The organism is Litoribacter ruber, from assembly GCF_018500185.1.
In the GTDB taxonomy this organism is placed as follows: domain Bacteria; phylum Bacteroidota; class Bacteroidia; order Cytophagales; family Cyclobacteriaceae; genus Litoribacter; species Litoribacter ruber.
The window spans coordinates 57,672-115,342 of sequence record NZ_JAHBGI010000009.1 but is presented as its reverse complement, the minus strand read 5'-3'; the positions used below and the strand labels follow the sequence as shown (position 1 = coordinate 115,342).

The 57,671-nt window shown below is 45.7% G+C and carries 56 protein-coding genes (2 of these 56 cut by a window edge); 36 read left to right on the top strand and 20 right to left on the bottom strand.

What is annotated here, in order from left to right; translation table 11 throughout:
- From hemC to KIH41_RS13065, 13 genes are all read left to right on the top strand, one after another.
- Window positions 1–307 carry the 3' end of a hydroxymethylbilane synthase gene (gene hemC, locus KIH41_RS13125; RefSeq protein ID WP_214162665.1) on the top strand. Its footprint begins 629 nt before the window's first position, so only the last 307 of its 936 coding nucleotides appear in the window; its start codon lies off the left edge, out of view; it ends in the stop codon at window positions 305–307.
- A complete protein-coding gene (locus KIH41_RS13120) occupies window positions 307–1,143 on the top strand; it encodes a peptidylprolyl isomerase (RefSeq protein ID WP_214162664.1) in 837 nt (278 codons plus the stop codon). The genes hemC and KIH41_RS13120 overlap by 1 nt, the downstream gene beginning before the upstream one ends.
- A complete protein-coding gene (locus KIH41_RS13115) occupies window positions 1,121–2,050 on the top strand; it encodes an SDR family oxidoreductase (protein WP_214162663.1) in 930 nt (309 codons plus the stop codon). Before KIH41_RS13120 ends, KIH41_RS13115 begins: the two co-directional genes overlap by 23 nt.
- Window positions 2,051–2,091: 41 nt before the next feature.
- The gene (locus KIH41_RS13110) at window positions 2,092–3,480 is read left to right on the top strand and encodes a sodium-dependent transporter (RefSeq protein ID WP_213944586.1); all 1,389 of its coding nucleotides are present in this window, start codon (window positions 2,092–2,094) and stop codon (window positions 3,478–3,480) included.
- Between the two features lie 235 nt (window positions 3,481–3,715).
- On the top strand, window positions 3,716–4,291 hold the full coding sequence (locus tag KIH41_RS13105) for a porin family protein (protein WP_213944585.1): 576 nt from the start codon (window positions 3,716–3,718) through the stop codon (window positions 4,289–4,291).
- A 77-nt stretch (window positions 4,292–4,368) separates the two neighbouring features.
- Window positions 4,369–4,782: an RrF2 family transcriptional regulator gene (locus KIH41_RS13100; RefSeq protein WP_213944584.1), complete on the top strand. Its 414-nt coding sequence runs from the start codon at window positions 4,369–4,371 to the stop codon at window positions 4,780–4,782.
- Window positions 4,783–4,858: 76 nt separating this feature from the next.
- Window positions 4,859–5,113: a DUF2061 domain-containing protein gene (locus KIH41_RS13095; protein WP_213944583.1), complete on the top strand. Its 255-nt coding sequence runs from the start codon at window positions 4,859–4,861 to the stop codon at window positions 5,111–5,113.
- Window positions 5,110–5,835 (top strand): phosphoadenylyl-sulfate reductase, encoded by a 726-nt coding sequence (locus KIH41_RS13090; protein WP_317194952.1) that lies wholly within the window; start codon window positions 5,110–5,112, stop codon window positions 5,833–5,835. The genes KIH41_RS13095 and KIH41_RS13090 overlap by 4 nt, the downstream gene beginning before the upstream one ends.
- Before the next feature lie 8 nt (window positions 5,836–5,843).
- Entirely contained in the window at window positions 5,844–6,743 is a 900-nt protein-coding gene (gene cysD / locus KIH41_RS13085) for a sulfate adenylyltransferase subunit CysD (RefSeq protein ID WP_213944581.1), read from the top strand.
- Window positions 6,744–6,803: 60 nt separating this feature from the next.
- Entirely contained in the window at window positions 6,804–8,060 is a 1,257-nt protein-coding gene (locus KIH41_RS13080; RefSeq protein WP_214162661.1) for a sulfate adenylyltransferase subunit 1, read from the top strand.
- Window positions 8,061–8,118: 58 nt separating this feature from the next.
- Complete coding sequence (locus tag KIH41_RS13075) at window positions 8,119–10,224, top strand: nitrite/sulfite reductase (RefSeq protein ID WP_214162660.1); 2,106 nt, start codon at window positions 8,119–8,121, stop codon at window positions 10,222–10,224.
- Window positions 10,214–10,987, top strand: coding sequence for a uroporphyrinogen-III C-methyltransferase (gene cobA / locus KIH41_RS13070; RefSeq protein ID WP_214162659.1), 774 nt, complete (start codon window positions 10,214–10,216; stop codon window positions 10,985–10,987). The genes KIH41_RS13075 and cobA overlap by 11 nt, the downstream gene beginning before the upstream one ends.
- A gap of 10 nt (window positions 10,988–10,997) precedes the next feature.
- Window positions 10,998–11,576, top strand: coding sequence for a precorrin-2 dehydrogenase/sirohydrochlorin ferrochelatase family protein (locus tag KIH41_RS13065; RefSeq protein WP_214162658.1), 579 nt, complete (start codon window positions 10,998–11,000; stop codon window positions 11,574–11,576).
- A 111-nt stretch (window positions 11,577–11,687) separates the two neighbouring features.
- Here KIH41_RS13065 and KIH41_RS13060 read toward each other — a convergent pair whose 3' ends face one another.
- Entirely contained in the window at window positions 11,688–12,809 is a 1,122-nt protein-coding gene (locus KIH41_RS13060) for a sugar phosphate isomerase/epimerase family protein (RefSeq protein WP_214162657.1), read from the bottom strand.
- A gap of 172 nt (window positions 12,810–12,981) precedes the next feature.
- On the opposite strand from KIH41_RS13060, the gene KIH41_RS13055 reads away from it, so the two are divergent.
- Window positions 12,982–14,109 carry a PQQ-dependent sugar dehydrogenase gene (locus KIH41_RS13055; RefSeq protein WP_214162656.1) on the top strand — a complete coding sequence of 376 codons (1,128 nt, stop codon included), beginning with the start codon at window positions 12,982–12,984 and terminating at the stop codon, window positions 14,107–14,109.
- A 55-nt stretch (window positions 14,110–14,164) separates the two neighbouring features.
- Here the strand turns inward: KIH41_RS13055 and KIH41_RS13050 are convergent, their stop codons facing one another.
- From KIH41_RS13050 to bshC, 3 genes are read right to left on the bottom strand one after another with little or no spacing between them, the layout of a single operon-like run.
- Complete coding sequence (locus KIH41_RS13050) at window positions 14,165–14,653, bottom strand: hypothetical protein (RefSeq protein ID WP_213944575.1); 489 nt, start codon at window positions 14,651–14,653, stop codon at window positions 14,165–14,167.
- A 31-nt stretch (window positions 14,654–14,684) separates the two neighbouring features.
- Complete coding sequence (locus KIH41_RS13045) at window positions 14,685–15,251, bottom strand: 5-formyltetrahydrofolate cyclo-ligase (RefSeq protein WP_214162655.1); 567 nt, start codon at window positions 15,249–15,251, stop codon at window positions 14,685–14,687.
- A 1-nt stretch (window position 15,252) separates the two neighbouring features.
- The gene (gene bshC, locus KIH41_RS13040) at window positions 15,253–16,803 is read right to left on the bottom strand and encodes a bacillithiol biosynthesis cysteine-adding enzyme BshC (protein ID WP_214162654.1); all 1,551 of its coding nucleotides are present in this window, start codon (window positions 16,801–16,803) and stop codon (window positions 15,253–15,255) included.
- Between the two features lie 169 nt (window positions 16,804–16,972).
- Between bshC and KIH41_RS13035 the strand changes: the two genes are divergently transcribed.
- From KIH41_RS13035 to mnmD, 5 genes are all read left to right on the top strand, one after another.
- A complete protein-coding gene (locus KIH41_RS13035) occupies window positions 16,973–19,156 on the top strand; it encodes a heavy metal translocating P-type ATPase (protein ID WP_214162653.1) in 2,184 nt (727 codons plus the stop codon).
- Window positions 19,157–19,232: 76 nt separating this feature from the next.
- Window positions 19,233–19,436, top strand: a complete 204-nt coding sequence (locus KIH41_RS13030) for a heavy-metal-associated domain-containing protein (RefSeq protein WP_213944571.1) — start codon at window positions 19,233–19,235, stop codon at window positions 19,434–19,436.
- 109 nt (window positions 19,437–19,545) lie between these two features.
- Entirely contained in the window at window positions 19,546–20,781 is a 1,236-nt protein-coding gene (locus KIH41_RS13025) for a M16 family metallopeptidase (RefSeq protein WP_214162652.1), read from the top strand.
- A gap of 20 nt (window positions 20,782–20,801) precedes the next feature.
- Entirely contained in the window at window positions 20,802–21,284 is a 483-nt protein-coding gene (gene ispF, locus KIH41_RS13020) for a 2-C-methyl-D-erythritol 2,4-cyclodiphosphate synthase (protein ID WP_213944569.1), read from the top strand.
- A gap of 5 nt (window positions 21,285–21,289) precedes the next feature.
- Window positions 21,290–21,976: a tRNA (5-methylaminomethyl-2-thiouridine)(34)-methyltransferase MnmD gene (mnmD, locus tag KIH41_RS13015; RefSeq protein ID WP_214162651.1), complete on the top strand. Its 687-nt coding sequence runs from the start codon at window positions 21,290–21,292 to the stop codon at window positions 21,974–21,976.
- Between the two features lie 89 nt (window positions 21,977–22,065).
- On the opposite strand, the gene KIH41_RS13010 is transcribed toward mnmD, so the two are convergent.
- Together KIH41_RS13010 and ytxJ are read right to left on the bottom strand one after the other, a co-directional pair.
- The gene (locus KIH41_RS13010; RefSeq protein WP_214162650.1) at window positions 22,066–24,942 is read right to left on the bottom strand and encodes a TonB-dependent receptor; all 2,877 of its coding nucleotides are present in this window, start codon (window positions 24,940–24,942) and stop codon (window positions 22,066–22,068) included.
- 191 nt (window positions 24,943–25,133) lie between these two features.
- Window positions 25,134–25,478 carry a bacillithiol system redox-active protein YtxJ gene (gene ytxJ / locus KIH41_RS13005; protein ID WP_213944566.1) on the bottom strand — a complete coding sequence of 115 codons (345 nt, stop codon included), beginning with the start codon at window positions 25,476–25,478 and terminating at the stop codon, window positions 25,134–25,136.
- 340 nt (window positions 25,479–25,818) lie between these two features.
- On the opposite strand from ytxJ, the gene KIH41_RS13000 reads away from it, so the two are divergent.
- Together KIH41_RS13000 and KIH41_RS12995 are read left to right on the top strand one after the other, a co-directional pair.
- The gene (locus KIH41_RS13000) at window positions 25,819–27,207 is read left to right on the top strand and encodes a DUF4403 family protein (RefSeq protein WP_214162649.1); all 1,389 of its coding nucleotides are present in this window, start codon (window positions 25,819–25,821) and stop codon (window positions 27,205–27,207) included.
- Window positions 27,208–27,774, top strand: a complete 567-nt coding sequence (locus KIH41_RS12995; protein ID WP_214162648.1) for a TlpA family protein disulfide reductase — start codon at window positions 27,208–27,210, stop codon at window positions 27,772–27,774. It abuts the gene before it with no gap.
- Here KIH41_RS12995 and KIH41_RS12990 read toward each other — a convergent pair.
- The 3 genes from KIH41_RS12990 to KIH41_RS12980 are packed head-to-tail and all read right to left on the bottom strand — an operon-like array spanning window position 27,771 to window position 30,323.
- Window positions 27,771–28,508 carry a ZIP family metal transporter gene (locus tag KIH41_RS12990; protein ID WP_214162647.1) on the bottom strand — a complete coding sequence of 246 codons (738 nt, stop codon included), beginning with the start codon at window positions 28,506–28,508 and terminating at the stop codon, window positions 27,771–27,773. The two genes, KIH41_RS12995 and KIH41_RS12990, sit on opposite strands and share 4 nt — an antisense overlap.
- Complete coding sequence (locus KIH41_RS12985; RefSeq protein ID WP_214162646.1) at window positions 28,498–29,259, bottom strand: class I SAM-dependent methyltransferase; 762 nt, start codon at window positions 29,257–29,259, stop codon at window positions 28,498–28,500. The genes KIH41_RS12990 and KIH41_RS12985 overlap by 11 nt, the downstream gene beginning before the upstream one ends.
- Window positions 29,259–30,323 (bottom strand): FAD:protein FMN transferase, encoded by a 1,065-nt coding sequence (locus KIH41_RS12980; protein ID WP_214162645.1) that lies wholly within the window; start codon window positions 30,321–30,323, stop codon window positions 29,259–29,261. Before KIH41_RS12980 ends, KIH41_RS12985 begins: the two co-directional genes overlap by 1 nt.
- Before the next feature lie 159 nt (window positions 30,324–30,482).
- On the opposite strand from KIH41_RS12980, the gene ruvB reads away from it, so the two are divergent.
- Window positions 30,483–31,520, top strand: coding sequence for a Holliday junction branch migration DNA helicase RuvB (gene ruvB, locus KIH41_RS12975; protein WP_213944560.1), 1,038 nt, complete (start codon window positions 30,483–30,485; stop codon window positions 31,518–31,520).
- Between the two features lie 2 nt (window positions 31,521–31,522).
- Window positions 31,523–32,455, top strand: coding sequence for a tRNA epoxyqueuosine(34) reductase QueG (gene queG / locus KIH41_RS12970; RefSeq protein ID WP_213944559.1), 933 nt, complete (start codon window positions 31,523–31,525; stop codon window positions 32,453–32,455).
- A gap of 85 nt (window positions 32,456–32,540) precedes the next feature.
- On the opposite strand, the gene KIH41_RS12965 is transcribed toward queG, so the two are convergent.
- Complete coding sequence (locus KIH41_RS12965; protein ID WP_143959582.1) at window positions 32,541–32,732, bottom strand: hypothetical protein; 192 nt, start codon at window positions 32,730–32,732, stop codon at window positions 32,541–32,543.
- 117 nt (window positions 32,733–32,849) lie between these two features.
- Here KIH41_RS12965 and KIH41_RS12960 point away from each other — a divergent pair, with 117 nt between their 5' ends.
- From KIH41_RS12960 to KIH41_RS12935, 6 genes are all read left to right on the top strand, one after another.
- Window positions 32,850–34,283 carry a BatD family protein gene (locus KIH41_RS12960; protein ID WP_214162644.1) on the top strand — a complete coding sequence of 478 codons (1,434 nt, stop codon included), beginning with the start codon at window positions 32,850–32,852 and terminating at the stop codon, window positions 34,281–34,283.
- A 5-nt stretch (window positions 34,284–34,288) separates the two neighbouring features.
- Window positions 34,289–35,365, top strand: coding sequence for a chorismate synthase (gene aroC / locus KIH41_RS12955; RefSeq protein ID WP_214162643.1), 1,077 nt, complete (start codon window positions 34,289–34,291; stop codon window positions 35,363–35,365).
- 22 nt (window positions 35,366–35,387) lie between these two features.
- Window positions 35,388–36,758: a dicarboxylate/amino acid:cation symporter gene (locus KIH41_RS12950; RefSeq protein ID WP_213944556.1), complete on the top strand. Its 1,371-nt coding sequence runs from the start codon at window positions 35,388–35,390 to the stop codon at window positions 36,756–36,758.
- Window positions 36,759–36,831: 73 nt separating this feature from the next.
- The gene (locus tag KIH41_RS12945; protein ID WP_213944555.1) at window positions 36,832–37,416 is read left to right on the top strand and encodes a NifU family protein; all 585 of its coding nucleotides are present in this window, start codon (window positions 36,832–36,834) and stop codon (window positions 37,414–37,416) included.
- A gap of 73 nt (window positions 37,417–37,489) precedes the next feature.
- Window positions 37,490–38,566 carry a DUF3810 domain-containing protein gene (locus KIH41_RS12940; RefSeq protein ID WP_213944554.1) on the top strand — a complete coding sequence of 359 codons (1,077 nt, stop codon included), beginning with the start codon at window positions 37,490–37,492 and terminating at the stop codon, window positions 38,564–38,566.
- A 58-nt stretch (window positions 38,567–38,624) separates the two neighbouring features.
- On the top strand, window positions 38,625–40,085 hold the full coding sequence (locus KIH41_RS12935; RefSeq protein WP_213944553.1) for a potassium/proton antiporter: 1,461 nt from the start codon (window positions 38,625–38,627) through the stop codon (window positions 40,083–40,085).
- Here KIH41_RS12935 and KIH41_RS12930 read toward each other — a convergent pair whose 3' ends face one another.
- Window positions 40,086–40,985, bottom strand: a complete 900-nt coding sequence (locus KIH41_RS12930; protein WP_214162642.1) for a DMT family transporter — start codon at window positions 40,983–40,985, stop codon at window positions 40,086–40,088.
- Window positions 40,986–41,003: 18 nt separating this feature from the next.
- The gene (gene dusB, locus KIH41_RS12925; RefSeq protein WP_213944551.1) at window positions 41,004–41,993 is read right to left on the bottom strand and encodes a tRNA dihydrouridine synthase DusB; all 990 of its coding nucleotides are present in this window, start codon (window positions 41,991–41,993) and stop codon (window positions 41,004–41,006) included.
- Window positions 41,994–42,030: 37 nt separating this feature from the next.
- Between dusB and KIH41_RS12920 the strand changes: the two genes are divergently transcribed.
- The 5 genes from KIH41_RS12920 to KIH41_RS12900 all read left to right on the top strand — a co-directional run bounded on the left by KIH41_RS12920 (window position 42,031) and on the right by KIH41_RS12900 (window position 46,268).
- The gene (locus KIH41_RS12920; protein WP_214162641.1) at window positions 42,031–42,996 is read left to right on the top strand and encodes a CPBP family intramembrane glutamic endopeptidase; all 966 of its coding nucleotides are present in this window, start codon (window positions 42,031–42,033) and stop codon (window positions 42,994–42,996) included.
- Entirely contained in the window at window positions 42,965–43,171 is a 207-nt protein-coding gene (locus tag KIH41_RS12915) for a putative signal transducing protein (RefSeq protein WP_213944549.1), read from the top strand. Before KIH41_RS12920 ends, KIH41_RS12915 begins: the two co-directional genes overlap by 32 nt.
- Window positions 43,155–43,994: a phosphatidate cytidylyltransferase gene (locus KIH41_RS12910; protein ID WP_213944548.1), complete on the top strand. Its 840-nt coding sequence runs from the start codon at window positions 43,155–43,157 to the stop codon at window positions 43,992–43,994. The genes KIH41_RS12915 and KIH41_RS12910 overlap by 17 nt, the downstream gene beginning before the upstream one ends.
- Before the next feature lie 75 nt (window positions 43,995–44,069).
- Window positions 44,070–45,347 (top strand): Glu/Leu/Phe/Val family dehydrogenase, encoded by a 1,278-nt coding sequence (locus KIH41_RS12905; protein WP_213944547.1) that lies wholly within the window; start codon window positions 44,070–44,072, stop codon window positions 45,345–45,347.
- 258 nt (window positions 45,348–45,605) lie between these two features.
- Window positions 45,606–46,268: a phosphatidylserine decarboxylase family protein gene (locus KIH41_RS12900; protein ID WP_213944546.1), complete on the top strand. Its 663-nt coding sequence runs from the start codon at window positions 45,606–45,608 to the stop codon at window positions 46,266–46,268.
- A gap of 46 nt (window positions 46,269–46,314) precedes the next feature.
- Here the strand turns inward: KIH41_RS12900 and KIH41_RS12895 are convergent, their stop codons facing one another.
- The 7 genes from KIH41_RS12895 to KIH41_RS12865 form a co-directional block, all read right to left on the bottom strand.
- Window positions 46,315–46,737: an outer membrane insertion C- signal gene (locus KIH41_RS12895; protein WP_214162640.1), complete on the bottom strand. Its 423-nt coding sequence runs from the start codon at window positions 46,735–46,737 to the stop codon at window positions 46,315–46,317.
- A gap of 88 nt (window positions 46,738–46,825) precedes the next feature.
- Complete coding sequence (locus KIH41_RS12890; protein WP_214162639.1) at window positions 46,826–49,606, bottom strand: M16 family metallopeptidase; 2,781 nt, start codon at window positions 49,604–49,606, stop codon at window positions 46,826–46,828.
- A 144-nt stretch (window positions 49,607–49,750) separates the two neighbouring features.
- Window positions 49,751–50,788: a Gfo/Idh/MocA family oxidoreductase gene (locus tag KIH41_RS12885; RefSeq protein ID WP_214162638.1), complete on the bottom strand. Its 1,038-nt coding sequence runs from the start codon at window positions 50,786–50,788 to the stop codon at window positions 49,751–49,753.
- Window positions 50,788–51,270 carry a GAF domain-containing protein gene (locus tag KIH41_RS12880; RefSeq protein WP_213944542.1) on the bottom strand — a complete coding sequence of 161 codons (483 nt, stop codon included), beginning with the start codon at window positions 51,268–51,270 and terminating at the stop codon, window positions 50,788–50,790. The genes KIH41_RS12885 and KIH41_RS12880 overlap by 1 nt, the downstream gene beginning before the upstream one ends.
- 63 nt (window positions 51,271–51,333) lie before the next feature.
- Window positions 51,334–52,359: a bifunctional diaminohydroxyphosphoribosylaminopyrimidine deaminase/5-amino-6-(5-phosphoribosylamino)uracil reductase RibD gene (gene ribD / locus KIH41_RS12875; protein WP_213944541.1), complete on the bottom strand. Its 1,026-nt coding sequence runs from the start codon at window positions 52,357–52,359 to the stop codon at window positions 51,334–51,336.
- Window positions 52,356–53,129: a DUF4382 domain-containing protein gene (locus KIH41_RS12870; protein ID WP_214162637.1), complete on the bottom strand. Its 774-nt coding sequence runs from the start codon at window positions 53,127–53,129 to the stop codon at window positions 52,356–52,358. Before KIH41_RS12870 ends, ribD begins: the two co-directional genes overlap by 4 nt.
- Before the next feature lie 130 nt (window positions 53,130–53,259).
- Window positions 53,260–54,093: a DUF4382 domain-containing protein gene (locus tag KIH41_RS12865; protein WP_213944539.1), complete on the bottom strand. Its 834-nt coding sequence runs from the start codon at window positions 54,091–54,093 to the stop codon at window positions 53,260–53,262.
- A 67-nt stretch (window positions 54,094–54,160) separates the two neighbouring features.
- On the opposite strand from KIH41_RS12865, the gene dgt reads away from it, so the two are divergent.
- The gene (gene dgt, locus KIH41_RS12860) at window positions 54,161–55,543 is read left to right on the top strand and encodes a dGTP triphosphohydrolase (protein ID WP_246535306.1); all 1,383 of its coding nucleotides are present in this window, start codon (window positions 54,161–54,163) and stop codon (window positions 55,541–55,543) included.
- Here dgt and KIH41_RS12855 read toward each other — a convergent pair.
- A complete protein-coding gene (locus KIH41_RS12855; RefSeq protein WP_213944538.1) occupies window positions 55,540–56,688 on the bottom strand; it encodes an AAA family ATPase in 1,149 nt (382 codons plus the stop codon). The genes dgt and KIH41_RS12855 overlap by 4 nt on opposite strands.
- Window positions 56,689–56,932: 244 nt before the next feature.
- Here KIH41_RS12855 and ileS point away from each other — a divergent pair, with 244 nt between their 5' ends.
- Window positions 56,933–57,671, top strand: the 5' portion of a protein-coding gene (gene ileS / locus KIH41_RS12850; RefSeq protein WP_214162712.1) for an isoleucine--tRNA ligase. The gene runs 2,648 nt beyond the window's last position; only the first 739 of its 3,387 coding nucleotides appear in the window; its start codon is at window positions 56,933–56,935; its stop codon lies off the right edge, out of view.

The window sequence follows — 57,671 nt, the reverse complement described above, 5'->3', positions numbered from 1 at the left end:
TAGGGAAAAAATCATTTTGGCTTGCCACCACGAAGAGACCGGTTACCGATTGAACGCCGAAAGAAGCTATTTAAGAGTACTTGAAGGCGGTTGCAGCATTCCTGTTTTTGCCCTTGCCGAGGTGGAAGGAGAAGATGTGCAACTTAAAGGGGGGATTGTCAGCCTGGACGGCCAGGAAAGGATTATTCACCATGTATCAGGCCCTAAAAAGGAGGCTGACAGGCTGGGTATAGAGCTTGCGGATGCTGTGCTCAATTCCGGTGGAGACCGCATCCTACGGGAAATCAAGGCTGAAATAAAGAAATAATGAGAAAAAATTTATTGTTTTTGGCCTTGTTGGGCCTTATGGTGGCTTCATGTGCCACTGAAAAGGATTATCTGGTCACCATCGAAACACGCCATGGTAACATGTACGCGGTTTTGTTTGACGACACCCCTAGACACAAGGAAAACTTCGTTTCCCTTGCGGAAAACCAGCGCTACGACTCCACCGAATTCCACCGCATAATCAAGAACTTTATGATTCAAGGTGGGGATGTATTTGGGAAAGAAGAGCTGCCTGAAGAGCAATGGTACACCATTCCAGCAGAGATCCACAAGCACCGCATACACTCCAAAGGTATGATTGCAGCGGCTAGGCAAGGGGACAACATCAATCCGGAAAGAAGATCCAGCGGAACCCAGTTTTATATCGTCCAAGGCAGGGTGTACGACCAGTTGGAGCTGACTACTGACATGAAGCGTCTGCAGGAAAATTTCATGCGTTATACACAACTGGAAAGCAACCGTAACTTAAGAGAACAATACACCCAGCTGTATGAATTTGGAGATTTTAACGGGATAAACAAACTCATGCTATCCCACAAGGAAGAAATGGAAAGGTTCTTCAATACCAATTTGGACAAAAAACTGACCTCCCAGCAGATAGAAAAATACACCACAGTAGGTGGCACACCCCATTTGGATGATGCCTACACCGTATTCGGAAGAGTGGTGGAAGGCCTTGAGGTATTGGACAAAATTGCTGCTGAGCCCACTGGACCGGGTGACAAACCTAGGGAGCCGGTATTTATGAAGGTGAAAGTGGAGAAGATTTCGAAAGAGCGGATAACCCGGGATTATGGTTTTGAATACATTGACTAAAAAAGTCCTGGTAACAGGCGCAAATGGGCTATTAGGACAAAAACTGATAGCCCTTTTGCTTGCCCAAAACTATGTGGTTTTAGCTACAGGCAGAGGGGAAAGCAGGCTGCCTCAGGATTGGAACTGTCCCTACTCCTCCATGGAAGTGAGCGATCAGGAAGCTGTGTATGACGTTTTTGACAACTTCAAACCTGAGGTAGTGGTCCATGCAGCTGCCATGACACAGGCCGACCAGTGTGAGGAAGACCGGGTGGGGTGCCATTTGCAAAATGTCATCGGCACCAAAAACATTGTGGAAGCTTGCAAAGACCATGAGTGCCATCTTATATTCCTTTCCACCGATTTTATTTTTGACGGGAAAAACGGTCCCTATTCCGAAAACGACAAACCAAACCCTGCAAACTATTACGGGCAGACCAAATTGGAAGGTGAAAAACTGACTCAAATGTCAGGGTTAAAGCTATGGTCAATTGTGAGAACGGTGCTTGTATACGGCACCATGCATCGTGGTAGCAGGTCTAACATCATCTTATGGGTGAAAGAAAACCTAGAAGCCAAAAAACCTATCAAAGTGGTATCAGATCAATGGAGGTCGCCTACTTTGGTCGAAGATCTATGCGGGGGCATTTTGGCCATCATCGAGAAAAAGGCCTCGGGAATCTTCAACATTTGTGGCCCGGACTTCCTAACCCCCTATGAAATGGCGTGTGTTACTGCTGATCATTTCCAATTGGATAAAAGCTATATGGAAAAAGTCAGCGGTGATACATTTACACAAACGGCAAAGCGGCCACCAAAAACTGGATTAATCCTAGACAAGGCCCAAAAAGAATTGGATTATAGGCCGAAAAGTTTTGCAGAAGGAATTGGTATTTTAGCAAAACAACTTAAATTAGCCAATTCTTAAAAATCGACAATTTTAAAATAATACAAATTTTATAAACATTTATGGCAACGAGTACGGATACTCAAGGTAGGGGCCAGTGGGGCTCTAGTTTTGGATTTATTATGGCAGCGGCCGGATCAGCAGTTGGATTGGGCAATATCTGGAGGTTTCCTTACATTACAGGTGAGAATGGTGGGGGAGCCTTTGTTTTTATGTACATCATCTGCGTTTTATTGATTGGCTTGCCTTTATTGCTCAATGAAATCGCATTAGGCAGAAAATCTGGCAAAAACCCGGTTGGCGCCATCCGTTCTACTGGGGGCAATAAATTCTGGCAAGCAGCCGGTGCCCTTTGTATCCTTGTTTGTTTCTGTGTACTCAGTTACTATTCCGTCATCGCAGGTTGGACTATTGGCTACATCTTTACGGAGCTTATCGATATTCCCGTAAATTTTGAGGAGTTTCAAGACACCCCCATGTATGTGGTGCCGCTTTGTTTCATGTTTCTTTTGATGACCATCGGAATTGTATTGGGAGGTATTTCGGGAGGTATCGAAAAGGCGGCTAAATTCCTTATGCCTGTCCTGTTCTTGATCATCCTTTTCATCGCTGGACGTGCAGTAACCCTTCCAGGCGCTAGCGAAGGCATCAGCTACTACCTTTCTCCAGACTTCTCTAAAATCAACGGCGAGGTCATCCTTGCCGCATTGGGTCAGGCGTTCTTTTCCATGTCAGTGGGTTGGGGGCTTATGATCACATATGGTTCCTATTTGCCTAAAAACAACAACATCATCCAGTCATCCGGTTGGATTGCAGGTATGGACAGTGGTGTGGCTCTTTTGGGTGGTTTGATGATTTTCCCGGCGCTATTCGCCCTTCTTCCTGGTAAGGATCCCGCAGCTGGGCCAGCTCTGGTATTTGAGGTATTGCCGGCGGTATTTGATGCCATGCCAGGCGGAAATTTTATCGGTGCTTTGTTCTTCCTTTTGCTTTTGGTAGCAGCGCTTACCTCTAGTATTTCCATGCTTGAAGTACCTGTTTCCTATTTCATTGATGAGAAAAAATGGTCTAGAAAGAAAGCCACTTGGGTGATTGGTATTGCCGCTATGGCCTTGTCCATCCCTTCAGCCCTTTCATCAATTGAAGGCAATTTCTTCCATGAAATGACTGTCAACTTCTTCGGGATCGTCAAGTCTGGATTCTTCGACATGATGGACTTCTTCTTTGGAACTTTGGCTGTAGTAGTGATCTGTTTGATGCTGGCCCTTTACACGGGCTGGGCGCAGAAGATCGAGCTTTACGCAAACGAACTTGCCATGGGATCTCCTATTTTCCAGGGATTTGCCAGAAAAGCATGGATCTTCTTCATCCGAATCGTTTGTCCTGTAGTGATCCTCCTTGTATTGTTGAACATGGTAGGTCTATTGGGAGAGCCAGGCGAAGGCGGGTGATCCGTATTAAAACTTTAAGGAAAAGGGAACTGGGAAACCGGTTCCCTTTCTTTTTTGGGTAAATTCCACTCCCTCCAATTTTTAAAATCCTTTTTTTAACATTTTCCGTTCAATCCATTTAAACTTTCAAGCACTCTTTTTGCTTTATTCGAAAATGGAAACTGGTCTATTAGCCACAACTAAGGACTTTAAAACCAACTACACTTAATTATTTGACACTAAAAAACTTTACAACATGAAAAAGTTATTAATTGCAGCATTTTGCCTTTTCTTTGCGGCGAGCACGCAGGCGCAGGATTTCTCCATCGGACCAAAAGTCGGAGTAAGCCAAGGGAACATTAGTGTGAACGGAGATGGTTATTCATCTGGTTCCAATAGGCTAGGGTACCATCTAGGTGGTTTTGTTAGATTGGGAGGCAGATCCTTCTTTATTCAGCCTGAGGTGCTATACACCAACACTGGAGGGGAAATCGAGCAGACCTCTGGACCAGGAGGACCTGTTAGCTATGAGGCTACTTTCAACAGATTGGATGTACCGGTGATGCTTGGTTTGAAATTCGGCAATGTGTTCCGTGTGCAGGCCGGTCCGGTTGCTTCCTTCCTTCTTAGCTCGAGCTTTGATGGTAACGGGGTGGAGTATAACAACAACACCATAGGTTATCAAGCGGGTATAGGTCTGGACATAGCCAACCTTATCTTGGACTTGAAGTATGAAGGTCCATTGGGCAACACCAGCGACAGTGTGGCAGGTTTCCCAACCGACCAAAGGATGAACCAGCTGATCCTATCATTGGGTATCAGGTTGTTTTAAGATCTAAACATACAAAGCCTTCCCTAACCGGAAGGCTTTTTTTATGTATTGATAGATGAAAAAGCCTATTTTTGGGTATGCTTTCCAAAAAAACCAAATATGCGCTCCACGCCCTTACCCACTTAGGGCAGAAGGAAGAGAGGACCCCTGTCCAGATACAGGAAATTTCTGAAGCCTATGGCATCTCGCACAAATTCCTGGAAAACATCCTTCTAGAACTGAAAAAAGCCGGAATATTGGGAAGCAAAAAAGGCAAGGGAGGAGGATATTACCTTATCAAAGAACCCAAAGACATCCCCCTGTCAAAAATTATCCGGCTGCTCGATGGCCCAATTGCGCTTGTACCCTGTGCCAGTCTCAATTATTATGAAACCTGTGTGGAATGCAAAGATGAGGCTACTTGCGGGATTCACAAGGTGATGATTAAGGTAAGAGACGAAATGCTTAAAACTCTGGACAACAAAAACTTAGAAGATATTTTAAAAGAGTAAAGAATTTTTTTCCCTACTTACCCTACTTTTTTTATAGGTTTTATATACTTTTGTCTTTCCACCTAGACATTGACCTATGATTTTGGACCAGCCCATAAAAAAATGGTTTGTAGATACCACCGGACAAGACAGCAACTTTAAAAGTTTTGTGAAGTCTGTCTCCTGGAGGACAGTGGGAACCATTGACACCATCGTCATTTCATACTTTGTCACCGGCCAAATCACCATGGCACTTTCCATTGGTTCAGTTGAAGTAGTAAGCAAAATATTGCTCTATTATCTACATGAAAGAGCATGGGAAAAGATGACTAAGGTGAAAGTAAAAGCATAACCACAACCGAAAGCCAAAGGAATATGAAAAGCACAGTAGCCAAACTCAATACCGCCCTTACAAGTCTTTCCCCAGGGGATGGCCTGCGGGAGGTTGCCTCCCTTTTTCCCCAAGGTGTGGTGTTTTCGACTTCACTTGGCCAAGAAGATCAGGTGCTTACGCATTTAATTGCAAAAGAGAATCTTCCAATACATATTTTCACCTTGGACACGGGAAGGCTGTTTCCGGAGACTTTGGATCTACTGGCCCGTACAGAAGCTAAATATGGAAATAAGATCCAAGTATATTATCCGGAAAGCAGGGACCTGGAAAGCTTAGTGGCCCAACAAGGAATCAACGGCTTTTATGCCTCTCCGGAAAACAGGAAATCCTGTTGCTACGCCAGAAAAGTCGCCCCTTTAAAGCGGGCACTGAAAGGCCAGAAAGTTTGGGTAACAGGTTTGAGGGCTACCCAGAACCAAAACAGGGGTCAGATGAACAAGATCGAATGGGATGAAAGCAACCAGATCATCAAGTACAACCCTTTGCTTGACTGGTCTTTTGAGGAGGTGCTGACCTTTATTGAAGCACATAAAGTACCATATAACCCTTTGCACGACAAAGGCTTCATCAGCATTGGCTGCGCTCCCTGTACCAGAGCCATCGGCCCAGATGAAGATCCCAGAGCCGGAAGATGGTGGTGGGAGAGTTCCAGTAAAGAATGTGGATTACACACTAAATAATTTTGACCATGAGCAACATTTTGATACCGAATCCTAAAGAAGCAGAATCCATACATATCATCAGGGAGGTGGCCGCACAGTTTGAAAGACCGGTGCTGCTGTTTTCGGGAGGAAAAGATTCCATCACCTTGGTGAGGTTGGCTCAAAAGGCTTTTTATCCGGCAAGAATTCCTTTTCCGCTTTTGCATGTGGACACCGGCCATAATTTCCCTGAAACCATTGCATTCCGGGACCAGCTGGTGGAAGAATTGGGCCTTGAGCTTATAGTGAGAAAGGTTCAGGACAGCATTGACCAGGGAAAAGTTAGGGAGGAAAAGGGCAGATATTCCAGCCGTAACACCCTGCAGACCACTACCCTGCTGGATGCCATTGAGGAATTCAAGTTTGACGCCTGCATTGGTGGCGCCAGAAGGGACGAGGAAAAGGCAAGGGCAAAGGAAAGGATCTTTTCTGTCAGGGACGATTTTGGCCAATGGGACGAGAAAAACCAGCGCCCCGAACTCTTCGACATGCTCAACGGAAGGATCCACCAAGGCCAGAACGTGCGGGTGTTTCCAATTTCCAATTGGACAGAATTGGACGTTTGGGAATATATCAAAACAGAAAACATCAAGATCCCTTCCATCTATTTTGCACATAAGAGAGAAATATTCATCCGTGACGGAATGATCTGGACGGCCAATGAACATGTGTACCGTGAGCCGCACGAGGAAGTGCTTGAGGAGATGGTTCGGTTCAGGACTGTGGGAGACATGACCTGTACGGCAGCTGTACTTTCCACCGCCGACACATTGGAAACCGTGGTTGAGGAGATCAAATCTTCCACCATTTCCGAAAGAGGGGCCAGGATCGATGACAAACGATCTGAGGCAGCCATGGAAAACCGAAAGAAGGTCGGTTATTTCTAATCATCTCCCCCCCATAAAACCATTTAAAGCACAGGCTTTATCACTCAAATTGAACTCACTATGTCCGACAATAGAAAACTCATCAAAATAGCAACCGCGGGATCTGTGGACGATGGAAAAAGCACCCTGATCGGAAGGCTGCTCTACGACACCCGATCCCTTACCAACGATAAGCTTGAGGCAATCGAAAGAAATTCAAAGCAAAAAGGATTTGATTTCCTGGACTTCTCCCTGGCCACCGACGGGCTGGTGGCTGAAAGGGAACAGGGCATCACCATTGATGTGGCGCATATCTATTTCTCCACCGAAAAGACAAATTATATCATTGCAGATACACCCGGACATGTGGAGTACACCCGCAACATGGTGACCGGAGCAAGTACATCCCAAGTGGCCATCATCCTGGTGGACGCCAGAAAAGGGGTGATCGAGCAGACTTATAGACACTTTTTCATTAACAACCTGCTTCGTGTAAATCATGTCGTGGTAGCCATCAACAAAATGGACTTGGTGGATTTTGACGAAGACACTTACCTTAATATCAAAGGCGATTTTGAAGCCCTGATCGAAAAAAGCAATTACAGCTTCGAGCAGGTGACCTTTATTCCTGTCAGCGCACTGAAGGGTGACAATATTGCCGGCAAGTCGGAAAACATGCCCTGGTATGTGGGCAACACCTTATTGGATCACATGGAGGTTTTGGAACCTCAGGATCTGAAGGAAAACACTGCCGCAAGATTTGCTGTCCAGTATGTCATCCGGCCAAAAACTGACCAGTACCATGATTTCAGGGGTTTTTCCGGAAAATTACATGGGGGGCCATTTGCTGTGGGCGATGAGGTAACAGTATTGCCTTCATTTACCAAAACCAGAATCAAATCCATTCACTTCTTTGACCAAACCTATGAAGTGGCCCAGCCGGGGAGCTCCGTCACCATTACGCTGGAAAATGAGGTCAATGTGAGCAGAGGGGACATGTTGGTCAAATCAACTGAGTTGCCACAGTCGGCAAAGGAGCTTTCAGCAATCATTTGCCAAGTGAACCATACCTCCTTACAGGTGGGCAGCAAGCTTATCCTCCAACATGGCGTCAATAGCGTCCTTGCAAAAGTTCAGAGCATCGAACATCTCATCCAAACGGATTTCAGTGGAGAAATTCCAGCAGACAGACTCCAATTGAATGATATTGGCAAAGTTAATTTCAAATTGAGCAAACCCATCCATTATGATCCTTACACGGAAAACAGGGACAACGGCAGCTTTATCCTCATCAATGAAGGCAGTCTGGACACCGTAAGTGTAGGGTTCATTCAATAAAAGAGGGTGGGAATCCACCCTCTTTTCATTAATAACAACCTATTAAACCACCACCATCATGCAAAGCTTTAGAACCGAACTGGAGAACCCTCTAGTTCAAAAAGATATTATTGAATTAGAAAAAAAGATAGCCCTCTTCAGAAACGGGGCCATTGATGAGGAAAAATTCCGAAGCCTTCGATTGGCTAGGGGAATCTACGGTCAGCGCCAACCGGGCGTGCAGATGATCAGGATCAAACTTCCCTACGGCAGGTCCACCTCCGAGCAGTTGAAGCGGATAGCTGACGTGGCCGACAAATATTCCACCGGCCGCCTCCACATCACCACCCGTCAGGACATCCAGATCCACTATGTAAGCCTGGACAGGACACCCGAACTATGGGCGGAACTCGAGCAGGACGATGTAACCATCCGAGAGGCCTGTGGCAATACCGTCCGGAATGTCACCGCCTCCGAGAAAGCCGGCGTGGATCCCAATGAGCCTTTTGATGTGACCCCATATGCCGATGCCACTTTCAAATATTTCCTGAGAAATCCCATCTGCCAGGAAATGGGCAGAAAGTTTAAAATGGCGTTTTCATCAAGTGATGAGGATACGGCCTTGAGCTATCTGCATGACCTGGGTTTTATCCCTAAAATCAAATCCATCGACGGCGTCAAAACAAGAGGTTTTAAAGTACTGCTAGGAGGCGGACTGGGTTCCCAACCAAGACATGCCGATGAGATCACTGACTTTCTGAAGGCTGATCAGTTGATCCCTTTTATTGAAGGAGTATTGAGGGTTTTTGACCGGCATGGTGAAAGGGCCAAGAGGATGAAGGCCCGGATGAAATATCTGGTCAAGGATCTGGGTATAGAAACCTTTCTGGGGTTGGTAAAGGAAGAACAGAAAGCCTTGCCTTTTCAGGTCTATCCAATTGATTTTGCCTCCTATGAAGCATCCCGGAATTTGCCTTCCCCTGCCATTCCAGCAGTGGAAGAAAAGCTTGACCTTACCTTTGAAAAATGGAAATTGACCAACGTCCTTCCACAAAAGCAGGAAGGTTATGTCAGCATCGGAATCAAAGTAAAACTTGGAGATTTCTACACAGATAAGGCGCGCCAATTGGCCGATCTGGTGAAAACCTATGCCAACAATGAACTCCGGTTTACTTTGAGGCAAAATATCCTAATTCGAGATGTCAAAGAGGAGCTGACCCCATATTTCTACCAAGAGCTGAAAAAATTGGGTTTTGTTGCCCACGGCTACAATTCCTTTGGAGATATCACCGCCTGCCCGGGTACGGACACCTGTAACTTGGGCATTGCCAGCAGTACAGGGATTTCCACCGTCCTCGAGGAGCTGATCCAGGAGGAGTACCCACAGTACCTTTCCAATCACGATCTGACCATCAAAATCTCCGGCTGTATGAATGCCTGCGGGCAGCACAACATGGCCTCAATTGGCTTTCAGGGAATGTCTATTAAAGTAGGAAAATCCGTGGTGCCTGCGCTTCAGGTGTTGCTGGGAGGAAGGGTTTTGGGGGACGGCAAAGGTGTATTTGCCGACAAGGTCATCAAGATCCCGAGCAAAAGAGGCCCTCAGGCGCTAAGAGTTTTGCTGGATGACTTTGAGGCCAATGCCAATGGTTTTGCCTTCCCTGACTACTACGACCACCAGGGCCAGAAGTATTTCTACGATATTCTCAAGGATCTCTCTTCCACCGATGACATTCAGGATTCCGATTTTGTGGACTGGGGCAATGACCAGCCATATGTCAAGGAAGTGGGAGTAGGCGAATGTGCCGGTGTGGTAATCGACTTAGTCGCCACCTTGTTGCTGGAGGCAAGGGAAAAACTTGCCAACGCCGAGGAAGCCTTGGAAGAAGAAAGATGGTCTGACAGCATTTACCACTCCTATACCGGGATGATCAATGCGGCCAAAGCCCTTTTGCTGTCAGTTGGAGAAAGTACAAATTCGTATGCCAACATCATCTCCAAGTTTGAAGAAGCCTTCACAGAGACTGCCAAATTGGACTTGGGGGACTCCTTCAGCTACATTGTCTACCGAATGAAGGACAATGAGCCAACACTGGAATTTGCCAAGCAATATTTCACGGCTGCTATGGAGGTATTCGGATTGATCAATGAGTACAGAAGAGAGGAGGTAGTAAATGAGAAATAACATCAATCCAAAAGTAACATTGGTTGGCGCAGGACCAGGGGATCCGGAACTGATCACTTGGAAAGGAATCTTGGCCCTAAGCAAAGCTGATGTGGTATTATACGACGCTTTAGTGGATAAAAGTCTCTTGAACCATGCTCCAAAAACCGCTATCAAGGTATATGTGGGGAAAAGGAACAAAGTAAAGGGTAACCCGCAGGAGGAGACCAACCACCTCTGTGTCTACCACGCCAAAAAACACGGACACGTGGTTCGCCTAAAAGGCGGGGATCCGTTTGTTTTTGGAAGAGGGTCCGAGGAGGTGGATTATATCCAAAGCTTTGGAGTAGCCACGGAAGTTATTCCCGGGATCACTTCAAGCGTGGCCGTACCGGCGGCGGCCGGCATTCCGGTCACCAAAAGGGGAGTCTCGGAAAGCTTCTGGGTCATTACTGGTTCCACCACAGCAGGCAAACTCTCGCGGGACGTGGAACTGGCCGCCCAGTCGACAGCCACAGTGGTTGTACTGATGGGGATGGGCAAATTGCCTGAAATCGTCAAGCTTTTCAAAATGTCCGACCGCGCCTCCACTCCTATCGCCATCATTCAAAGCGGTACCACCAAGGAGGAAAAAATTGTGGCTGGAAACATTGAGGACATTGAAGAAAAGGCGACCCTTGCCGGAGTAGGAACTCCTGCCATTATCATCATCGGAGAGGTAGTGAGAGAAAGCCCAAGGCTGATGGATGTGTACAGGGAGGCTGTTTATATTGACCACCACTAATATCCAAACCATGAACGAGTTATATCCCATATTCCTTAAGGTCAACCAGCTGAACGTGCTGCTGGTCGGCGCTGGAAAAGTAGGGCTGGAAAAGCTCACTTTCCTGCTAAAATCCAGTCCAAACGCACATGTTACCGTGGTAGCAAAGGAAATCAGCGAGGAGGTAAGGCAGCTGGCCAAAGGGAAGTCCCATGTCACGCTTATTGTGGATGCCTACCAGACCAAGTATCTCGGAGGCAAGCATATTGTGATCGCTGCCACCGACGTGACCGAAACCAACCATGAGATCTATCATGATGCCAAGGAAAGGTATTTATTGGTCAATGTGGCGGACACACCGGCCTATTGCGATTTTTACCTCGGCGGCATCGTGACCAAAGGAAACGTCAAAATCGCCATCAGTACCAATGGTAAATCACCCACAACGGCAAAGCGGCTACGGCAGCTGCTAGAGGAGGTGATCCCCGAGGACATTGATGACCTGGTGAATAACCTCAACGAGTACAGAAAAACTTTAAAGGGTGACTTTGAGGAAAAAGTTGAACTGATGAACAAGATCACCGAGACTCTGGTCAGGAGCAAAAATTAACCTTACTAATTAAAAATTAACCGCAAAGAAATAAAGAAGCGCAAAGGTTTATGAAAACTCTATCACTTTGCGATTCTTGTTGTCTTTGCGGTTATCTCTCTGCAGGCTATCCTACTTAAGCTCCTCCATGGTCACTACCGGTACATCCTTGCGGTTGAGGTCTTTCAAAGGGTTTTGATCGCCTTTATAGGCATATCCTTCCTCGGTGAGCTCCCACAGCAATGGAGCAAGATTGAGCACCGTGGCTTTGCAGCCCTGCATGATGGCTCCCATATTTCCGGTGCCTTTGCTCAGTGCCGCTTCATTTTCAATTTCAAATGGGCCGCTGAAATTTTTGGCTTTCAATGTATTGATGAACTTTCTCCAATCCATGCTGTCACCCACTCCGAATCCAGGAAGTGTGGCTTCATAGTGGTGGCGGTCCCACTCATTCTGGCAGGTGGGAACTCCCGCCCTGTCCGCAAGGGATTGATCCACCTGGTGCATAGGGTACATGTTTCCCCAGAACACGCTGTTGCCGTTTCGAGTGGATTTGACATGAATGCGCTTCAACCTTTGCATATCGGTATTTTCGATAACCAGGGAAGGATCCACATGCTGCCATACATCGTGGGAAGGATCGTAAATTTCCCCATGGGCTTTGCTTGGGATCAGTTCGTACATCAGCTTTCGCGCCGCCAATACGCCTGGAAGGTTATTGTAAGTGGTCGAATACCCAGCAGAGCGCCAGCCTTCCATGGGGCAGTTTTCATATAATATCGTCACACCCATATCCTCGGCGTACTTGATGATGGGTCCAAATACCTTTTTATATTCCTCAAGGTTTTTCTCAAAGCCCCTTTCCTCTACACCCAACTCGTGATTATAACCTACAAATGTACCGACTTTGATATCATTTTCGTCCCCACCCATCAGATGGGCCATGTGGATAAGGCGAAGCAGGTGGTTTTGGTTGTTGATTTTCTGCTGCTCATCGCCACCGATGAGGTTATCAAAAGCACCCAGCGACATCCTCAACTTGGCGCGGTTGAATTTTTCGATCATTTCTTTGGCCGTATCCGTGGAAAAATTCTCATAGTCCATATGGGTGGCCACAAAATCATCACGGGTCCCGTCTTTTCTGAACACGCAGACATCAAGCCCCTGCACTCCAGCTTCGTGGGCCTTCTCGATAGTCTGATCCAGGTCCAGTTGATCAAAAGCAGAAGTCATAATCCAAATAGGATTGTTCATAGGTCAATTATTTAAGGTTTGAAAGTGTAATTGGATAAAGATAAAAAAATAAGCCGTGCTATCCATCAGCCGATTAAATTTTCAGCGTGCCAAGAATACTAACATCATTTTTCACCTCTTTAAAAGGAGAATTAAATTGTGTATATTGTAGTTTGTAAAAGCAAATTTACCCATGAAAAACACACTCTATACCTTAGTGCTTTCCGCTGCCCTATTTTCCTGTGCGGAAAACAACAACGGGGAAATAAACGACCCCCTTTCACCCACCAACATTACTGAGTCTGACATGCTCAATTTCAGCGTGGATACCCTCTACACTGACTTGGAGAATCCCTGGGGGATGGTGTGGCTGGAAGATGGCCGCATGCTGGTAACCGAAAGGCAGGGGGAAATCCTGATTTTCGAAAATGATGAATTTACCGGTGAAAAGGTCCAAGGAATGCCTGACGTGTATGCCAGAGGGCAAGGGGGTCTGTTGGACATCCAGCGAAAAGACGACTGGCTATACATCGCCTATGCCAAGCCTATGCAGGGTGGCGGGGCGACCACCATTATGAGAGCCCGATTGGAGGGCAACAACCTTGTTGATCAGGAAGAATTGATCCAAACCACACCTGCAACCGATTCTGGGGTCCATTTTGGATGCAGGATTATTTTTGACAACGAGGATTACCTCTACTTCAGCTCTGGTGAACGGGGCACCAAGCCAAATGCGCAAGACTTGACCAACTCCCATGGGAAAATCCACCGCATCAACCTAGACGGCAGCATTCCTGAAGACAACCCCTTTGTGAACGAACCGAATGCCGTGAAATCCATCTGGACCTATGGCAATAGAAACCCGCAGGGGATGATCTATGATGCAGAGAATAACCGCATCTGGGCCCACGAGCATGGTCCAAAAGGAGGCGATGAGCTTAACCTTATCGAAAAAGGAAAAAATTATGGATGGCCTTTGGTGACCTTTGGGGTAGATTATGACGGCAGTGTGATTTCGGAAGAGACAGAAAAAGAAGGCATTACGCCTCCAGTTCATTATTGGGATCCATCTATCGCGCCTTGCGGCATGGTGCAAGTGACAAGTGACCGATATGGGGCTTGGCAAGGCAACCTGCTTATCGGCGCCTTGGCCCACCAGCACGTCGCCAGAGTTGAGCTAGATGGCACCACTTACGCCGGTGAGGAAAAATTGCTGCAAGACATCGGTCGTGTAAGGCATGTGGCCCAAAGCCCTGACGGCTACATTTATGTAATAACCGAAGGAACTGGCCTAATGGTCAAACTGATTCCAGAAGAATAGACAAAAAAAAAGAGGTAGCCGATCGCTACCTCTTTTTTTATGACTTAATTATTTTTTAAAACACATATCTGACAGAAAGTGCAAATCCATCTGCCCATAATCTCTGGTAACCAATCACGTCAAAAGCAGGTTTCCAGTCAAAGGATAAGTTAAGTGGAATTTCTACAAAAGTATATTCCAAACCTAGAATACCATCGATACCTACTACTGTGTAAGACCTGTCTGGATCACCCCAGCCCCGGTACCTTCTATCAGCGGCATTGAAGAATCCCACGTGGGCACCGGCACCATAATACCATCTCAATCCGCGGGCCTCAGGGATGTTGCGGTGAACTTCCAAAAGACCTGTCAACATCATACCTCTCCAACGGCTATGGATCAAACCTTCAAAAGCAACATCATTGGACAGAAAATGCTTAACGGTAACTCCGGCACTGTTCCCTGCCCTTAAACCGATCCCGGTATTGTAATCTTGGGCTTTCACCTCGGTGCCTAGACACATTCCTGCACATAGCAGGGCAACAATCATGATCTTTTTAAACATAGAAGTATAAAATTTAACAATAAAGAATTTTCTAAAAGATATAAAGCTGTTCAGGGCTGACACAAAAATCCAGCCTGATATCATGCTCTTCAGCGGGTATGGACTCCTCCGGAGAGAAAAACGACAGCCCCACTTTTATCACCTCATGGCCAAGGGAATCCAAAAAGCGGTCATAAAAACCTCTCCCGTAACCAAGCCTGTTTCCTCCCAAATCATATGCCAAAAGGGGGATTAATACCAGTTGTATGGCATTTCCATTAGTTGTGTGAGCGTGATGGGGCACCGGAATTCCATAGGAATCCAGCTCATACTCAAAGGGAATCTCCAGTTCAATCGTCTGCATAGCCCCGGTGGTAAAATCGCTGACTGAGGTGTAAAGATGGCAGCCCTTTGCGGCCAATTTTTCCACCAATTCAAAAGTGTCAATCTCGCTTAACTTCTCAATGGGAAGAAAAACATGGATATGCGCAATTTCCGGATGCATGTCTAAAAAAGTGAGGAAACGGCTGGTAACCGCCTGCGATTTTTCAATCCTTTCCTCTGGCGACAAGTACTTTCTTTTGGATTTATAGACTTTCCTCAGTTCTGATTTATCCATCCTAATACCTTAATAGAATATAATTGAAATCTAAGGGGTCAAAATGTTGGAATAGCTTTTCTATGAATTGCTCATCTTGCAGGTAAAACTGAAGAAGATTCACATATCTTTCTTGGGGCACGCCCTTGGGGAAAAGGGTGTTTTTGATTGCCTGCATCCTGCCCAAATCTTCCGAAAAATTCTTTTCCTCGGCTTTTACCACCTTTTTGCAGAAATGATCCATTATTTTCAGCATCCTGGTTTTGGTGCTTTCTGAAGTGGTTTCCAACGTGGGGTGAATACCTTTCACACTCATTCCCATTTCATCCATCAAGGCTTCCAGAGCCTCCTTTTTATCATTTAAAGTCAAGTCATGTGAGGAATGCTGTTTGACATAGGCTTTTTTCCAAACCGGAAAACTCATAAAAATGTCCTTTAAAGGGATCCCCAACTTTTCAATTTTTCGGGAAGTATTGGCATCTATCACCATGGCAAAATTCCTGGGCATAATTAAAGGAAAATCCACTTTGTAAAGATCGAAGCTTTTTTTCAGCTGCAGCCAATAAACCACTTCCGCCGGTCCCCCCAAATAGGCTAGGTTAGGCAAAATCACCTCCTGATAAACCGGCCGCATGATCACATTCGGACTGAATTTCTCAGGGTTTTTCTGGATCAATTGTCTAAGCTCAGTTTCTGTAAATTTCAATTCGGTATTTAATACCTCATAAGCATCCCCAACTTTTACAATCCTTTCCCTCAGCCCTTTGTCCAAATAGAAGAAATTGATCTCCCTCGAATACACCTGGGTTTTATACCCCAATTCCTCAAGCTGCTCAGTACTTTCCTGCACCAATTCACTGGCCTTTCCTTCCAGAATGTCAGCTTCCATAATCGGCGCAAACATTTTTTTCAGCTCCGAATCGTGCCCATCTACGATCACCAAACCTTTTTCGCCAAACAGGTGATGGACATATTTGCGAACCGCAGTGGCCAAATTATCAGAGCTTTCATAAGCCTCTCTTAAAAAATCTGGCAAAAAGCGCCATTTCTTAAGCATTGCTTTTAATTCACCATCAAGTACAAAATCTCCAACAGCACCGGTTTGCTGGCTTTCCCAGCGATACTTTTCCCCATCAAAGTTGAAATTGTTGATTTCAGCAAAATCGTGGTCCTCAGTGGCCATCCAATACACCGGGATGAAATGAAAATCAGGGTATTCTTTGTTGAGCCTATCGGCTAAATTGATGGTAGAGACAATCTTGTAAATGAAATAAAGCGGTCCGGTCATCAGGTTTAGCTGGTGACCGGTGGTGACGGTGAAGGTTTTGGAATCCCTGAGCTTTTCCACTGCTGCACATTCCAAACCCGCTTTTTGATATTGCCCGGTCAAGGCAGTTGCCAAGACCTCCCTTTTTTCTTGGGAAAAGCTTCTCTCCTGCACCGCTTTTTTGAAATTTTCCAGTGAGGGAAATAGGTTATAGAAAGGTTTTAAGGAAGGTTTTTGGTGAAGGTAGTCTAAAAAGAAAGCTGAAAACTGGCCGGTACACTCGGGCTCAAGGGTGGCTTTGATCATGGGTTTATTTGTCTGATTCAAAATTTCATCAAGAGGCTAACGGCCCCGCTAGTGGCAAAGTTCTAAAATTAAACGGAAATACAGGAACGGTCAATCCATTGTTTAATAAAATCAAAAATTATGTAAAGCACCAGCTCTATATATGTTTTAATTTTGGTATATAGATAATATGGCTATGAAAAAAGAATTTCCTGTCGGCGGAATGAGTTGTGCGGCCTGTGCGGTGAGCGTGGAAAACACACTCAAAACATACCCTGGAGTCAAAAAGGCTACCGTCAATTATGCCACCCATTCTGCAATAGTGGAATCAGAAGGCAAACTTGACCTGGACCACCTCAAAAAGGCCATCCAAAATGAAGGCTATGACCTGATTGTGGAAGATGTCAAGGCGGAGGAACTGGAGCTGCAGCAGCAGAAAGACTTGGCCAAACTCCGATTCAACACCATTGCCTCAGGAGTATTGTCCTTACCGGTGTTCATTATCGGGATGTTTTGGATGCACATGCCCTATGGAAATGAGGTGATGTGGGTCCTCACCACCCCCATCCTGCTGTTTTTTGGCCGTTCGTTTTTCATCAATGCATGGAAACAGGCCCGGAATCTCAAGGCTAACATGGACACGCTGGTGGCGCTTAGCACCGGTATCGCATATATTTACAGTACATTTAACACCTTTTTGCCAGAATGGCTTTTGAGCCGTGGACTAGAGCCACACGTGTATTTTGAGGCCGCTGCCATCATCATCTTCTTCATACTCTTGGGCCGCTTGCTGGAATCCAGGGCCAAGGCAGGCACGGGAGAGGCACTCAAAAAGCTGATGGGCCTACAGCCCAATGAGGTCACGGTGATCCATAACGGGCAGGAGATCCTCAAAAAAACCGAAACGGTGCAGGCTAGCGAGGAGATCTTGGTGAAGCCTGGCCAAAAAATCCCCTTGGATGGCGAGGTAATATCAGGCAGTTCTTATGTCAATGAGAGCATGCTCACCGGCGAGCCCGTTCCGGTACAGAAAACGATCGGCTCCAAAGTTTTTGCCGGCACCATAAACGAAAAGGGAAGTTTCAATTTTACCGCAACCCAAGTTGGCAACGACACGTTGCTCGCCCAGATCATACAGCGGGTAAAAGAAGCCCAGGGTAGCAAGGCCCCCGTGCAGCACTTGGTGGACAAAATTGCCGGAATTTTTGTACCCATTGTCATCCTACTGTCCATTATCACCCTTTTCGTATGGGGCTTTACGGGAATTGAGGACAGCTGGCTTCGGGGGATGCTTTCCATGATCACCGTGCTGGTGATCGCCTGCCCCTGCGCACTCGGTTTGGCTACCCCTACGGCCGTTATTGCCGCCATAGGCAAAGGGGCCAAAATGGGCATCTTGATCAAGGATGCTGAAAGCCTTGAAAAGGGCAAAAAAGTGGACACCCTGCTGCTGGACAAAACAGGCACAATCACCGAAGGCAATCCTAAAGTGGTGGATGTCTTTTTTCCCGGGAGCCAAGAGGATAACTTACCTGCTGTCATCGCAGCCATAGAAGGGAAAAGTGAGCACCCCTTGGCCAAAGCCATTGTATCTCATTTTGACCTAAAGGAAAAACCCGTTATTCAGGATTTCCAATCCCATACCGGAAACGGAGTGAGTGCAAGCTTTGAGGACAAGCTTTATAGGATTGGGAAAAAAAGCTGGATGGAGGAACAAGGGGTAAGTATGGCTGAAGGAATTTTGGCTGATGCTGAGGAAAAATTATCCCAGGGCAAGATTGTAATCTTTGTAGCCAAAGAGAATGAACTGATTGGATCCATCACCATTGCCGATCCTGTCAAAAAAACCTCGAAAGAAGCAATCAAGCATCTCCAAAAAAGAGGCGTGGAAATCCACATACTTTCCGGGGATCAAGACAAGACTGTTTCACATTTGGCCGATCATTTGGGTGTCCCCCATTATCAAGCGGCCATGATGCCTACGGATAAGGCGGAATATGTTAAGCGCCTTCAGCAAGAGGGTAAAATTGTGGCTATGGCCGGGGACGGCATCAATGACAGCGAGGCATTGAGTCTGGCAGATGTGAGTATAGCGATGGGGCACGGCTCCGACATCGCCATGGATGTGGCCAAGGTTACCCTTATCCATTCCGATCTTGGGCAGATTTCCAAATTCTTGGAACTTTCCAAAAAATCCGTCAGCGTGATTCACCAAAACCTTTTCTGGGCCTTTATTTATAATATCATAGGCCTTCCGATTGCTGCTGGAGTACTTTATCCCGCCTTCGGGTTTCTCCTCAGCCCCATGATCGCAGGTGCAGCCATGGCACTGAGCTCGGTCTCTGTAGTCACCAACAGCCTTAGATTAAAGTAAATGGTAAAATTAAAATGGTCACTAAGGACTTCCGTCATCGGTGCAAAAAAATCACATAAAAACATAAATAGAAACCATGAACGAATTGAAATTCAAAACCAACATCAAATGCGGCGCTTGTGAGGCTGCAGTCAAACCTAAGCTGGACAATTTGGAAAATACCACTTGGGCTGTGGATTTGAAACACCCAGATAGAATATTGACCGTAAAGGGTGATACTGACAGCCAGGCAGTTGTGGATGCACTGAAGGAGGCCGGCTATAAAGGGGAGCCTGTTTGAAACAAATTGAAAGGTTAACGGCTTTATTTTACTAAATTTGTTATTGCCTTAAACTTACCCACATGGGCCAGCTTTACGCTGCGCCCTTTGTCGGTTTAAACCCTTTAATATGATCGCATACGAGAGATTTGTACTTGATAATGGCCTGGAGGTATTGGTCCATGAGGACCACACGACCAAGATGGCCGTGCTTAACATTTTGTACAAAGTCGGCTCACGCAATGAGGTGATAGGCAAAACGGGTTTGGCCCACTATTTTGAGCACCTCATGTTTGGGGGGTCCAAAAACGTTCCCGTATTCGATACCGCTTTGGAAAAGGTGGGAGGGGAATGCAATGCCTTCACCAATACCGACATCACCAATTATTACACCACCGTACCTGCCATCAATATCGAAACAGCTTTCTGGCTGGAGTCGGACAGGATGCTGCACCTCAACCTGTCGGACAAAACCATTGACACCCAGAAAAAGGTGGTCATTGAGGAATTCAAACAGCGGTATTTGAACCAACCCTATGGAAACGCTTTCCACTTGGTGCGGGATATGGCCTTTGACCGACACCCCTACCGCTGGCCAACCATTGGCCAGAGCCTGGAAGATGTGGAAAACTACAACCGCCAGGATGTAGAGGAGTTTTATCTCACCCATTACCGCCCTGACAATGCCGTGATGGTGGTGGCCGGGGATATAATGTTAGAGCAGGCCAAGCAGCTTTCCAAAAAATGGTTTGAGAGCATCCCGAGTGGAAACATCCCCAAAAAGACCATTGAAAAAGAGCCGGTCCAAATTCGGAAAAAATCGAAAATCTATACAGCAGATGTCCCAACGGATTCCCTTTACAAGGTCTACCATATCCCGGGCAGGCTGCAACCCAAATACACCGAGTGTGACCTGATCACCGACATTCTCGGCTTTGGCAGGTCTTCTCTGCTGGAGCAGCAACTGGTCAAAAACACGGATGTATTTGCCACGGCCAATGCTTACGTGATGGGGAATGTGGATCCCGGCTTGATGGTTTTCAACGGGAAGATGGAAAAAGGAAAAACCGCCGAAGAAGCCGAGCAGCTATTGGATCAGCTGGTACAGGATTTTATCCAGACACCGATTGAAGAGGCTACGCTTGATAAGGTGAAAAACCAGGCAGAAGCCATGAAGACCTTTGAAGGCGTTCAGCTACTCAACAGAGCTATGAACTTGGCCTACTATGCCCACTTGGGTGATGCAGAACTGTATCAAACCGAATACGAAAAAAAGACAGCAATACCTGCAGCCGACATCCAAAAGGCCGCTAAGGAAATACTAACGGAGGAAAATGCTTCCGTTCTTTATTACAAGAAATCATAACACGTAAGACGATTTATAAAATGAGCAATTTTAGAGTTGGTTTTGGATATGATGTCCATCAATTGAAAGAAGGTGAAGAGTTTTGGTTGGGCGGTATCAAGCTGGAACATGACAAGGGAGCGGTGGGCCATTCGGATGCGGATGTCTTGATCCACGTGATTTGCGATGCCTTGCTAGGCGCTGCAGATTTACGCGATATCGGGTTCCATTTTGCCGACACCGATCCAAAATACAAAGGAATAGACAGCAAGATCCTGCTAAAGGAAGTCATGAAATTGCTTCGAAACAATGGGTACGAACTGGGCAACCTGGACACCACCATCTGCTTGCAGCAGCCAAAGGTCAATCCTCATATACCGATCATGAAGCAGTGCCTCGCCGAAGTGATGGAAGTGGAAGAAAACCAAGTTTCGATCAAAGCGACCACCACGGAACGCTTGGGTTTTGTAGGCCGTGAGGAAGGTGTTTCGGCCTATTGCGTGGCCTTGATCAACAAAAAATAAGTAACATGGAAAGGGAAATCAAAATCATCACCACCGAGGATGGGTCCCACTCCCTCTATCTCCCCCACCTCAACGAGACCTACCATTCTTTTCACGGTGCCTACAAGGAATCAGTCCATGTATTTTTGCTCTATGGACTTGAGGCCTGGGCAGCCAAAAATAAGGGAGTCCAACCGATAAGGATATTTGAGGTTGGCTTTGGTACCGGATTGAATGCCTGGCTGGCATTGGTATGGGCTGAGCAGAATCAAATCCCCGTGCTGTATCACACCATTGAACCTTTCCCATTGAAAGAGGAAGTTTACGATCAGCTAAACTACACCGGGATTGAGGAAAACCTGGAAAGGTTTAAGCCTTATTTCAACCTTTTGCACAAAGCGGAATGGAACCAGGGGGGAGCTCTATCGGAGTATTTTAACATGAAAAAGGATTTGACGACGTTGGAGGAAGTGCAAATGTACGCTACCGATGTGGTTTTCTACGATGCCTTTGCCCCAAGCAAGCAACCCGAACTCTGGGAGAAGCCATTGCTGGAAAAAGTGGTGGAAGCTATGAATCCGGGCGGTGTGTTTGTCACCTATTGCGCCCAAGGACAGCTAAAACGTAACTTGAAGGGTTTAGGACTGGAAGTGGAAACCCTGCCTGGCCCTCCGGGCAAGAAGGAGATGACTAGAGGGGTTAAAGTTAAGTAAGATGTGAAAAGTGAGAGGTTAGAAAGGTGAATATACCCTGTCTAACCTCTCACTTTATAATTTCATATCTCAATTACCACCTAGCATTCCTACCAAGTTCTTCCTCCCCCAGGCCTCATCATTCGCATTGGTCCTCCTTCCTGTCTTTGCTGAGGCTTGAAGCTTCCAATATGATAGGTAAAGCTCAACATGGCGTATCTAGTCAAAACTCTAGTAAAGACATCATCAATGGACACATCCGATACCGTTCTGTTGATGCTTTGGTTTTGGCCGAGGATATCAAAAATGTTAAGCTTCAATTCTCCCTTGTTGTCTTTGAGGAATCTGAAACCTGTCTCGACATTCCATAGCCAGATAGATTGGTCCATTCCTTCGGAGAGTCCTCTGTACAAGGCATTGTTTACCACATTGGATATGAACAGTTTTCCGTCATTGGGGCTATAATAAAACCTCACGTTGGAGTTTTGTACATAAAAATTATTATTGAGTGTGGTCTGCAGGGAACTGTTCACGATATTATAAGTACCGGTGGTCTGAAAAGTAAAATCGACATCCTTGCTGATATTACTGGTCAAGGTAACACCCTGGCTCAATCCAATATTATCGTTCAAATTGAGGTCATCATTGATCAACCCAGGGGTACGATTGAAGCTAATACTTGAATTCATGTTAAACTGCGACCTCAAAGGCGCCACCGGAGCACCGTAAGTCACAAACAATCTGCTGTTAAACTGCCCATCCAAATTCACAGGCCTCACCAGCTGACCACCCCTTCTCAATATCACGTCCGGGCTGATAGCTGTATCCTGTTGGGCGACAAAGGTACTGTTGCCCATAAAGTTGTCGGTCTTGGAAGCAAAAAGGAATAGGAAGAATGTCCTGGACTTTTCCATGTTGATTTTCGACATGTTGGCAAAAATCGTGTGGTTAAAGCTTTGGCCCAGGTTCGGGTTACCCACGGACATCATCAGCGGGTTGGCGTTATTGACCACGTTCTGCAGCTGGATCACATTTGGCTCGTTGGTGCTTGTGCGGTATCTAATCCTAAATGACGTCCCATTTTCCTTTCTATACTGCATATTCACAGTGGGCAATATGTTGTTGAAAGAGCGCTGAAACTCCGCAGGCACAGGGAAGAAGGCCGCGTTATCCAAAGTTGCATTTTGATAGTCCAAGCTGGCATTTAAGTTCAATCCTTTTTGGTTGTTATATCGGTAACCAAGCCCTGCTCTCTGGGTCAAAAACTGGTTTTCAAACTGGTTACTTAAAGCTGTATCCAATACTACTAAGCCCTGCTCGGCAATCTGGAAAGTCCTTTGGTCAGCGGAAGTCTTGTTGTTCCCAACTTGATAACTTACCGTACCGATAGCTTTGCTGGTCAAAGGCTCCGTAAATGTCAAATTTGCTCTGTAGTTGAATCCATCGGAAAGCGCAAAAGTTTCCTGATTGATGGTGTCAAAATCATTTTGGATGTAATCCCTATTGGCAGCCATCAATTTAGTAAAATCATCCGTCTTATTGAAGGAGGTGAAAAGGTCCGTTGACAAGGTCCTGCCTTGCTTGTCAAATTTATACCGGTAGGTCAAATTGTTGCTGATGCTATAAGAATCCGCTGTACCATCGGTAATCGACCTGGTGCTACTGAGCGGATCAAATGCTCCTGTCAGGTTGATGGCATCCCTGTCCATGAAGCTCGAGTTTGATCTAATATTCGCTGATGGAGCTATGATCAAGGCATTCTTTTCATCAATATCATATTCCATCCGAGCATTTACACGATGGGTATTGCTTCTTACATTTTCCAACAAAGTCTCGCGATAAAGCTGGTTTGACGTGGCCAATACCAACTCCCGGTTGGTGTTCTGAAAAACGTTGTTCTGCGTAGAATTGAAGAAATAGCTACCGGTAAAGTTGATTTTATCACCCCATTTGTCGCTATAATTCAAACCCAAGGAGTTGGTGGTGATGATCCCCTGATCCTGTCCAACGGCAAAATTCTGGTTGCCACCCATTCGGCCACCTCCGCCGCCCCAGCCGCCGCCTCCACGGCCACCACGACCACCGCCGCCACCTTCAATTCCCACCATATCTTGGGAAGAAAAGTTTTGCTGGTTGATGTTGTTAAAAAGCCCGATTACAGAGATTCGCTTATCCCCTTTAAAGAAATTGATGTTCCCGCCTGCAGAGTAGCGGTTGTCGGTTCCGTATCCACCATACACCCTTCCAAACTGGCCATTCCGCTTATCCTGCCGGGTCACGATATTGATGGTTCGGCTATAGTTCCCATCGTCAAAACCCGTAAGTCTGGATTGGTCTGATCGCTGATCGAGGATTTCTACTTTGTCAATTACATCTGCTGGAAGGTTTCTAAGGGCCAAAAAGGGATCATTTCCAAAAAACTCTCGGCCATCCACCAGCACTTTCTGCACCTGCTCACCTCTAGCTTGGATTTCTCCATTCTGGATGGTCACCCCGGGAAGTTTCCGCACCATATCTTCAGCCACGGCATTTTCCCTGGTTTTGAAAGCTGCAGCGTTAAAGGAGGTGGTATCACCTTTCATTTCCCCTACCATAGCCTGCCCTTGCAATACAAATTCATCTAGGAGTTTGGAATCTTCCTTGAGCTGAATCACACCCAAATCTAGGCTTTCACCTCTGCTGAGGGTCTTTTGATATTTCTCAAACCCTAGGTATAAAATCTCTACCACCACGGTTGGAATTCTTGGTCTGTCAATCGAAAAAGTCCCATCCAGATCCGTGATGGCCGATGTCACCAAGGAGTCTGTCACAGTTTTTATTAATACATTCGCCCCTATGAGCGGCTCGTTGGTATTCCCTTCCATTACCTGGCCTCTTATCTGGCCTCCTGGCCCCCGTTGTCCTGTCCCCCTCTGTTGGGCAAACCCATCATTCACACACGCTAACAACAGCAAGAGCCCCAACACTTTAAGTGTAGAAATTTTCATATAAGTAGTTGATATTCGTTTTCTAAAAAATCAGAAAATTGAGATTATTGACTTTTAGACTGCGAATCCAGATGAAGGTTTAATCGGAAATTGAGGGATGTTTTGAATGGGGAATGCGGGTTGCGAGCGGTTAAAAAATAGTTTAAAAAAAGCCCGGCTTTTACACCGGGCTTTACTTCAATCTACTCTATTTACAAACTGGAACTTTCTGATAAAATCTCCTTATAGTTGATTCCCATATGGCTGGTGTCATAGACCGCTTTGCCATCTTTGACCAAAATAACCTGAGGGGATTCATGCTGAACGCCAAACTCCTCGGCGATTTGATTTGAGATTTGCCTGTAGCTGATCAAATCAAGGTAATAAGGCTTGATATGGGAAGTTTCGGATTCCTTCCAACTTCTGGTCAATCGGTCAATGGCCATGCCGCTAATGGAGCATCTGGTGGAATGCTTGAATATCATGATGGGCTGGCTGTGGCTTTCTTTTTTTATATCTTCTAGTTGCGTGGTGTTCTCTAAATTGGTCCAGTTCATTTGTGCATTTTTATGATAACTAACTGCTAACAAAAGTAGCAGGGTTTAAAATTCCCTCCAACCGCAAAATCATGCGATACGCTGGATTATAGTTTTTTAAGAAAAAAGAAACCTTTGAAATTTGACTATTTTGCGCCACTATCGTTATTCTTGTGAATTAGATGACGATTCGCAATGATGCACTTTGATTGACTGGACGGAAGACCGAAGACCGGTGACCGAAGCCTGGCCGTGGTGGGACCGAAGACGGGAGACGGAAACGGAAGATAGCCCCAGGCTAGCAACGTGCCAAGATTCTGGCAGTTTTAAATAGCGGATATACATAATTAGAAAAAAGACAATGCGCAAATTCTTATATATAGCTTTAATTACTTTTGCATTCAGTGCCTGCAAAGGTATCAATCCTGAAAAACCCAAGTCCTCCCAGCAGGCAGCCCCTTTGCCAGAGGCCAAATCATCGATTTATTTTCCTCTGGAAATACCCTTGAGCTCTATCGAACAAAAGCTCAATCAGGAATTTAAGGACCTCTTGTTTGCCGAAAAGCAGATCCCTGTAGGCAGCGGCCTGACCACAGATGTGGAGGTGACCAAAACCGGCAATGCCAAGCTTTCCCCTTACATGGACAAAAAGCTGATGTTCCAGTTGCCCATGCACTTAAAAGGAAAGCTTAATGTGGAGAAAAAGTTATTTGGCCAGACCATTTCCACAGCCATTCCTTTTGACGAAATGCTGGCGCCGGAGATCAGTTTCCGTCCGGAAATTGGAGAGGACTACAGCATACAGTTTGCCGATGTGCAGATTGAGGGATGGGGCCGACCTTTACAGTATGAGCTGTTGGGATATAAATTGGATCTGGATCCCCTATTGAGAAAACACCTGCAAAAACTGCTTGAAAGCCAATTGGTGGCCAATAATTTCCAAGGCGTGAATTTCAGAGGCGTATTGCAGAGTGCCTGGCAGAATTTCAGCGAGCCGCTGCCCTTTTCCCAAAATGGCCATCAGGCTTTTGTGACCACAAGACCTCACACCTTATTTCTCACCGAAGAGATCAGCGGGCAAAACCTGAAGCTGCATGTGGGTCTGGAAGGAGATGTAGCCACCACCGTTGGCCAAAAGCCAGCGGTAAAAAGCAACCAGTTGCCAAAATTGGCAAAAAATAACCTGTCCAAGAAGGGCGCAGACATCACCCTGCCCATCAGCATCGGGTATGCCCAAATTGATCATTATCTGAACACAGAACTAGTTGGCGAGCTATTTCAGATTGAAAAAGGCACGGTTTTGATACCAAAGAAATTTACGACGCAGGATTTTGGAGACAGGGCGCTTGTCAAAATGAATTTTACCGCAAAAAGAACCGGAAAAAAAGACCTGAGTGGAGATTTGTACTTGGTGGGCAAGCCGGCTTACGACAGTGAGCGCGAAGCCATCTATTTTGAAGAAATTGAGTTTGACCTCAACACCAAAAACTTGTTGGCCAACTCGGCCAACTGGCTTAAGCAAAACAAAATCACGACGGAAATTGAAAAAAGAGCCTTTTTCCCAATAGGGGAATATCTTGAGGAGGCAAAGACTGAAATCAGGAAACACAGCGACATTCAAACTGATTTTGCTTCCATTTCAATAAAAAACCCTAAATTGGATGTACTTGGAATATATACGACTCCTGAGGATGTGCGCTTATATCTACATTCTACCGGAGACGTTGATGTCAGGATTAAACAACTTTAAATGAAAAAGCATTTTTTACTCATATTCGCCATACTTTTTCCCTTGATGAACATGGCGCAATCCACCACCAGTCAGCAGGAAAAGTTGACTAGGATGAAAACCGTCAACAACGGGGAAAAGGCACCATTGGGTCCCTTGGTGGATGTGAATGGAAACTCAATTAACTTTTCCGAGTTTGAGGGAAAATTGTTGGTTTTGGATTTCTGGGCAAGTTGGTGCGGCCCGTGTATTCAGCAAACCCCATATTTCGAGGCTTTGGCCGAAAAATTCGGGGATCAGGAGGTGGAGTTTGTTAAGATATCCATTGATGACAGGCAGGAATATTGGGGCGATTATGTCACCAAGCGCAATTGGACCACCAACAGTTATTGGATAGGCACCGATGAGTCAAATCCCATTTACCCATTCGTTTATTACAACTATAAAGAAAAGGATTTTGAGGGAGTGGTGATTGCAGTGCCCAGATATGTCATTATATCCAAAGAAGGCAAAATCCTAAACAACCAAGCCTACAATCCAAGCCATCCCAGGCTGGAAAAAGAAATCCAGAAGTACCTCAAGAATTAAATTACGTATTCGGACAGAATGGCGAGGCCGGCTGCCAGCATAATAATGAGCAACTTTTGGAGCTGAAACTTATGCTGCGGGCTACTTTCAAAGATAATGGTGGTAGAAATGTGCAAAAAGCCTCCAGCCACCAAGCCAAACAGCATATTGATGGTGCTTGGTCCGATGATCGCCTGGCTATAAAGTAGGTCTGTGGACAGCATGCCAAAAGGCGAGGCCAGGGAAAAAACCACCAAAAGAATCAGCACCAGCCGCTTTTTCAGCCTAGTGAGCAATACGGCCACCAAGGCAAAAGCCTCAGGGATTTTATGCAAAATCATCCCTATCAGCAAGGTCTCACTCCCATGGTGATGACCTGAAAGTTCGGGTTGCTTGGACAGGAGTGTACCTTCCAAAAAGGCATGCAAAAAGAGGCCTACCATCAGCGTGGTAACGGTATTTCCCTTATGCGAATTACCATGCGTATGCAGGTGTCCGTGCTCAATCCCGGAAGACATAAATTCCAATAACTGCTGCAACAGAAAGCCCAATAGAATGTAAAGCCCCATATAATAGGCAGATTGCCTGTCAGCAAAAAGCTCCGGGAAAATATGGAGAATGGTGATGGAAAACAGGTAGGAACCGGCGAAAATCAGGACCTTTTTAAAATCCTGTTCACGCCAATGGGGCACCAAAATCGCCACTAGGCCGGCCAGCAAGGCCGAAAAGAAAAGCAAACCAAAATTAATGAGCATGCGTTGGTTTTTGAGCTATAAAAATCATCCTGTCACTTTCGTGAAAACTAAAGGGATTCAAATCATAATCCCCATAAACTACTTTCAAGTCCAACCCTACTTTTTCAAAGAAGTGCTCAAACTGCTCTTCTCTCAGTACCTGTACTCTCTCCTGAAAATGGTATTCACTGCCATCTTCAAAATTAATATCTTTGACGATAAAGCCATGCTCAACCGCTTTGCGGATTTCAAACTTGACGCCATCCACGTTTTTCACCTCATAAGCCTTCATGGAATCGATCACCTTGTCAGGATTCAAATAATCCAGAAGAAAGTATCCGCCAGGCTTGAGGGCTTCACACACAGATTGGAATACGCGGAGATTATCCTCTTCCTCACTAAAATAGCCAAAGCTGGTGAATAAATTGACTACATGGGAAAATTTGGATTTTGCATACACCTCCCGCATATCATGCACATCAAAATCCAAAAGTTCGTTTTCAAAACTCTTGGCATAGGCAATGTTTTGAGGAGAAAGGTCCAGTCCCGTTACCCGATGGCCTTTTTGATTTAAATAAATGCTATGTCGTCCCTTGCCACAAGCCAGATCCATCACGTGGGCAGAACTGTCAAACTTGAAATAACCATCTACATTATCAATAAACCTTCTGGCTTCGGCAAAATCCCTGTTTTTATATAAAATATGGTAATATGGACTGTCGAACCATTTACCGAACCAATCTTTCTTGTCAACCGCTTCAATTCTATCCATTAATCTCTATCTATAAATGAAATAAATGGTTTTAAACCTTCACTGACAAAGGTCTCCAATTTTCCTTCCTCATCATTGAATATCAAAAGCATCTCAAAGGCTTGGGAGGACTCCTGCAAGGCAATAGCTTCTTCAGTTCCCATTACCATCAAAGCAGTGGCATAGGCATCGGCCAGCATGCAGTTTTCCGCCACTACGGTGGCACTAAGCAGGCTATGTCTTACTGGAAAACCTGTTTTGGGACTTATAGTATGAGAGTATTTGATGCCATCTCTTTCATAAAAATTCCGGTAGTTACCGGAAGTTGCCAACCCTTGGTTATCCAAAGCTATGATGCTGAAGAGGTCGTCTTTCGCACCCGCCTCGTCCGGCTGGTTGATGCCAACCTTCCACAGTTCCCCGTTTTCATTGACACCCCGGGCTACCAATTCCCCCCCGATTTCCACCAGCATGTTATAGATGCCCTGCTCTTCTAAAAAGTCTACCACTACATCCACCCCATAGCCTTTGGCAATGGCACTAAAATCCAAATATACCCCCGGCTTGGTTTTCCACACCTGGTTGCTATCGTATCCGATCAAGTTGAAGTCGACCAGTCGAAGTAAATCATTAATTTCCGTACTGTCCTTCCGCTGTGCACCTTCAGGGCCAAAGCCCCAAACATTCACCAAGGGGCCTATAGTGGGATCAAAAGAACCCTTCGTCAATTCAAAAACCTCCCGGCTGGATTCCAGCACTTCCAAAAAATACGGACTCTCAAACTCCAAGGTATCCTGACGATTAAATCTGCTGATCTCGGAATCCTCGATATAGGTAGACTGGGATTTGTTAAAAGCTACTAATACGGAATCGATCTGCTTTTTGAAATCCCTGGACTGCTCGTCCAGGTAGACCACTCGGTAGGTGGTGCCCATAGTTTGACCTGTCAAAATCACTCTCCCATCCTGTTCCACGGTGGTTGCCTCGCGTGGATTTTGTTGATTTTGCCTGTAAAGGAATACGATAAAGACAATCAATAATAAAATGATGGAGTAAATGACGTTTTTTCGGGCGTTGTTTCGCATATTCAAGGAAATTTCCTGCAAAGGTAATGGATTCTCAACAATTTTGCCGTTAGGCTTTTCTTAAAGCCATGTGGACGGAAAAATAGTTCCTGCCCGACATTGTTGCTGTGAATGCCCGAGCAGATGCTTATCTTTGTGGTTCCAGAATAAATAAAGCGCATGAGAGAAGATTATTTGAGCGGAGAAAATGAACACCTGAGCCAAAGCGACAGAGAAATAGAAAAGGCCTTGCGCCCGCTTTCTTTCGATGACTTTACTGGACAGTATAAAATTGTAGAAAACCTTAAAATTTTCGTGTCCGCGGCAAAAAAACGCGGGGAATCCCTCGACCACGTACTGCTGCACGGACCTCCAGGTTTGGGAAAAACCACCCTGAGCAATATTATCGCCAATGAATTGGAGTCCAATATCAAGATTACCTCTGGACCGGTGTTGGACAAACCTTCCGATCTTGCCGGTCTTTTGACCAACTTGGATGATGGTGATGTACTATTTATCGATGAAATCCACCGGCTCAATCCCATTGTGGAAGAATACCTTTATTCTGCCATGGAGGACTTTAGGATCGACATCATGCTGGATTCGGGTCCTAATGCTCGTACGGTACAGATTTCATTGAACCCCTTTACCTTGATTGGGGCTACTACCCGATCAGGATTGCTGACTTCACCGTTGAGGGCAAGATTTGGGATCAATGCAAGGCTGGAGTATTATGACGCCAAGCTCTTAACCACCATTGTGAGCCGGTCGGCCCATATCCTAAACACCCCAATCGATGAAATTGCGGCCTATGAAATTGCCCGGAGGAGCAGGGGAACGCCGAGGATTGCAAACAATTTATTGAGAAGAACCAGGGATTTTGCAGAGATCAAGGGGAATGGTAAAATCACCCTTGAAATATCGAAAATAGCCCTTAATGCTCTGGATGTGGATGAAAATGGCTTGGATGAAATGGATAACAGAATCCTGCTGACCATCATCGAGAAATTTAAAGGCGGTCCGGTGGGGCTGGGCACCATAGCCACAGCCTGTAGTGAGGAAGCGGAAACTATTGAAGAGGTGTATGAGCCGTTCCTGATCCAGGAAGGTTACCTCAAGAGAACCAGCCGCGGACGAATGGCTACCGAACTGGCTTATAAGCACTTAAATATCAAATCCAATTTTGGCGGCGCCACAGGCACGCTGTTTTCGGAATAATCATGCCCTTCAACCCTGACCATAATGCACATATCATCAAAAGCCTGGCTCAAGAGCTGGGTTTTGATTTTTGTGGCATTGCCCGAGCAGGCTTTTTGGAAGAGGAAGCTCCCAAGCTGGAAGAGTGGCTATCGCGGAATTACCAGGGCAAAATGGCCTACATGGCCAACCATTTTGACAAAAGGCTTGATCCGAGGCTTTTAGTAGACGGCGCCAAAACGGTCGTGAGCCTGATCTATAATTATTACCCTCCGGAAAGATTGCCAGAGGGCAAGGACGACTATAAAATCGCCAAGTATGCATATGGCAAAGATTATCATTTTGTCATAAAAGATAAATTGAAAGAATTTCTTTTTAACCTGCAGGAAAAGCTTGGCGGGATCAACGGAAGAGCATTTGTGGATTCCGCACCGGTGATGGAACGGCAATGGGCCGCCAAGTCCGGAATCGGGTGGCTGGGAAAAAACAGCCTTCTTTTAAACCGAAAAATGGGAAGCTTCTTTTTTTTGGCAGAACTCATCATCGATCTTGAAGCTACTCCGGACATTCCCATGGCTAAGGATTATTGCGGAAGCTGCACCAAGTGCATAGACGCGTGTCCCACGGATGCCATCACCCAGGCTGGAGTGGTGGATGGCTCAAAATGCATTTCGTATTTCACAATAGAATTAAAAGAAGAATTGCCTTCGGAAATGAAGGGCAAATTTGAAAACTGGATGTTTGGCTGCGACATCTGCCAGGATGTGTGCCCTTGGAACAGGTTTTCAAAACCCCATCAGGAAGAACAATTTTTACCCCACCCAGAATTAGAGGACATGAATAAGCGGGATTGGGAAGAAATAACGCAGGAGACTTTTGGAAGGCTTTTTCAGAAATCCGCCGTGAAAAGAACGAAATTGGCGGGATTGAAGAGGAATATTGATTTTTTGAAGTAAGGAAGACGGGAGACCGAAGAATTTTAAAGACCGAAGACCGACAAGCATAAAAAAACCTCCTTTTTAGGGGAGGTTTGAAAGTTATTTATGCTGCTATTTGCGTAAAGTGTTTGTTTAGTACTGGTCCGTAAAGGTTGGAGAAGGTGCCGTAACACCATGTTTTGAACTCTTGCACTTCTGACGGAACCAATAAACTTAAGCCTTTTTTCAATTCCTTTTCAAAAAGCTTTTTGTCAAAACTCACCTTTAATAAAATGGTCTTAACGTACTCTATCATGGCTCTCTAAATTTAGGTTTATATTAAATAATATTAAAATCTCATACGGCTTCCCGAACAGTTTGTTACGTTTAAAATATACTTATTAATTTGCAGTTAATAAGTGTAAAGCCGGCTATGAACATAACGTATTTGAAACCCATACTATTACTCCTGATATCCTTTTATTGTCTGCCTCTGCTGGGCCAGGATGTTCGGATAGAACTTGGACCGGATGAAATCGGGGTCAATGAAACGTTCAGCGTAAAAATAGTAATTTCCAATGAAAAAATAAAATCATACGATCAATTTCCTGAAATAAATGGATTTCAAAAGCAAGGAATCTCACAATCCTCTTCCATGAACATCGTGAATGGGCAGATGACGAGCACCAATAGCGTGATCCAATATTACAAACCTATCAGGCAAGGAACTTACCGCGTGGAGCCCTTTAGCATGACAGTGAACGGCACTCAGGCCCGCTCGGACGGAAAAAGCGTCACCGTGTCCGACGCCAGGCAATCCCAAAGAAGGGGAAGAGATCCTTTTGACGATTTTTTTGGAAGGGAGGAAGAAGTAGAATACGTGGAAGTAGATGATGAGGCTTTTTTTTCCATGGCAGTGGACAAAAATGAAGTATATGTTGGGGAAGGCTTTAATGTCTCTTTAGCATTTTACATGGCCGAATCCAATCAGGCCCCATTCCAATTTTATGAGCCAGGCAGGCAACTTGAAGAGATTATTCGGAAAATCAAACCTACCAATGCCTGGGAGGAAAATTTCAACGTAACCAATATTCAGCCGGAGCGGGTCGAAATCAACGGGAAATTCTGGACACGCTTCAGGGTTTACGAGGCCACATTTTACCCTTTTGCCGAAGGCCAAGTAGAACTCCCACAGGTAGGCTGGCAGATGATCAAATACAAAATCGCCAAAAACCCCTCCTTTTTTGGCAGCAACCGCCAAGAGGATTACAAAACCTTTTATTCCTCGGCCAAAGAGGTTAAAGTCAAAAAACTACCTCCACACCCGTTGAGAAATGAGGTAAGTGTGGGGAATTTCCGACTTCGCGAAAACTTTAGCCGCAAGGAAGCCCAAACCGGCGAGGGCTTGACCTATACTTTTGGCATCACCGGAGAAGGAAACATCAACTCCATCCAGCCACCGCGCAAAAACAACCTTCAAAAACTCAATACCTACGATCCAAATGTGCGCCAGCAGATCAACAGGGGACGAGGCAGAGTGACTGGCCTGAAGGAGTTCAGCTACTTCATGAGCCTTAACGAACCTGAGGAGATCCATCTCAAGGACCATTTTGAATGGATATTCTTTAACACGGCCTTGGACAGATATGACACCCTCCGACCGGGAGCCATCCTTGCCGTGTCGGGCGAGAGCAAAACCAACCAGGCTATATCTACAAACCGACTGGGGGGAATCTACGATTTAATCGAAGTAGAGGACAATAAACTTTTAAACCATCGATATAAGTATTATTTTTCCACCTTTATTAATATTCTGTTAGTTGCAGCCGTAATTCTATTGGCTGTGTTGATAGTGAGGAAAAAATAAACTAGATGGGCAATTCATTTGGGAGGGTATTTAGAATCAGCACTTTTGGCGAGTCGCATGGCAAAGCTATAGGTGTGATTGTAGACGGTTGCCCGGCGGGCTTGGAGATTGATGAGGCATTTATTCAGAAAGAGCTGGAAAGAAGAAAGCCAGGCCAATCCAAAATCACCACGCAGCGCAAAGAGGGAGATGAGGTAGAAATCCTGTCAGGGACTTTTGAAGGAAAATCAACCGGCACCCCCATTTCCATGCTGATCCGAAACCAGGATCAAAAAAGCAAGGACTATTCTCATATTGCCGAGAGTTTCCGCCCTTCACATGCCGATTTCACCTATCAGGCCAAATACGGTCTGCGCGATTACCGCGGCGGAGGGAGAAGCAGCGCGAGGGAAACTGCTGCCAGAGTTGCCGCAGGGGCGATAGCCAAGTTATTACTCAAGCATTATGGCGTGCAAATAAACGCCTATGTAAGCCAAGTAGGAGAAATCAAACTCGACAAACCCTATCAGCAACTCGACCTCAGCCAAACCGACTCGAACATTGTAAGGTGTCCCGATGCCGCCCTGGCGGAGCAAATGATTGGCTATATTGACCTGATCCGAAAAGAAAGGGACACTGTGGGAGGAATCGTGAGCTGCGTAGTGAAAAACACGCCTGTCGGCCTTGGCGAACCGGTATTTGACCGGCTACACGCCGATTTGGGCAAAGCCATGCTAAGCATCAATGCGGTAAAAGGTTTCGAATACGGAAGTGGATTTGCCGGGATCGCATTGAGAGGCTCCCAGCACAACGATGAATTTTATACCGAGGAAGGGAAAGTAAAAACCAAAACCAACCATTCCGGGGGCATCCAAGGAGGCATTTCGAATGGCGAGGATATTTATTTCAAGGTGGCTTTCAAGCCTGTGGCCACTATCATGCAGGATCAGGCCAGCATCAATGAGGCTGGAGAAGCTGTCACGGTGTCGGGCAAAGGCAGACATGACCCCTGCGTGGTACCCAGAGCGGTACCGATTGTGGAAGCTATGTGCGCATTAGTCCTAGCTGACCATTTATTGCTCAATAAATTGAGTAAATTGTAAACCCAATAGTAATTCAGTAAAAATGCTTAAGAAAATCCCTTTACATACCCAGATCATCATCGGTCTGGTCCTTGGTCTTATTTTCGGATTGGTGGTCATCAAAACAGCCATCCCGCCGCAATTCACCTTGGATTATATCAAGCCGGTGGGTACTATTTTCATCAATGCCCTCAAGATGATCGCGGTTCCATTAGTATTGGCCTCCTTGATTGTGGGGGTTTCAAATCTGGGGGATATTTCCAAACTGAGCAGAATCGGAGGAAAAACCATTTTGACCTACATGTGTACCACGGTGCTAGCCGTTACCATTGGTCTTTTGATGGTGAACATTTTCAAGCCTGGAAAGAGCCTTCCTGAAGACACCCGTGAAAACCTGATGAGTCTTTACGATGACACCGCAGGTTCAAAAGCTACTGAAGCCGAACTGCTTCAGCAACAAAGCCCGTTGCAGCCTTTGGTGGACATCGTGCCAGAAAACGTGTTTGCGGCAGCTACTGACAATGCAAGCATGCTCCAGGTGGTTTTCTTTGCCATCATTGTGGGAATAGCCTTGCTTCAATTGCCAAAAGACAAGGCCACTCCGGTGATCGCCTTCTTCGATGGACTCAATGATGTGATCATTAAAATTGTAGGCTACATCATGATGATTGCACCATACGGTGTCTTTGCATTGATGGCTTCCCTGATTGTCGAAATTGCCGGGGACAATCCGGATTCGGCTGTGGAGTTGCTGTTGGCTCTACTTAAATATAGCTTGGTAGTACTGGGAGGCTTGTTTTTCCTCATCTTGGTGGTTTACCCAGGCATTCTCAAATTATTTACAAAAGTACCTTATATCGATTTTTTCAAAGCCATTCGTCCAGCACAGCTTTTGGCCTTTACCACCAGTTCTAGCTCCGCAACTCTTCCTGTCACCATGAAGCAGGTAGAAGAGGAAATTGGCGTGTCTGAGGAAGTCAGCTCGTTTGTACTCCCATTGGGGGCCACCATCAACATGGATGGAACCAGTTTGTATCAAGGCGTGGCAGCAGTATTCATTGCCCAAGCGCTTGGCATGGACCTTACACTAACACAGCAATTGATGATCGTATTGACCGCCACTTTGGCTTCCATTGGTTCAGCAGGTGTACCAGGTGCGGGGATAATTATGCTTATAATCGTATTGGAATCCATCAATGTGCCGGCAGCAGGTATTGCCCTGATCATCGCCCCGGATAGGATTTTGGATATGTTTAGAACTATCGTAAACGTAACCGGTGACGCCACCGTATGTACAGTAGTGGCAAGTACGGAAAATGAGCTGCCTGACGGGCTGATTAGAAGATCAAATCCCCTTACGGCCAACGCTCCCGAGGAGCAGACCACCCCGGTGGAAGTCGGAAATTCCAAATAAGCTGGGCATTTGCCGGAACTAAAACCGCCATTCTTTCATTAGATAAACTGAATAGATTTTAACAAACAAATATATGCTTCAAGCACAGAAAAGACCGGTACAGATCTACATGGAGGAAAATCCAAACCCAAACTCTTTAAAGTTTGTGGTTAATTTCATGCTGGCCGACGATGGAATCAGCTTTGACTACCCCGATGCGGAAAGTACCGAAAACTCGCCCCTAGCCAAAGAGCTTTTTAATTTTGCTGCAGTGGACCGCGTGTTTATCGCTTCCAATTTTGTGACTGTTACCAAGAAAGAGGATGTTGCTTGGGAAGATATCAGGGACCATGTAAGATCCCAGATAAAGGGATACCTGGAATCTGGTAAGCCAGCGGTCACTCAGGCTTTTGATAAGGATCCGCTATTCGATGAAAACGACAGTGAGACTGTCAAAAAGATTAAAGGGATTTTGGATGAGTATATCAGACCGGCCGTGGAGCAGGATGGTGGAGCGATAGTTTTTCACAGCTTTCAAGATGGGGTGGTGAAGGTGTTGCTGCAAGGCTCTTGCTCAGGCTGCCCATCAAGTACCGTTACCTTAAAGGCTGGAATTGAAAATCTGCTGACCCGTATGCTTCCCAATGAAGTCACGTCAGTAGAAGCCGAAGGCGTCTGATAAAAAAATCTAAGCCGATGCAGTCACTGACAGCATCGGTTTTTCACCCTTTAGCCCCGATTATCCCAAATCTATGTTTAGAAAAGACTGGGCATGGGCCCTCCTAGGATTGCTTGCCCTCGTCATCCGGTATTTTGCAGCGCAAAACCCGGAGCGTACGGAGGAGATATATTCCAGGACATTTTTCCCTGTAGTCAGAAATGTGATCGACCTCACCGTTTCCAGACTCCCATTCCCTACAGTCTACCTTTTCGTACTTTCTATATTTATTGCAGTTGGCATTTATTTTTATTATTTGCTGACGCAAAAGCCGGGGGTGAAAATGAAAGTGGCCTACACTTTCCGCTCAATTTTCAATTTTTCAGGTGCCCTGATTTTCTTTTTCCTCATCCTGTGGGGGTACAATTATCAACGGGTGCCGATCTTTCAGCAGCTTGACCTCTCCCCCCGCCCCTTGAGCGAAGAAGAGATCATGCGGGAAATTAATTTGACCAGTAATATACTTGTGCAACTTCGTCAAAATCTTACCCTAGATGAAGAGGCGATTGAAGAGACACTGCCTTACGAGGAAGTGGAGGATATCGTGAGGGCCAACATCCGGGAAAACCTGTACCTGCTTGGGCTCAATTTTACCGGACATCCTCGAACAAAGCTTTTTTACCCTGCTGGATTCATGACTCGCATGGGCATATTGGGCATTTATTTTCCTTTCACTGGGGAAAGTTACATTGATGCTGCCCTTCACCCCCTTGAGCGTCCCTTTACCGTGGCCCACGAAATGGCCCATAGCTACGGGGTAACTGATGAGGGGGAGGCCAACTTTATCGGCTGGGTGATTTGTGCAAACAGTAATGACCCCTTACTCCAGTACAGCGGGCAGTTGAGGCTATTGCGGTACCAGCTCAGTGATCTCTACCGTATTAGCCCAAATCTTTATAGGCAGACATTTTCTAGGCTTAATAAAGGCATCAAAAACGACCTGTCTTCCATCCTCAAAAACAAGGAAGAGGTCAAACCAATCTCCAATGAACTGAGTAAAAGATCAAACGACATCTTCCTGAAAACCCAAGGGGTAAAAGCTGGGGTGATGAGTTATCAGCAGCTGCCCATGCTTGCCAATGCCTGGCGCAACAGGCTCAAAGGCGAGTAAATAGAAGCTTACATGTAATCAGTTCCATTTTTTCTTACCTTTGTATTTTACTTGAGCCATGGTAGTTACTCCCGAAAACATCCTTTTTATCTCTTCAGTATTGCTCATCTTGAGTATTGTGGCTAGTAAGACCGCCGGGAAGGCGGGCATTCCTATTCTCTTGCTCTTCTTGGGAATTGGCATCCTTGCCGGCTCGGAAGGGCTGGGCGGGATTTATTTTGACGACCCTAACCTTACCCAGTTTCTCGGAATTACAGCTCTTACCTACATCTTGTTTTCAGGTGGTCTAGACACCAAATGGGAATCCATCAAGCCCGTACTGGGGCCTGGATTAACTCTATCAACGCTAGGAGTTTTGCTAACTGCCCTTTCGGTCGGGCTTTTTGTTCACGCAATAAGTTCATTCTCCCTGCTGGAAGGCCTGCTAATGGGAGCCATTGTTTCCTCCACTGATGCAGCTGCCGTATTTGGGATTTTAAGGGCCAAAAGCATAGGACTGAAAGGTAATCTGCGACCGATGCTAGAGCTGGAATCAGGAAGTAACGATCCAATGGCTTACTTCCTCACTATCGGCCTCACCTCTATTCTCGCCATTGACAATTTCACTTTCTCAGACCTTATCCCCGTATTCTTCATGCAGATGGCTATTGGCGGAGCCGGGGGCTATTTGCTGGGCCGGGCAATCGTGCTAACCATCAACCGCATCAACTTGGAATATGAGGGTTTATACCCTGTTTTTATGTTGGGATTGGTGGCCATGCTTTATGCAGTTATTGATTTTGCAGGTGGTAATGGCTTCTTGGGAGTTTATGTGGCAGCCTTGGCCATAGGAAACGGCAAAATGGTGCACAAGAAGAGTTTGATCAAATTCTTCGACGGTGTGGCCTGGCTAATGCAGATCGTCATGTTCATCACCTTGGGCCTACTGGTATTTCCTTCCCAAGTATTACCGGTGATTGGTCTTGGAGCTTTAGTATCACTTTTCCTGATATTTGTGGCCCGACCGTTAGGGGTTTTTATATCCTTGGCTTTTTTCAAGTACAAAATACGGGACAAGTTGTTCATCAGCTGGGTTGGTTTAAGAGGTGCAGTACCTATTGTATTTGCCACATTCCCGTTGATTGCCGGCATTGAAAAATCTAACATCATCTTCAACATTGTCTTTTTCATTGTATTGACCTCGGTGGCCCTGCAAGCGACTACGCTATCATTAATGGCCAAATGGCTGTCCCTTGCCGTCCCGGATGGTTTGAAAAGAAGATCATTGTTGGACCTGGAGCTTTCAGAGGATTTCAAAAATGCCTTGGTAGAAGTGGACTTACCGGAGGATTCTGAAATAGATGGGAAAAAGATCTGGGAGCTGGATTTCCCCAAGACTTCCCTGATCGTTCTGATTAACCGAAACGAAAAATTTATCACCCCAAATGGACTCACTGAGTTGAAGGGGGGCGACAAACTGTTAATAATGATGAATACCGAAAGTGAGGAAAATAAGGTGAAGGCTACTTTGGGAGTATAATCACTTCCGATTGCCCACCCAAACGCCCAGAATAACCGCCGCTATGCCCCAATAATGGCCTAAAAGGAGGACTTCACCATCCCAAACTCCCCAAATAATAGCGACTATGGGAATTAAGTAGGTGACTGTGCTTGCAAATACCGGCGAGGCAATCTTCACCAACATGTTGAACAAGATCAGCGCAATTGCGGTACCTAACACACCCAAGATGGTAATGTACCCCGCTGCCAGCATCGCGCCCTCCTCATGGACCAGCTTGAAAGAAAAGTCCGTCCCAAGAAACAAATACAGAGCGGCTACTGGCAAAACCATCATCAGGGAAATAGCCGTGATCTCCACCGGTTTAAGCATGACAAACCAATGCTTGATGAGATTAAGATTTACCCCATAGCAGAGGGTGGCCAAAAGCACAAAAAACGCATAGAAATTGATATCCAACAGGCCACCTACACTGCCGCCTTCTCTGGATAAAATCAACAGGTTCACCCCCACAAAAGCAATCAAGAGTCCAACCGCATTGCGCTGGGTGATCCGGGAATTGAAAAACAGCGCCCCTACTATCACCACAAATAGTGGCGTAAGTGCATTGAGCACACCTGTCAGGGAGCTGGAAAGCTGGGTTTGGGCTTTGGCAAAAAGAAAGGCGGGGATAAAGCTTCCCACAAATCCCACCACTATTAGGTTGAAAACCTGTTTTCTATTGAGCCGCCTCAAGCGAGGGATGGACAGGGGTAATAAAAAGAGCCCAGCGGAAACAATTCTATATGCTCCAACTTCACCTGGCGAAAAAACGAGCAAACCCCTTTTGATCAAAATAAATGAACTCCCCCATATCAGGGCCAATAAAATTAGAAAGAGCCAACTTTTGAGGGCTCTTTCCGGATTAGTTTGTGGTGTCAATATTTTTATAGACTAAAATTAAAATTGATAATCGGCATATACCTCGCCTACCTGATCCAAGATCGAGCAAACATGGTCATACGACTCCGCTGTCACCATTTCGGTTCGGAACGGCTTGAAATTGGGCATACCTCTAAAATAATTGGTATAGTGCCTTCTCATTTCCAATATCCCAAGTTTCTCCCCTTTCCATTTTACGGAAAAATCAAGATGCTTTTTGGTCACTGCGATTCTTTCATCCAGATCCGGGGCAGGCAAATGCTCCCCTGTTTTGAAATAATGCTTGATCTCATCAAAAATCCAAGGGTAGCCTATGGAAGCCCTTCCGATCATCATGCCGTCCACATCGTACTTTTGACGGTACTCTGCCGCCTTCTCTGGAGAGTCAATGTCCCCATTTCCAAAAACCGGAATATGAAGTCTCGGATTGGCTTTCACTTGATTCAAATAGGACCAGTCGGCAGTCCCTTTGTACATTTGCTTCCTGGTACGCGCATGGATACTGATGGCCTGGATGCCAACATCCTGAAGCCTTTCGGCCACCTCCACGATACGGATGGTGTTTTCATCCCAGCCTAGGCGGGTTTTCACCGTCACGGGAATTTTGACGCTTTTCACAATCTCAGCGGTCATGGAAACCATCTTATCGATATCCAGCAAAATCCCGGCACCGGCCCCCTTACAGGCTACTTTGTTTACCGGACAGCCATAATTGATATCCAGAATATCGGGACCAGCCGCTTCGGCAATTGCGGCAGCTTCCCTCATGGATTCAATTTCGTTTCCGAAAATCTGAATCCCGATTGGCCTTTCGTACTCAAATATATCCAGCTTCTGCACGCTTTTGGCGGCATCCCGGATCAGCCCTTCCGAGCTGATAAATTCGGTATACATCAGGTCCGCACCATTCTCCTTACACACCGCTCTAAAAGGCGGATCACTCACATCTTCCATCGGTGCAAGCAAAAGGGGAAAGTCCCCTAATTCCAAGTTTCCTATTTTAACCACTACTGATTTGTAATTTTGGTGTAAATTTACCGCAATTATGGAGATTTACGAAACCCGAAGCGAAATTGGCAAAAAACACAACTGGTTGTTATCTCTGGTTTTGCTGGTTTTGATCATATTTGGCAGCATGGCCATCATGCAGGGTTTATCCCTGTTTCTGGTCCCTCCCCTGTTTGGCATTCCCGTCGATGATATACTCTATATCTTTGGCGGCAATTACGAACACCCAAATGCGCGACTGGCCTTTCTTTTCATGCAAGGCGTTGGCAGCGGGCTGGGGTTTTTGGTCGGCAGCCTGATTTACATCAAATTTATCGACCGCGGCACGCTGCGGTGGAAACAACAATTGAAGAACACAAAGTTCAACCAATCCATATTAATTGTCCCCATCCTACTGAGTTTTGTCACCGTCAATTCCCTGGTAATCTACTGGAATACCCAGATTAGCTTTCCGGATTTCATGAAAAGCTTTGAGATTTATGCCCAAACCCAGGAAGCGGAAATGATGCGCCTGACTCAATATTTCACAGATTTTGCCAACGTTGGCGAATTTCTTTTGGGAATCCTGGTAATCGGCATATTGGCAGGGGTGGGCGAAGAGTATCTCTTCCGTGGGTTGCTCCAGCCCAAGCTGCACCAATACACCGGCAACCCCCACGTGGCCATCTGGCTCACAGCGGCGATTTTCTCGGCCATTCATTTCCAGTTTTACGGTTTTTTCCCCAGAATGCTTTTAGGAGCATTATTTGGTTATCTTTACCTTTATTCCGGCAGTCTGATCTACCCGATAGCCGCTCACGTGCTGAACAACGCCTTTACTGTGACAATGGTTTATTTCAGCAAGATAGGCTGGGTGGAGTTTAATATCGAGGACAGCAGCCAGCTGGAATGGCATTATCTAATCATCGGCTTGGTCATCTTTCTTTTCAGTTTTAAAAGATTTATAGATCAAAGCCACAATTCACCTTTTCATGGGAAGATGGCAGACCGTCACCACCATTGAATCGCCTGTAAGGGCAGAAATCATCAAAGGCGTGCTAGAGCAGCACGGCATTATGGCCATGGTGGTCAACAAAAAGGAGTCCGTGTACCATATTCACGGTCATTACGAGATCCTGGTCCCGAGAGACCATGCTCTCCAAGCAGCTAACATCATTAAGAATGAGATCACGTTTTAATATTAGCAATTACAGCAACCTTGCCCAACGCGTCATCACAGCCATTATTGGAGCATCAGCCATTATTGCCGGCACCATTTACAGCGAATGGACCTATTTCCTGATCTTTGGAGTCATTCTGGCTTTCTGCCAAATGGAATTCTACAAACTCTCCGGTCTTGACGGCATGCTTCCGCTCAAGAGTTTTGGAACCTTTATCGGTCTTTGCATATTTATTCTCGTCTTTTTGGTCGAAATGCAAAACCTGCCCGATAAATACTACTTCATTATTTTTCCACTTGTCGCTTTGGTATTCTTTGTAAAGCTTTACCGAAAATCCGACAAGAAACCATTTACAGGAATTGCCTATACATTTTTAGGGATTTTCTATGTAGCCATACCTTTCTGCTTGCTCACCGTGTCGGCATTCGCCATAGACGACACCTTCCATGCGGAGATCATCATAGGCGCATTGCTGATTTTGTGGGCCAGTGACACAGGAGCCTATTTTGCTGGGACAAAATTCGGCAAAACCAAGCTCTTTGAAAGGGTCTCCCCTAAGAAGAGCTGGGAGGGAAGTTTGGGCGGCGCCGTAGCGGCATTCATCACAGCCATGATCTTGGCAAGGTTCTTTCTTGCTTTAGAGCAGTGGCAATGGTTCTGCATCACAGCCATCATTGTCATTGCAGGCACTTATGGGGATTTGATAGAATCTTTGTTTAAAAGAAGTATTGCCATAAAAGATTCGGGAAACAAGCTACCTGGACATGGGGGATTTATGGACCGTTTTGACGGCTTATTATTGTCCTCTCCGTTCATTGCAGCTTTTTTGAAAATCTTTTGAAATTGGCCCTATAGATAATAAAAAAGTGCTTAATATTGTATAGTAATTTCAGTTATCAACAAACCAGAACCCAATATGGCTTACATTGAACCGGCTCCGATAAAGGATAAAGAAAATCCTTTGGAGTCAATGATGGAAAGGTTTAACATTGCAGCAGAAAAGTTAGGACTATCAGACGAAGTCTATAACGTGCTGAAGAATCCCGCCAAACAAGTAATCGTCTCCCTCCCCATTACCATGGACAATGGTAAAATCCAAGTCTTCGAAGGCATCCGAGTGATTCACTCCAATATCCTTGGCCCGGCCAAAGGTGGTATCCGATTCGCCCCAGACGTACACTTGGACGAGGTAAGGGCTTTGGCAGCTTGGATGACGTGGAAATGTGCAGTAGTAGATATCCCTTATGGTGGGGGTAAAGGTGGTGTAAGATGTAACCCTAGGGAAATGTCGCCCGGCGAAATCGAACGATTGATGAGGGCTTATACCCTATCCATGATTGACGTATTCGGACCGGACAAGGATATCCCAGCCCCTGACATGGGTACTGGGCCAAGAGAAATGGCTTGGTTGATGGATGAATACTCCAAAGCACATGGCACTACAGTAAATGCTGTGGTAACAGGTAAGCCTTTGGTATTGGGCGGTTCTTTGGGTAGAACCGAAGCCACCGGGCGTGGCGTGATGGTTTCGGCCCTTGCCGCCATGGAAAAACTTAAAATCAACCCTTTCCAAGCTACCTGTGCCGTCCAAGGTTTCGGCAACGTAGGCTCTTGGGCTTCCACTCTTTTGGAGGAAAGAGGCTTGAAAATCGTTGCAGTTTCTGATATCTCCGGCGCTTATCACAACAGCAACGGAATAAATATCCAAGAAGCAATCGCATACAGAGATAGTAATAACGGAACCCTTGAAGGCTTTACCGGCGCTGAAAAACTTTCAGACCCAATGGAACTTCTTGAACTGGATGTAGACGTACTTGTACCTGCAGCAGTGGAAGACGTGATTACCATCAAAAACGTAGAAAAGATAAAAGCTAAACTAATCGTAGAAGGGGCCAATGGGCCTACTTCTGCCAGAGCTGACAATATCATCAACGAAAAAGGGATCATGGCTGTGCCGGATATTTTGGCCAATGCAGGCGGTGTGACTGTTTCTTACTTCGAATGGGTTCAAAACCGTTTGGGTTACAAATGGACTGCCGAGCGGGTGAACAGAAGATCTGACAGAATCATGAAAGAAGCTTTCAACAATGTTTATAAAGCTTCTGTGAAATATGATGTACCTATGAGAATCGCTGCCTATATCGTAGCCATTGATAAGGTTGCCAAAACATATACCTTCCGAGGTGGTTATTAAGCTAGTAGTTTAATCGAAATAAATTTGGGATGCAGTTTTCGGATTGCATCCTATTTTATTTTAAAGGGGATCCGAAATAAGAACCCATCTTTTGGCCTCATTTTCAGCAAAATAATGATATTGGTCAATTTTTTATTTTAACATACCGCAAAATATTCACAAATTGCAGGGTTATTATAATTATCCAAGGATTTCGCAATCTAGGGAATCCAACCAAAAACTGACAAACTAAACGGTTTTTGTTAACATCAGAATAAAATGACTATACATAAAGAAGGCAAGAAATTACTGTTTTGGATGTTGATGATCTTAGCGGGAATCAATGTTGCCCTTCATCAAATATTCCCTGGCCAAGACACATTGCTCAATGTTGTCTTACTAGCCAGTATTGTCCTGTTTTTGTTGATTCTCCAATTTTTTAGAAATCCAAAAATCTTCACCAATGAAGACCCTACCCTGGTGTATGCGCCGGCAGATGGGAAAGTAGTAGTGATCGAAGAAACGGAGGAGCAGGAATACCTACATGACCGCAGAAAGCAGGTTTCGATCTTTATGTCCCCCATCAATGTCCATATCAACAGGGCACCGATCTCAGGAACTGTGGAGTATTTCAAATACCATCCGGGCAAATATTTGGTAGCCTGGCACCCAAAGTCCAGCTCTGAAAACGAGCGTACCACCATGGTAGTGACTAGAGAAAGCGGTGAAAAGCTTCTAATCAGACAGATTGCTGGAGCCTTGGCCAGAAGAATCAAATGGTACGTCAAAGAGGGCGACCCGATTCAGCAAGGCGGCGAGTTTGGCTTTATCAAATTTGGCTCAAGAGTCGATGTATTTTTACCTCTCGATGCGGAAATATTGGTAGAGCTCAACCAGGTCACCAAAGGAGGTAGAACTCCGATTGCCAAATTAAAAAACTAATAAAAAAGCCCTTTGAAATTATCAAAGGGCTTTTTTATTAAAACTTTTACCTGAACGTATACTTGATGCCGATTCCGGCTCTAAATGAACCACTTCCTGAATCCGTACGGAGAATTGGGCTGGCCTCTAACAGGAATCCAAAATTTCGCGCTTCCGAAAAGGGTTTCAACAATAATCCAAAAGGTACCCCCAGATAGAAATCATCACGGTTGCTGTTTTTTACCCCAAGATGGAATCCACTGTAGAAATTGACCTCCTCCCTTTGCACAAAATTGTAACCTAGCGTACCCTCCAAGCCGATGCGGCTGCTGGTGGCTATTCTGGCCTCACCAAAAACCTTACGGTCAGGATCACTCCCAATCGCTGCAAAGGTATTGGAAGAAAACCTGTACACACCGGCACTGATCTGGGCTTGAGACTCTACAATCGCAATTAGGCAAAAAGCAATAGTTAAAATGGTATACTTCATAGTATTTTATATAAATAGTAAAGAATGTAAGGCACAAACTTACCTAAAAAAATAAAAGGAGACCAACTTGGTCTCCTTTTACTTCTAATCAATTTTCAGCTGTTTGTTTGGCTTTGGCAAAATCACCGGCTTTGATCACATGCATGGCATCCGGATTCAGATGTCTCTGCATGGCGCCATTTATATCTTCAGCGGTCAACCCTTCGATTTTTTCCTCAAGTTCGGCATCCCATTCCATTTTCCTGTCTAGATATAGGTAGTTGTTCAAAGCAGAAGAAAGGTAGCTGTCTTGCGCCCTGCTCACAGTTCTGGACTGCAACCAGCCAGACTTGGCGGCTTTTACCTCATCCTCAGAGAATCCTTCGGTAACCACCTTTTGGATCTCTTCAAAATAAGCTGCTTCCAATTTATCCGCATTTTCAGGCGCGTAAATGGCATAGGCCATGAAGTTTGCTATTGGATCCAATGTACCTGCACTGAAATTGGATCCTACTCCGTAGCTCAATCCTTCTTTCTGACGGATTCTGGTTGCCAATCTGGAGTTCAAGAATCCACCGCCCAGCATATAGTTGCCCAACACCAAGGCCGCATAATCATCATGGCTATCATCCATTTCAAACTGATATGTAGACACAAAGAAAGCATTGGCCTTGTCAGGAGTTTCCATGTTTTCTCTCAAAGGCTTAACGTCCGCCATTCTGGATTCCATTCTGGTGTACTTCCCTGGGCTTTTCCAGTCTGCAAAAAGCTCTTCTGTCAAGGACTCAATTTCATCCTTATCAAAATCACCCACCACTGCCATGGTACCATTTGAACCACCATAGAAGTTCTTATAGAATTCTTTTACCTGATCCAAGCTCACCGCATTGATATCTTCAATCGACTCATCAAAAGTACCCACATAGCGTGGATCGCTTTTCTCATATGGGGAAGTATGACGCTGCATTCTATTGAACGCCACCGCCTGCGGCTCGCTTCTCTGGGACTCGATGCCGGATATTCTTTCAGCTTTGGCTTTTTCAAACTCATCTTCAGGAAAAATTGGGTCCTGAAGCATTTCAGCCACCAATTTCATCACCTCTGGAAGGTTCGGTCTTGTAGTAGTGATGTTAACAATAGCACTGGATGCCCCCCCACCTACATATACATTGGCTTTCAATTTATCCAACCTGGATTTGATTTCCTCACGGGTATGATTGGATGTGCCTTTGTTCAAAAGACCACCTGCAAATGATGCAACGGTTGCTTTATCCTGCAAAGATTCCAAATCACCGAATCTGAAGACCATTCTCGCCTCCACGGATTCTCCTCTGGTTTTCTTTGGCAGCATTGCCAGCTCCATTCCGTTGGAAAGCGTTGTTCTTACTGTTCTAGACTCGATATTGGCTGGTGAAGGGTCAAAGTTTTCACCGGCAGCTACCAATTCACGTCCTTTGTAGTCTTTCACTAACTCCGCCACGTTGGGTGCGGCAGGAATCTCTGCTCTCAAAGGCTGCTCAGTCGGGATAAACATGCCGACAGTTCTGTTATCCGGCACCATATATTTGCTAGCTACTCTCTTCACGTCATCGGCGGTAACGGCTTCCACCCGGTCGCGATTTAGGAAAAACAACCTCCAGTCTCCAGTTCCGATAGCCTCACTCAATGCCAAGCCTACTCGCTCAGAAGAGTTTAGCATCAATTCAGTTTGCTTCAAGATCTCATTTTTGGCCTTTTCAACCTCGTCTTCGGTCGGTGGATTGGTGGAAAGATCTTCAAAAGTGGCCAACATGGCCTCCTTTGCTTCCTCCAGATCTTTCTCCTTCAATACTTGGGCAAATGCCATCAATAGTCCCGGGTCCTTCCATTCGTAGCTTGAGGAACTAGCAGACGTTGCCTTTTTAGTATCCACCAACGATTTGTAGAGCCTTCCGGAAGGATTGGCACCCAGTACCCTGCTGAGCACCTGCACAGCAGCATAGTCCTCATGAGAGCCAGGCGGGATATGGTAAGCAGCCATTACCAGCTGCACATCTCCCACTCTCCTTACGGTTACCGTTCTTTCACCATCCTTTACCGGGTCAAAGGTGTACATTTTGGGAAGCTCACGCTCAGGTCTTGGGATCGGGCCGAAAAACTCATTCACCATAGCCAAGGTTTTCTCCTCATCAAATTTTCCCGCCACTACCAATACCGCATTGTCGGGCTGATAGTACTTTTTGTAAAAAGCCTGTAGCCTGTCAATATCGACATTTTCAATGTCCGCTCTTGCACCAATGGTAGATTTACCGTAGTTGTGCCAATCATACGCTGCAGACATGGTTCTCTGCATCAATACCCTAAAAGGGCTGTTTTCTCCTGATTCAAACTCATTCCTCACCACGGTCATCTCGCTTTCGAGATCCTCTTTGGCTATGAATGAATTGACCATCCTATCCGATTCCAGGTCAAGAGCCCATCTTAGGTTATCCTCGGTGGCATTGAAGGTTTCAAAATAGTTGGTGCGGTCGGTCCAAGTGGTCCCATTGGGTCTTGCTCCTCTTTCGGTGAGCTCTTGTGGGATGTTGGGGTGCTTGGGCGTGCCTTTGAACACCAGGTGTTCAAGCAAATGGGCCATACCGGTTTCACCGTAATTTTCATGCTTTGAACCTACCAAATAGGTCACATTCACCGTGGTGGTCTGCTTCGACTCATCCGGAAACAACAGGACACGAAGTCCATTGTCAAGTTGATACTCGGTAATGCCTTCCACGCTGGTAATCTTTTTGGGAGAGGGCAATTCCTTTTGCTGGGTTGTAGTGGCCGGGCTAGTGCTGACACTGGCTGTCTGCTGAGCATAAACAGCTCCCGAAAGGCCTACCCAAAGAAACAGGGCATAACGCTTTTTCATTATAAAACAGTTTAGGGATACAATAAAACAATACCTCAACCCAGCTCACCCATAAAATGTATGGCAAACTGATGTTAAAGCCATTAAAACTAACCTTTTAAAATTAAATTAAAAAGCTTCGTATAAAAATTATTGCATTAAATGTTAAAAAATTTCATGGGCGTAAATTCTCCGGCCAAGATCATGACTTTTCAAACAGGCTTCAATTATTAGCAAGCCCTCAACAATTTGGCTTGGAAGCACCTCCAGACCGGACTTACCTTGGATAGCCTCAGCTATGTTTTGATAAAACTTCCGGTAGTCACCGGGTATAGTGGGAATCCTTTCCTCAAGGATCTCCCCGTGAAAAATTCCATATGCGCTTTCCTCTTCCACACCCCAGTCAGGAGAATTGGGAATTTTCCCCTCCTTCAGTGCCGCTTCTTGGATATCCAACCCAAATTTGCTGTAGCTTCCCTTTTCTCCTAATATAAGAAACCTGGGAATGGGCGCATTGACATAAATGCTGGCAGTGAGTCTCACCTTGAGCTGGCCAAACATCATACTTATCTCAAAAAAATCATCCATGGCAGCATCAGGCCTTTGCTTGAGAATTTCCGCATACACCCAATCTGGACGGCCAAAAAGCCCCAACGCTTGATCAATCAAATGCGGGCCAAGATCATAAAGCATTCCGCTGCCTGGGTGCTCCTTTTCCTTCCAATGGTTTTTGGGATTAGGCCTGAACCTGTCGAAATGGGACTCAAAATGCACAACCCTTCCCAAACGATCTGAGCTCATGAGCTTCTTTACAGTCAAAAAATCCCCATCCCATCTCCTGTTTTGAAAAACTGAGAGGATCAATCCCTTTCTTTCGGCAAGTTCCTTCAACTCATTGGCTTCCCCAGCAGTGACGCACATCGGCTTATCCACCACCACATGCTTATCTGCCTCAAGTGCAGCCTTGGCCTGATCAAAATGCAGATGGTTGGGCGTGACGATCACTACTAGCTCGACTTCGGAGGCAAGCATGGCCTCCAGCGTTTTGAAAACTGTAACCTGCGGGTAGGCTTTCTTGGATTTTTCGTGATGCCTCTCTACCACAGCGAAAAGCTCCAAGCTTTCATTCCAGTGGATCAAAGGAGCATGCATGCCCTCTCCGACTGACCCAAACCCTACTAGTCCAGTTTTGATTTTTTCCATTAAAGAAAGTTTTCAATAATTCTCATGAGCTTTTCCAAATGCTGAGCATCCTCCTCATCAAAATCATTCAATTTATCGCTGTCGATATCAAGTACCAGTGCGACTTTTTCATTCTTAAATGCAGGCAAAACAATCTCTGACTTTGAAGCCGAACTGCAGGCAATGTGCCCTGGGAATGCCTCTACATCAGGCACCAATTGCGTCTTGCCTTCTTTCCAGACCGCACCACATACGCCTTTTCCAAAATTGATCCGCGTACAGGCAATCGGACCTTGGAATGGGCCCAAAACAAGTTGCTCACCTTTTACTAAATAGAAACCAACCCAAAAGAACCCAAACGACTCCCTCAATACTGCGCTGATATTGGCCAAGTTGGCGGTGATGTCCTCTTCCCCTCCGACCAATGCTTCGATTTGCGGGAGGATAACCTCATACTTCTCAGCCTTTGTAGCGGCTTCTGGTATATATAATGATTCTGCCATGTTAATTTTAAATTATGCTAGTCAACATTTTCCTTCTCATGGAGACGGAAGGCCGAAGACCGACTAATGATTAAAGTAATATTCAAGCCTGTCTCCAAAAACACCCTCAATCTTTTGGGCAGGCTTATCTATAATTGGCGCGGGAATTCCGGTGCCAAATGTAGGGCTTCCGGTGAAAACACGTGCTTCGTCCCATAAGTTTGCCGAGATGAGTTTTTGCAACAGAAAACTGCCCCCTTCCACGAGAACGCTCTGAACCTTTTTATCATAAAGGTCCCCAAACAGAGCCTCCATTGAAAATTCTTCCTCCAGCCTGACAAAGGTAAGGTTTTCCATCTCCTCATTCTTCACGTGATTGTAGCAAATCGTCGGAATACTTTTGTCAAATAAATGGCTGTTTGGGTCCAATGTAAGCTTTTTATCAATCACGATTCTCACCGGATTCTTTCCCAGCAAGCCTCTCACGTTTAGTCTAGGGTTATCAAAGTGAGCGGTTTTGGTGCCGACCATGATCCCCTGTTCCTCAGCCCGCCACTTATGGACCTGTTGCCGGCTGTGTGAATTGCTGATCCATTTGCTGTCATAATTGGCCCTTGCCACGAAGCCATCACGGGTCTGTGCCCACTTGAGCAGAATATAGGGCCGCTTTTTCTCCATGAAAGTAAAGAACCTGCTGTTTTGTTGTCTAGCCTGCTTTTCCAACAGCCCCCATTCCACTTGGATTCCGGCTTTTTCTAACTTTTCAATTCCTTTTCCCCCTACCAAAGGGTTGGAATCCACTGCGGCGATTACCACTTTTTTCACCCTTTTCTCTACCAGAAGATCGGCACAGGGTGGGGTTTTCCCAAAATGGGCGCAGGGCTCCAAGGTGACGTACACAGTTGATTCGGTTAGCAAGCGCTGGTCCTCTACATCCCGAATGGCATTTACTTCCGCATGTGGTCCGCCATACTTAATATGATACCCTTCTCCGATGATGCGATCCTCATAGACAATTACACAACCCACCAAAGGGTTTGGACTTACATAGCCCCTTCCAAGCTCGGCAAGCTCCAATGCCCGCCGCATATACGTCTCATTTTTCATCATGGGGCAATGGCTCTCAGGTTGATTTCCCCAAGGGCATTGGTGGAGTCAATGAAAACCGGAAAATTGATCAGGGTATCAGCAAACCCGCTTCGAGGCTGAATCAACAACTGGTACTCCCCTTGGGTCAAACCACGTATTTGAAACTGCCCGGTGGCGAGATTAGTCACCGTACCTAATGTATCTCCTTCCCGAACCGCAAAAATATAGGGAGCGGCCTGAAAGGGCAATACAGTGCCCGAGATGGCAGTCATCCCCCGACTCAAGAACGCGCGACCCACTGGATCAAATGTATATATTTCAGCAGCCGCCCTTGTGATAGATCTGCTCATGTCCAAATCAATATAGTAGTCATAGCTCAACCCACCTTCAATCGTCAAATCCGCAGGAAGAGTCAGTCTCCTAGAGTCGCTATTCAAGAATTGCATATTTACACGCTGGCCATTCCGAATCACGTATATCTCCTCGCCCATCAACAGGGTAATCTCAGTCATTTGCCCTACGGGAACTGTACGGCGCCCTACCTGCAGTGAAATACCATTTACCAAGTCGCTCACATTTACCATCTTTCTGGCCGTAACATAGTCTACGAAATGGGCAGTGCCATTAATGACCACTTCAGCGCCCAGCACTTCTACCCAGGCTTGGTCAAAATCTCCTGGAGCATCGATGAGGTTGATGTTGATCAAGCCCTCTGCACGCTCATCATCCTGTCCACAACTGGCAAGGATAAATGGCAGGAAAAAAGCCGATATTAAAGTTTTTAGTTTCATCTCTGCAAATCTGAGGTATAGCATAATCAAACTTAGGAAGGTTTCCTTATTTAGCCAAATCCAGAACCCCTACAACACAAAAAACCCGGCTAAAGTTAACCGGGTTTTTAGATTTAGAATATTCCTTGCATTATTCTTCTGGCGCTGCTTCCAACTCCAACTCCAATTCTCCAAGATCGGTCACCTCGCCTCTGCTTGCAGCTACTTCAGTTAGAATTTTTGAAGCAAATGGTGTTTGTGGATGAATATCTACCTGATATGCACCATTGGTAAGACCCCTTAGCATAAATACACCATTCTGATCTGTGAAAGTACTTACTGTATCCTGATCCAAAATCCCATGTACCAATACGGGCTCTTCACTTGCCTCGACCGGCAATACTTTACCTCTAATTGTCGCAGACTCTTCCGTAATCACACGGATAACCGGCTTCAGGATATGCTGTCCAGAATTGCCAGCCCTCACGATTGAGCGGTCAGCATCAAAATCCAGCATCATATCATATTGTATACCTGCCTGAAGGTCTTTGTTCACCTGCAGCTTCAACCCGCTCTGCTGTGCACTCGGTGTTGTCAAATCATATCTTTCACCATCAATAACAATATAATTGTTGTCTCCTAAAAGCAACCTGATCTGGGAAAGTCTGCCCGCAGGCACCTCTTCCGAACCAATATAAAGGATCTGATCACCTACCAAGGTCAACAAATCCACCTGTCTGTCATCGGCCTCAGGCACATATGGAATAGAAATCCAGGCCGATCCCTCATTTTCATTTCTGCCGTTTGGCAATACTTCCACGCCTAAGACCTCAATCCACACCTCGTCGTAATCAGCAGGTGCATCCACTAAGGAAATGTTCAACATGGCGTTTCCGTTAAATCGGTCTTCATCCTGGGCACATGAGGCAGCCATAAACAATACAGCCAAACCCAAAATCATACTCTTAAAATTTATTTTACTCATATTGGTAATTTTTTAAAACTTTTTGGCTCAGCACAAGTTTCATGCCACCCGAATTCCTAATTCATTAATGAGATTAGCAAAGAGTTCCCTATTTTTGGGCATGATGAATTGGGAAAACTTATTGAAACCGGGACGTTTTGATCTCAAAGACAAACAGGTAGCCACACTTGACAACTCCAGAAGTGAATTTGAAAGGGACTATGACAGGATCATTTTCTCGGCACCCTTTCGAAACCTGCAGGACAAGACCCAAGTTTTCCCCTTGCCGGAGCATGATTTTGTACACACCAGGCTCACACACAGCCTAGAGGTTTCCAGCGTGGGGCGCTCCTTGGGAAAAATCGCTGGCGAATATTTGCTCTCAACCTACCCGACCCTTTCAGAGCAAGGCATTACATCAGCGGATATTGGTGCCATAGTCGCTGCAGCAGCTTTGACCCATGATATAGGCAATCCTCCATTTGGCCACTCTGGAGAAGATGCCATTTCGGATTTCTTCAAATTCCACCAAGAAGGTCAACAGTGGAAAGGTCACCTTTCCGCTTCCCAATGGGCCGACATGGTCAATTTTGAAGGGAATGCACAGGGTTTCCGCATGCTTACCGCCAAAAACAGTGGACTTAAGATAAGTTTTGCAACTCTAGCGGCATTTACAAAATACCCAAGGCCATCTGACCTTCCCGATCCAGAAAAGGGGAGGAGAAGCCAAAAGAAATTCGGATTTTTCCACGATCAACTTGCCTACTATTCCCTGCTGGCCGACAATTTGGGAATTACGGAGATTAGGCCTCAGGTTTGGCTCCGACACCCCTTGGCCTTTCTGGTCGAAGCCGCCGATGACATCTGTTACAGCATCATTGACTTGGAGGACGGCTGTACGCTGGGATTGGTAAGCCTGGAGGAAAGCATAAGGATGTTTGCTGCCATCTTGGGAGACAGGTTTTCTGAAGAAAAGTTGAAAGAATACAAAGGCACTTCACAGAAACTTGCCATCCTTCGAGCCATGGCCATCAATAAGCTGGTCAGGGAAACAGCTGATGCCTTTATTGAAAAAGAAGAGGCTATCAGAAAAGGGACCTTTGACCAGGCCTTGACTGATTATATCCCATCTGCCATAGCGCTGGAGGAAATCTCGCGGATCTCGGTGGCCAAAATCTATAGAAGCAAGCCTGTTTTGGAAAAAGAAGCCGCGGGCTTTCAAGTGCTGGAAGGACTGCTGGATGTATTTTCCAAAGCCCTTTATCATAAATTTTACCAACCTGAATTATACTCCGGGCAGGATAAAAGCATCTTGCGCCTACTCCCCGAAGCAATGGACCTGAATGAATATGACGGCTCAGATGCTTATGCCATCCTCCGCGGACTGGTGGACTTCATTTCAGGCATGACTGATAAATATGCCCTATCCCTATATAGAAAAGTTAAGGGAATTTCCCTACCGGGAGCCTAGGGCAGATAGTCTTTTCTAAAATATTGCTTTAAAAACCAAAGTTGAAAGGCAGGGTCCAAAAACTCATAACCTGAGCCGGTTTCCTGGATCACATCATTGTTAAATAAGATAGTTTTATTCTTGGAAACGTTGCGGGGAGTGCCGAGCCTGTACCTCTCCATTACCGCCGTGCTGGTCAGTTGATGCTCCCCCTGTACCACAGCCTTCAACAGATTCAGCTGGGTGGGGCTGAGTACCTCTACCTCCTTTTGGTACAAAGGCGTATTGGCAAAAATCAACTCTTCCAACGCTTTGTATACAAATGATTTTTCGGCTTTTTCCCCTGTCAGCTGCCAAGTGTAATGCGCCAGTTGCTGCACATACCAGGAATGGTCCTTCATCAACTCAGGGATCAGCGTGGCGATCTGCTTGTCAATAGTTTTTCCAGTCTTTTTAAAGCTCTTGACAATAAAGCTCACCCAGTCGGCCGTGGAGATTTTCTGCAAAAGCATTATATCCCCAAACCTGTAAAACGGCTTAGATGGATTGTTAAAAATATCGGTCATCATATGCCTTTTGCTTCCATATAGGCAATAGGTCACTTTTTTGTGCCTTTGCCAATGGGCACGCATCTTCTTTTCCAATATTTCATAATCTGGATAAGAGGCCAGGTTCTGAAATTCATCCAAACAAATAATAAATTGGATGTTTTTCTGGGTGGCCAATTCTTCGGGAAGGTTTAAAATCTCTTCCTGATGCTGCCTAAGCCCCTCCCAGTCAAAACTCAGACTGAAGTCCCTAAAAGGGTCCACCCCCATATTAATTCTCGGTACCAGTTGCTTGAAGAACTTACGGGCGGCCACTACCCACTCCTCCCATTTGGAGGAAGAAGCTTTGATGACTTCTTTGGCAAACATTTCCAAAAACTCTTCCTCGCTTCCCACCGAAAACAAATCGATCACGATGGTTTTGATCCGCTTCTCTTTTTTGTTGATATCCTTCACGACTTTTTCCACCAACGAGGATTTCCCCCATCGCCGGGGAGAAATCAGCATGGTGTTTATCCCTTGGGTAAGGTTATCATAAAGCTTTTTGGCATCCTTTTCCCGGTCAGTGAAAGCCATTTGGCACACGGTGACGCCATATTTGAAAGGTGACTGATCCATAATTAAATTTTTATACCATTTGGTATTATACCTTTTGGTATTATACCAAATGGTATAATCAAAGGTAATCCTTTTCCTCGGGATTTACAATGTTCAATTTTCCTTTTATTAACTCCCATTTAACCCTTAAAAACCTTAACTTTGTGCCTGCTTTTGAAAGGATTAGGGAATTGAAGCCTTTCTTAAGATGTTGAATGATGGAAGTTTAGCTTCCCAACCTATTGACTTAGCAAAAGAAAACAACGTGAAAACATATCAGGAGTACAAGCAAGTGGATTACCCCGGCATAGGGGAAAGTGTGTTGAAGTTTTGGAAAGAAAATGACATTTTCAAAAAATCAGTTGCCAACCGTGAAGGTGCGGAGACCTTTACTTTTTTTGAAGGCCCCCCTTCCGCAAACGGCACTCCTGGTATCCACCACGTGATGGCCCGTACCCTAAAGGATATCTTTTGCCGGTACAAAACCCTTCAGGGCTACCAGGTCAAGCGAAAAGGCGGATGGGACACCCATGGTCTGCCCGTGGAACTTCAGGTGGAAAAAGAGCTGGGGCTCACCAAAGAAGATATCGGCAAAAAAATCACCGTAGAGGAATACAATAAGAAGTGTAAGGAAACGGTGATGAGATTCAAAGATGAGTGGGACCAGATGACCGAGCAGATCGGCTATTGGGTGGATTTGGATGATCCTTACATCACTTTCGACCCAAAGTACATTGAGACGCTTTGGAGCCTTCTGAAAAGACTTTATGACAAGGACCTTTTGTACAAAGGTTACACTATACAACCCTTCTCTCCTGCGGCAGGCACAGGCTTGAGTTCGCACGAACTTAACCAGCCAGGTTGCTACAGGGATGTGAAGGACACCTCAATTACCGCCCAGTTCAAGGTAAAAGGTGAGGAAAACACCTATATCCTAGCCTGGACCACCACTCCTTGGACACTTCCATCAAATTCGGCTTTGGCCATTGGCGAAAAGCTGGATT

Coding starts and splice junctions, on each gene's coding strand:
- KIH41_RS13120 (WP_214162664.1), top strand. CDS start 307: ATGAGAAAAAATTTATTGTTTTTGGCCTTGTTGGGCCTTATGGTGGCT.
- KIH41_RS13115 (WP_214162663.1), top strand. CDS start 1,121: ATGGTTTTGAATACATTGACTAAAAAAGTCCTGGTAACAGGCGCAAAT.
- KIH41_RS13110 (WP_213944586.1), top strand. CDS start 2,092: ATGGCAACGAGTACGGATACTCAAGGTAGGGGCCAGTGGGGCTCTAGT.
- KIH41_RS13105 (WP_213944585.1), top strand. CDS start 3,716: ATGAAAAAGTTATTAATTGCAGCATTTTGCCTTTTCTTTGCGGCGAGC.
- KIH41_RS13100 (WP_213944584.1), top strand. CDS start 4,369: ATGCTTTCCAAAAAAACCAAATATGCGCTCCACGCCCTTACCCACTTA.
- KIH41_RS13095 (WP_213944583.1), top strand. CDS start 4,859: ATGATTTTGGACCAGCCCATAAAAAAATGGTTTGTAGATACCACCGGA.
- cysD (WP_213944581.1), top strand. CDS start 5,844: ATGAGCAACATTTTGATACCGAATCCTAAAGAAGCAGAATCCATACAT.
- KIH41_RS13080 (WP_214162661.1), top strand. CDS start 6,804: ATGTCCGACAATAGAAAACTCATCAAAATAGCAACCGCGGGATCTGTG.
- KIH41_RS13075 (WP_214162660.1), top strand. CDS start 8,119: ATGCAAAGCTTTAGAACCGAACTGGAGAACCCTCTAGTTCAAAAAGAT.
- cobA (WP_214162659.1), top strand. CDS start 10,214: ATGAGAAATAACATCAATCCAAAAGTAACATTGGTTGGCGCAGGACCA.
- KIH41_RS13065 (WP_214162658.1), top strand. CDS start 10,998: ATGAACGAGTTATATCCCATATTCCTTAAGGTCAACCAGCTGAACGTG.
- KIH41_RS13060 (WP_214162657.1), bottom strand. CDS start 12,809: ATGAACAATCCTATTTGGATTATGACTTCTGCTTTTGATCAACTGGAC.
- KIH41_RS13055 (WP_214162656.1), top strand. CDS start 12,982: ATGAAAAACACACTCTATACCTTAGTGCTTTCCGCTGCCCTATTTTCC.
- KIH41_RS13050 (WP_213944575.1), bottom strand. CDS start 14,653: ATGTTTAAAAAGATCATGATTGTTGCCCTGCTATGTGCAGGAATGTGT.
- KIH41_RS13045 (WP_214162655.1), bottom strand. CDS start 15,251: ATGGATAAATCAGAACTGAGGAAAGTCTATAAATCCAAAAGAAAGTAC.
- bshC (WP_214162654.1), bottom strand. CDS start 16,803: ATGATCAAAGCCACCCTTGAGCCCGAGTGTACCGGCCAGTTTTCAGCT.
- KIH41_RS13035 (WP_214162653.1), top strand. CDS start 16,973: ATGGCTATGAAAAAAGAATTTCCTGTCGGCGGAATGAGTTGTGCGGCC.
- KIH41_RS13030 (WP_213944571.1), top strand. CDS start 19,233: ATGAACGAATTGAAATTCAAAACCAACATCAAATGCGGCGCTTGTGAG.
- KIH41_RS13025 (WP_214162652.1), top strand. CDS start 19,546: ATGATCGCATACGAGAGATTTGTACTTGATAATGGCCTGGAGGTATTG.
- ispF (WP_213944569.1), top strand. CDS start 20,802: ATGAGCAATTTTAGAGTTGGTTTTGGATATGATGTCCATCAATTGAAA.
- mnmD (WP_214162651.1), top strand. CDS start 21,290: ATGGAAAGGGAAATCAAAATCATCACCACCGAGGATGGGTCCCACTCC.
- KIH41_RS13010 (WP_214162650.1), bottom strand. CDS start 24,942: ATGAAAATTTCTACACTTAAAGTGTTGGGGCTCTTGCTGTTGTTAGCG.
- ytxJ (WP_213944566.1), bottom strand. CDS start 25,478: ATGAACTGGACCAATTTAGAGAACACCACGCAACTAGAAGATATAAAA.
- KIH41_RS13000 (WP_214162649.1), top strand. CDS start 25,819: ATGCGCAAATTCTTATATATAGCTTTAATTACTTTTGCATTCAGTGCC.
- KIH41_RS12995 (WP_214162648.1), top strand. CDS start 27,208: ATGAAAAAGCATTTTTTACTCATATTCGCCATACTTTTTCCCTTGATG.
- KIH41_RS12990 (WP_214162647.1), bottom strand. CDS start 28,508: ATGCTCATTAATTTTGGTTTGCTTTTCTTTTCGGCCTTGCTGGCCGGC.
- KIH41_RS12985 (WP_214162646.1), bottom strand. CDS start 29,259: ATGGATAGAATTGAAGCGGTTGACAAGAAAGATTGGTTCGGTAAATGG.
- KIH41_RS12980 (WP_214162645.1), bottom strand. CDS start 30,323: ATGCGAAACAACGCCCGAAAAAACGTCATTTACTCCATCATTTTATTA.
- ruvB (WP_213944560.1), top strand. CDS start 30,483: ATGAGAGAAGATTATTTGAGCGGAGAAAATGAACACCTGAGCCAAAGC.
- queG (WP_213944559.1), top strand. CDS start 31,523: ATGCCCTTCAACCCTGACCATAATGCACATATCATCAAAAGCCTGGCT.
- KIH41_RS12965 (WP_143959582.1), bottom strand. CDS start 32,732: ATGATAGAGTACGTTAAGACCATTTTATTAAAGGTGAGTTTTGACAAA.
- KIH41_RS12960 (WP_214162644.1), top strand. CDS start 32,850: ATGAACATAACGTATTTGAAACCCATACTATTACTCCTGATATCCTTT.
- aroC (WP_214162643.1), top strand. CDS start 34,289: ATGGGCAATTCATTTGGGAGGGTATTTAGAATCAGCACTTTTGGCGAG.
- KIH41_RS12950 (WP_213944556.1), top strand. CDS start 35,388: ATGCTTAAGAAAATCCCTTTACATACCCAGATCATCATCGGTCTGGTC.
- KIH41_RS12945 (WP_213944555.1), top strand. CDS start 36,832: ATGCTTCAAGCACAGAAAAGACCGGTACAGATCTACATGGAGGAAAAT.
- KIH41_RS12940 (WP_213944554.1), top strand. CDS start 37,490: ATGTTTAGAAAAGACTGGGCATGGGCCCTCCTAGGATTGCTTGCCCTC.
- KIH41_RS12935 (WP_213944553.1), top strand. CDS start 38,625: ATGGTAGTTACTCCCGAAAACATCCTTTTTATCTCTTCAGTATTGCTC.
- KIH41_RS12920 (WP_214162641.1), top strand. CDS start 42,031: ATGGAGATTTACGAAACCCGAAGCGAAATTGGCAAAAAACACAACTGG.
- KIH41_RS12915 (WP_213944549.1), top strand. CDS start 42,965: ATGGGAAGATGGCAGACCGTCACCACCATTGAATCGCCTGTAAGGGCA.
- KIH41_RS12910 (WP_213944548.1), top strand. CDS start 43,155: ATGAGATCACGTTTTAATATTAGCAATTACAGCAACCTTGCCCAACGC.
- KIH41_RS12905 (WP_213944547.1), top strand. CDS start 44,070: ATGGCTTACATTGAACCGGCTCCGATAAAGGATAAAGAAAATCCTTTG.
- KIH41_RS12900 (WP_213944546.1), top strand. CDS start 45,606: ATGACTATACATAAAGAAGGCAAGAAATTACTGTTTTGGATGTTGATG.
- KIH41_RS12895 (WP_214162640.1), bottom strand. CDS start 46,737: ATGAAGTATACCATTTTAACTATTGCTTTTTGCCTAATTGCGATTGTA.
- KIH41_RS12890 (WP_214162639.1), bottom strand. CDS start 49,606: ATGAAAAAGCGTTATGCCCTGTTTCTTTGGGTAGGCCTTTCGGGAGCT.
- KIH41_RS12885 (WP_214162638.1), bottom strand. CDS start 50,788: ATGGAAAAAATCAAAACTGGACTAGTAGGGTTTGGGTCAGTCGGAGAG.
- KIH41_RS12880 (WP_213944542.1), bottom strand. CDS start 51,270: ATGGCAGAATCATTATATATACCAGAAGCCGCTACAAAGGCTGAGAAG.
- ribD (WP_213944541.1), bottom strand. CDS start 52,359: ATGATGAAAAATGAGACGTATATGCGGCGGGCATTGGAGCTTGCCGAG.
- KIH41_RS12870 (WP_214162637.1), bottom strand. CDS start 53,129: ATGAAACTAAAAACTTTAATATCGGCTTTTTTCCTGCCATTTATCCTT.
- KIH41_RS12865 (WP_213944539.1), bottom strand. CDS start 54,093: ATGAGTAAAATAAATTTTAAGAGTATGATTTTGGGTTTGGCTGTATTG.
- dgt (WP_246535306.1), top strand. CDS start 54,161: ATGAGATTAGCAAAGAGTTCCCTATTTTTGGGCATGATGAATTGGGAA.
- KIH41_RS12855 (WP_213944538.1), bottom strand. CDS start 56,688: ATGGATCAGTCACCTTTCAAATATGGCGTCACCGTGTGCCAAATGGCT.